At 70.3% G+C, this 57,671-nt stretch carries 48 protein-coding genes and 1 pseudogene (2 of these 49 cut by a window edge); 24 read left to right on the forward strand and 25 right to left on the reverse strand.

The genetic code is table 11. The features are described 5' to 3' along the window. Both ACQPZW_RS14410 and ACQPZW_RS14415 read left to right on the forward strand, forming a co-directional pair. Positions 1-247: the final stretch of a response regulator gene (locus ACQPZW_RS14410; protein ID WP_433795370.1), read on the forward strand. It extends 410 nt beyond the left edge of the window; 247 of the gene's 657 nt are visible here — the last part of the coding sequence; its start codon lies beyond the left edge, outside the window; the stop codon is at positions 245-247. A gap of 33 nt (positions 248-280) precedes the next feature. After that, positions 281-1,978, forward strand: a complete 1,698-nt coding sequence (locus ACQPZW_RS14415; RefSeq protein ID WP_433795371.1) for a CocE/NonD family hydrolase — start codon at positions 281-283, stop codon at positions 1,976-1,978. 9 nt (positions 1,979-1,987) lie between these two features. On the opposite strand, the gene ACQPZW_RS14420 is transcribed toward ACQPZW_RS14415, so the two are convergent. Next, entirely contained in the window at positions 1,988-3,955 is a 1,968-nt protein-coding gene (locus tag ACQPZW_RS14420) for an ATP-binding protein (RefSeq protein ID WP_433795372.1), read from the reverse strand. Positions 3,956-4,052: 97 nt separating this feature from the next. Between ACQPZW_RS14420 and ACQPZW_RS14425 the strand changes: the two genes are divergently transcribed. Further along, positions 4,053-4,448 (forward strand): ATP-binding protein, encoded by a 396-nt coding sequence (locus ACQPZW_RS14425; protein WP_433795373.1) that lies wholly within the window; start codon positions 4,053-4,055, stop codon positions 4,446-4,448. Continuing rightward, a complete protein-coding gene (locus ACQPZW_RS14430) occupies positions 4,445-4,774 on the forward strand; it encodes an STAS domain-containing protein (RefSeq protein ID WP_433795374.1) in 330 nt (109 codons plus the stop codon). Before ACQPZW_RS14425 ends, ACQPZW_RS14430 begins: the two co-directional genes overlap by 4 nt. Here the strand turns inward: ACQPZW_RS14430 and ACQPZW_RS14435 are convergent. Both ACQPZW_RS14435 and ACQPZW_RS14440 read right to left on the reverse strand, forming a co-directional pair. Beyond that, positions 4,742-6,346 carry a methyl-accepting chemotaxis protein gene (locus ACQPZW_RS14435; RefSeq protein ID WP_433795375.1) on the reverse strand — a complete coding sequence of 535 codons (1,605 nt, stop codon included), beginning with the start codon at positions 6,344-6,346 and terminating at the stop codon, positions 4,742-4,744. The genes ACQPZW_RS14430 and ACQPZW_RS14435 overlap by 33 nt on opposite strands. 73 nt (positions 6,347-6,419) lie before the next feature. Next, a complete protein-coding gene (locus ACQPZW_RS14440) occupies positions 6,420-7,604 on the reverse strand; it encodes a GAF domain-containing sensor histidine kinase (protein ID WP_433795376.1) in 1,185 nt (394 codons plus the stop codon). Positions 7,605-7,798: 194 nt separating this feature from the next. On the opposite strand from ACQPZW_RS14440, the gene ACQPZW_RS14445 reads away from it, so the two are divergent. Beyond that, positions 7,799-8,962 carry a response regulator gene (locus tag ACQPZW_RS14445; protein ID WP_433795377.1) on the forward strand — a complete coding sequence of 388 codons (1,164 nt, stop codon included), beginning with the start codon at positions 7,799-7,801 and terminating at the stop codon, positions 8,960-8,962. A gap of 11 nt (positions 8,963-8,973) precedes the next feature. Here the strand turns inward: ACQPZW_RS14445 and ACQPZW_RS14450 are convergent, their stop codons facing one another. From ACQPZW_RS14450 to ACQPZW_RS14480, 7 genes are all read right to left on the reverse strand, one after another. After that, a complete protein-coding gene (locus ACQPZW_RS14450; RefSeq protein WP_433795378.1) occupies positions 8,974-9,375 on the reverse strand; it encodes an Hpt domain-containing protein in 402 nt (133 codons plus the stop codon). A 49-nt stretch (positions 9,376-9,424) separates the two neighbouring features. Next, a complete protein-coding gene (rhaI, locus tag ACQPZW_RS14455) occupies positions 9,425-10,576 on the reverse strand; it encodes an L-rhamnose isomerase (RefSeq protein ID WP_433795379.1) in 1,152 nt (383 codons plus the stop codon). Further along, positions 10,573-11,649, reverse strand: coding sequence for an ABC transporter permease (locus tag ACQPZW_RS14460; RefSeq protein ID WP_433795380.1), 1,077 nt, complete (start codon positions 11,647-11,649; stop codon positions 10,573-10,575). Before ACQPZW_RS14460 ends, rhaI begins: the two co-directional genes overlap by 4 nt. After that, positions 11,646-12,644 carry an ABC transporter permease gene (locus tag ACQPZW_RS14465; RefSeq protein ID WP_433795381.1) on the reverse strand — a complete coding sequence of 333 codons (999 nt, stop codon included), beginning with the start codon at positions 12,642-12,644 and terminating at the stop codon, positions 11,646-11,648. Before ACQPZW_RS14465 ends, ACQPZW_RS14460 begins: the two co-directional genes overlap by 4 nt. After that, entirely contained in the window at positions 12,641-14,410 is a 1,770-nt protein-coding gene (locus ACQPZW_RS14470) for an ATP-binding cassette domain-containing protein (protein ID WP_433795382.1), read from the reverse strand. Before ACQPZW_RS14470 ends, ACQPZW_RS14465 begins: the two co-directional genes overlap by 4 nt. Then, positions 14,410-15,438, reverse strand: a complete 1,029-nt coding sequence (locus ACQPZW_RS14475) for an autoinducer 2 ABC transporter substrate-binding protein (RefSeq protein WP_433795383.1) — start codon at positions 15,436-15,438, stop codon at positions 14,410-14,412. Before ACQPZW_RS14475 ends, ACQPZW_RS14470 begins: the two co-directional genes overlap by 1 nt. Before the next feature lie 1,155 nt (positions 15,439-16,593). Further along, positions 16,594-17,850 (reverse strand): DUF3618 domain-containing protein, encoded by a 1,257-nt coding sequence (locus tag ACQPZW_RS14480; RefSeq protein WP_433795384.1) that lies wholly within the window; start codon positions 17,848-17,850, stop codon positions 16,594-16,596. 633 nt (positions 17,851-18,483) lie between these two features. On the opposite strand from ACQPZW_RS14480, the gene ACQPZW_RS14485 reads away from it, so the two are divergent. Next, the gene (locus ACQPZW_RS14485) at positions 18,484-19,443 is read left to right on the forward strand and encodes a hypothetical protein (protein ID WP_433795385.1); all 960 of its coding nucleotides are present in this window, start codon (positions 18,484-18,486) and stop codon (positions 19,441-19,443) included. Here ACQPZW_RS14485 and ACQPZW_RS14490 read toward each other — a convergent pair. After that, positions 19,409-19,843 carry a phage holin family protein gene (locus ACQPZW_RS14490; RefSeq protein ID WP_433795386.1) on the reverse strand — a complete coding sequence of 145 codons (435 nt, stop codon included), beginning with the start codon at positions 19,841-19,843 and terminating at the stop codon, positions 19,409-19,411. The two genes, ACQPZW_RS14485 and ACQPZW_RS14490, sit on opposite strands and share 35 nt — an antisense overlap. A gap of 174 nt (positions 19,844-20,017) precedes the next feature. Here ACQPZW_RS14490 and ACQPZW_RS14495 point away from each other — a divergent pair, with 174 nt between their 5' ends. Further along, positions 20,018-22,624 carry a protein kinase domain-containing protein gene (locus tag ACQPZW_RS14495; protein WP_433795387.1) on the forward strand — a complete coding sequence of 869 codons (2,607 nt, stop codon included), beginning with the start codon at positions 20,018-20,020 and terminating at the stop codon, positions 22,622-22,624. Between the two features lie 81 nt (positions 22,625-22,705). On the opposite strand, the gene ACQPZW_RS14500 is transcribed toward ACQPZW_RS14495, so the two are convergent. The 3 genes from ACQPZW_RS14500 to ACQPZW_RS14510 all read right to left on the reverse strand — a co-directional run bounded on the left by ACQPZW_RS14500 (position 22,706) and on the right by ACQPZW_RS14510 (position 24,695). Continuing rightward, positions 22,706-23,164, reverse strand: coding sequence for a Uma2 family endonuclease (locus ACQPZW_RS14500; protein WP_433797537.1), 459 nt, complete (start codon positions 23,162-23,164; stop codon positions 22,706-22,708). A 16-nt stretch (positions 23,165-23,180) separates the two neighbouring features. Continuing rightward, a complete protein-coding gene (locus tag ACQPZW_RS14505; protein ID WP_433795388.1) occupies positions 23,181-23,306 on the reverse strand; it encodes a hypothetical protein in 126 nt (41 codons plus the stop codon). 72 nt (positions 23,307-23,378) lie between these two features. Beyond that, positions 23,379-24,695 (reverse strand): aminotransferase class I/II-fold pyridoxal phosphate-dependent enzyme, encoded by a 1,317-nt coding sequence (locus ACQPZW_RS14510; protein WP_433795389.1) that lies wholly within the window; start codon positions 24,693-24,695, stop codon positions 23,379-23,381. Positions 24,696-24,771: 76 nt separating this feature from the next. On the opposite strand from ACQPZW_RS14510, the gene ACQPZW_RS14515 reads away from it, so the two are divergent. From ACQPZW_RS14515 to ACQPZW_RS14550, 8 genes are all read left to right on the forward strand, one after another. Further along, positions 24,772-26,259, forward strand: coding sequence for a CoA-acylating methylmalonate-semialdehyde dehydrogenase (locus ACQPZW_RS14515; RefSeq protein WP_433795390.1), 1,488 nt, complete (start codon positions 24,772-24,774; stop codon positions 26,257-26,259). Between the two features lie 10 nt (positions 26,260-26,269). Beyond that, a complete protein-coding gene (locus ACQPZW_RS14520; protein WP_433795391.1) occupies positions 26,270-27,610 on the forward strand; it encodes an aspartate aminotransferase family protein in 1,341 nt (446 codons plus the stop codon). 152 nt (positions 27,611-27,762) lie between these two features. Continuing rightward, the gene (locus ACQPZW_RS14525) at positions 27,763-29,214 is read left to right on the forward strand and encodes a gamma-aminobutyraldehyde dehydrogenase (protein ID WP_433795392.1); all 1,452 of its coding nucleotides are present in this window, start codon (positions 27,763-27,765) and stop codon (positions 29,212-29,214) included. Between the two features lie 3 nt (positions 29,215-29,217). After that, entirely contained in the window at positions 29,218-30,342 is a 1,125-nt protein-coding gene (locus tag ACQPZW_RS14530; RefSeq protein ID WP_433795393.1) for an ABC transporter ATP-binding protein, read from the forward strand. A 41-nt stretch (positions 30,343-30,383) separates the two neighbouring features. Then, a complete protein-coding gene (locus ACQPZW_RS14535) occupies positions 30,384-31,592 on the forward strand; it encodes a polyamine ABC transporter substrate-binding protein (RefSeq protein WP_433795394.1) in 1,209 nt (402 codons plus the stop codon). A gap of 4 nt (positions 31,593-31,596) precedes the next feature. Next, positions 31,597-32,460: an ABC transporter permease gene (locus ACQPZW_RS14540; protein WP_433795395.1), complete on the forward strand. Its 864-nt coding sequence runs from the start codon at positions 31,597-31,599 to the stop codon at positions 32,458-32,460. Beyond that, entirely contained in the window at positions 32,457-33,254 is a 798-nt protein-coding gene (locus ACQPZW_RS14545; protein WP_433795396.1) for an ABC transporter permease, read from the forward strand. Before ACQPZW_RS14540 ends, ACQPZW_RS14545 begins: the two co-directional genes overlap by 4 nt. A gap of 312 nt (positions 33,255-33,566) precedes the next feature. Then, on the forward strand, positions 33,567-34,886 hold the full coding sequence (locus ACQPZW_RS14550) for an aspartate aminotransferase family protein (protein WP_433797538.1): 1,320 nt from the start codon (positions 33,567-33,569) through the stop codon (positions 34,884-34,886). Positions 34,887-34,910: 24 nt separating this feature from the next. Here the strand turns inward: ACQPZW_RS14550 and ACQPZW_RS14555 are convergent, their stop codons facing one another. Further along, positions 34,911-36,806, reverse strand: a complete 1,896-nt coding sequence (locus ACQPZW_RS14555; protein ID WP_433795397.1) for a glycoside hydrolase family 3 protein — start codon at positions 36,804-36,806, stop codon at positions 34,911-34,913. Positions 36,807-36,938: 132 nt separating this feature from the next. Between ACQPZW_RS14555 and ACQPZW_RS14560 the strand changes: the two genes are divergently transcribed. Together ACQPZW_RS14560 and ACQPZW_RS14565 are read left to right on the forward strand one after the other, a co-directional pair. Next, positions 36,939-37,367 (forward strand): response regulator, encoded by a 429-nt coding sequence (locus tag ACQPZW_RS14560; RefSeq protein ID WP_433795398.1) that lies wholly within the window; start codon positions 36,939-36,941, stop codon positions 37,365-37,367. A 73-nt stretch (positions 37,368-37,440) separates the two neighbouring features. Then, entirely contained in the window at positions 37,441-39,072 is a 1,632-nt protein-coding gene (locus ACQPZW_RS14565; RefSeq protein WP_433795399.1) for an ATP-binding protein, read from the forward strand. 45 nt (positions 39,073-39,117) lie between these two features. Here the strand turns inward: ACQPZW_RS14565 and ACQPZW_RS14570 are convergent, their stop codons facing one another. The 6 genes from ACQPZW_RS14570 to ACQPZW_RS14595 all read right to left on the reverse strand — a co-directional run bounded on the left by ACQPZW_RS14570 (position 39,118) and on the right by ACQPZW_RS14595 (position 47,303). Then, the gene (locus ACQPZW_RS14570; RefSeq protein WP_433795400.1) at positions 39,118-40,389 is read right to left on the reverse strand and encodes an NAD(P)/FAD-dependent oxidoreductase; all 1,272 of its coding nucleotides are present in this window, start codon (positions 40,387-40,389) and stop codon (positions 39,118-39,120) included. A 6-nt stretch (positions 40,390-40,395) separates the two neighbouring features. Beyond that, entirely contained in the window at positions 40,396-40,851 is a 456-nt protein-coding gene (locus tag ACQPZW_RS14575; protein ID WP_109598266.1) for an Lrp/AsnC family transcriptional regulator, read from the reverse strand. 48 nt (positions 40,852-40,899) lie between these two features. Continuing rightward, entirely contained in the window at positions 40,900-42,165 is a 1,266-nt protein-coding gene (gene gabT, locus ACQPZW_RS14580; protein WP_433797539.1) for a 4-aminobutyrate--2-oxoglutarate transaminase, read from the reverse strand. Further along, positions 42,162-43,598, reverse strand: coding sequence for a gamma-aminobutyraldehyde dehydrogenase (locus tag ACQPZW_RS14585; protein ID WP_433795402.1), 1,437 nt, complete (start codon positions 43,596-43,598; stop codon positions 42,162-42,164). Before ACQPZW_RS14585 ends, gabT begins: the two co-directional genes overlap by 4 nt. A gap of 140 nt (positions 43,599-43,738) precedes the next feature. Further along, on the reverse strand, positions 43,739-44,944 hold the full coding sequence (locus tag ACQPZW_RS14590) for a PP2C family protein-serine/threonine phosphatase (protein ID WP_433795403.1): 1,206 nt from the start codon (positions 44,942-44,944) through the stop codon (positions 43,739-43,741). A 4-nt stretch (positions 44,945-44,948) separates the two neighbouring features. Further along, a complete protein-coding gene (locus ACQPZW_RS14595) occupies positions 44,949-47,303 on the reverse strand; it encodes a glycoside hydrolase family 3 N-terminal domain-containing protein (protein WP_433795404.1) in 2,355 nt (784 codons plus the stop codon). 235 nt (positions 47,304-47,538) lie between these two features. Between ACQPZW_RS14595 and ACQPZW_RS14600 the strand changes: the two genes are divergently transcribed. The 3 genes from ACQPZW_RS14600 to ACQPZW_RS14610 all read left to right on the forward strand — a co-directional run bounded on the left by ACQPZW_RS14600 (position 47,539) and on the right by ACQPZW_RS14610 (position 50,678). Continuing rightward, positions 47,539-48,855 (forward strand): extracellular solute-binding protein, encoded by a 1,317-nt coding sequence (locus ACQPZW_RS14600; protein ID WP_433795405.1) that lies wholly within the window; start codon positions 47,539-47,541, stop codon positions 48,853-48,855. A 73-nt stretch (positions 48,856-48,928) separates the two neighbouring features. Further along, entirely contained in the window at positions 48,929-49,777 is an 849-nt protein-coding gene (locus ACQPZW_RS14605; protein WP_433795406.1) for a carbohydrate ABC transporter permease, read from the forward strand. Position 49,778: 1 nt separating this feature from the next. Then, positions 49,779-50,678, forward strand: coding sequence for a carbohydrate ABC transporter permease (locus ACQPZW_RS14610; RefSeq protein WP_433795407.1), 900 nt, complete (start codon positions 49,779-49,781; stop codon positions 50,676-50,678). On the opposite strand, the gene ACQPZW_RS14615 is transcribed toward ACQPZW_RS14610, so the two are convergent. From ACQPZW_RS14615 to ACQPZW_RS14625, 3 genes and pseudogenes are all read right to left on the reverse strand, one after another. Further along, entirely contained in the window at positions 50,643-51,680 is a 1,038-nt protein-coding gene (locus ACQPZW_RS14615) for a LacI family DNA-binding transcriptional regulator (RefSeq protein ID WP_433795408.1), read from the reverse strand. The two genes, ACQPZW_RS14610 and ACQPZW_RS14615, sit on opposite strands and share 36 nt — an antisense overlap. A gap of 138 nt (positions 51,681-51,818) precedes the next feature. Then, the gene (locus tag ACQPZW_RS14620) at positions 51,819-52,700 is read right to left on the reverse strand and encodes an LLM class F420-dependent oxidoreductase (protein WP_433795409.1); all 882 of its coding nucleotides are present in this window, start codon (positions 52,698-52,700) and stop codon (positions 51,819-51,821) included. 256 nt (positions 52,701-52,956) lie between these two features. Further along, a pseudogene (locus ACQPZW_RS14625) lies at positions 52,957-53,259 on the reverse strand (hypothetical protein); the annotation flags it as partial. Positions 53,260-53,348: 89 nt separating this feature from the next. Between ACQPZW_RS14625 and ACQPZW_RS14630 the strand changes: the two are divergent. The 4 genes from ACQPZW_RS14630 (at position 53,349) to ACQPZW_RS14645 (ending at position 56,418) form a co-directional block, all read left to right on the forward strand. After that, positions 53,349-53,576, forward strand: a complete 228-nt coding sequence (locus ACQPZW_RS14630; RefSeq protein ID WP_433795410.1) for a hypothetical protein — start codon at positions 53,349-53,351, stop codon at positions 53,574-53,576. A gap of 113 nt (positions 53,577-53,689) precedes the next feature. Next, positions 53,690-54,181 (forward strand): Hsp20/alpha crystallin family protein, encoded by a 492-nt coding sequence (locus tag ACQPZW_RS14635; RefSeq protein WP_433795411.1) that lies wholly within the window; start codon positions 53,690-53,692, stop codon positions 54,179-54,181. Positions 54,182-54,435: 254 nt separating this feature from the next. Next, positions 54,436-54,621: a hypothetical protein gene (locus tag ACQPZW_RS14640; protein WP_433795412.1), complete on the forward strand. Its 186-nt coding sequence runs from the start codon at positions 54,436-54,438 to the stop codon at positions 54,619-54,621. Positions 54,622-54,831: 210 nt separating this feature from the next. Beyond that, complete coding sequence (locus tag ACQPZW_RS14645; RefSeq protein ID WP_433795413.1) at positions 54,832-56,418, forward strand: methyl-accepting chemotaxis protein; 1,587 nt, start codon at positions 54,832-54,834, stop codon at positions 56,416-56,418. A gap of 114 nt (positions 56,419-56,532) precedes the next feature. Here the strand turns inward: ACQPZW_RS14645 and ACQPZW_RS14650 are convergent, their stop codons facing one another. Then, positions 56,533-57,671: the 3' portion of a catalase gene (locus ACQPZW_RS14650; RefSeq protein WP_433795414.1), read on the reverse strand. 910 nt of this gene lie beyond the right edge of the window; 1,139 of the gene's 2,049 nt are visible here — the last part of the coding sequence; its start codon lies beyond the right edge, outside the window — the gene reads right to left on this strand; its stop codon occupies positions 56,533-56,535.

Raw genomic sequence — 57,671 nt, forward strand, 5'->3', positions numbered from 1 at the left:
CCGCAACGGTGTCGAGCAGCCGCGCGAGCTGGCGTCGCTCACCGACCAGGAGCGGCGCATCCTGGAGTTCGTCGCCGAGGGCCTCACCAACCGTGAGATCGCGGGGCGGATGTTCCTCGCCGAGAAGACGGTGAAGAACTACGTCTCCAGCCTCCTGGCGAAGCTCGGGCTCGAACGGCGTACGCAGGCCGCCGTCCTGGCCACCAGACTCCTCGGCGACCACCCCTCACACCAGGGAAATCATTGACAGGAAACCTGTTTATCATGAGACTGTGCGGCCATGACGATCGTGATCCGGCGGTTCTCCCGATGGTTGCAGACCCGCACCCTGCCAGGCCTTGTCCCGGGGCCCCACGACGTGACGATCCGCAAGAGCCTGCGAGTGCCCATGGACGACGGTGTGGAGCTGCTCGCCGATCTGATCCTGCCCGCCGGCGATCCCGATCCGCGGCTGCCGACGATCGTCATCCGTGGGCCGTACGGCCGTAGCGGCCCGGTCGCCGGTGAGGCCAGGGCCCTCGCCCGGGAGGGCTTCCCGGTGCTCTTCCAGAGCTGCCGGGGCACCTGGGGCTCGGGCGGCGTCTTCACCCCGCAGGTCGACGAGCAGCGCGACGGCATCGCCACCCACCGGTGGGTCCGTGCCCAGCCGTGGTGCACCGGGCGGGTCGTCACGTTCGGGCCCAGCTACATGGGCTACACCCAGTGGGCGGTCGCCGGGAAGCTGCAGCGCGAGGATCCGGACCTCGCCCCGGACGCCCTCTGCCTGCTCGTGACGATGCCCGACTTCGGCGCCATCACCTGGGACAACGGCGCCTTCGCGCTGCGCAACGCGCTCGGCTGGAGCCAGATGATGAGCCGGATGATCCATCGCGAGATGATCCCGCTGCTCCTCGGCATGCTCCGGCCGGACCGCAGGCTGCTGCGTGGCTTCGGCACACTGCCGCTGGCCGGCGGCGACGTCGCCGCGGCCGGCCGCCGCATCCACTGGTACCAGGACTGGATCACCCATGAGCGGCTCACCGACGACTACTGGACCGGCCAGTCGCACGCCGCCTCGGTCACCGACGTCACCGCGCCGGTCTACATGGTCACCGGCTGGTACGACATCTTCCTGCCCTGGCAGCTGCGCAACCACGCCGATCTCACCGCCGCCGGCCGGCCACCGCGCCTGACCGTCGGCCCGTGGGGCCACTCGGACCGGGAGCTGGCGGCCACCGCGGTCGGCGAGGCCACCGCGTTCCTCAAGGAGCATTTCGCCGGTACGCCGAGCGCCCGTCCCGCCCCCGTCCGGGCCTACCTGACCGGCGCCGGCCGGTGGCACGACCTGCCGTCCTGGCCGCCGCCCGGAGTCACCGGACAGCGATGGCACCTGCACGAGGGCGGCCGCCTGCGCCCCGAGCCGCCGGACGGGGGAGTGACGGCCTACGTCTACGACCCGGCCGACCCGACCCCCGCGGTGGGCGGGCCGAGCCTGGAGCCGAAGCAGGGACCGGTCGACAACGCCGCCCACGAGCGCCGCGCCGACGTGGTCGTCTTCCGCGGTGACGTGCTCGACGCGCCGGTGACGATCGCCGGGACCCCGGTGGCGCGGATCCGGTTCCGGTCGTCGCGGCCGAGCGCCGACGTCTTCGTCCGGATCTGCGACGTGCACCCCGACGGGCGCTCGATGAGCGTGTGCGACGCGATCCGCCGCCTCGACGGGACGGCCGGCACCGGGGCGTGGGACGACACCGGGCCCTCGGCCGACGGCTTCCGTGAGGTCGAGATCGAGCTGTGGCCGGCGTTCCACACCTTTGCCGCCGGCCACCGGATCAGCGTGCAGATCAGCTCCGGCGCGCACCCGCGGTACGCCCGCAACCCCGGATCGGGCGAACCGGCCGCCTCGGCGACCACCACGCACCGCGCCGAGCAGCGGATCTCCCACGACCCGGCCCGCCCCTCCCGCCTCGAGCTGCCGGTCTGGGCGCCCGGTCCGTAGGCGCGCCTGCTAGTGGCCTCCGCCCAGGGACTCGTCCCGTCGTCCCGGGCGGGCGGTGCCGGAGGTCCCGGACCGGCGGGGGAGCCGGACCGTGGCGACCGTGCCGCCGCCGTCGTTGCCGCTGAGCGTGATGGTGCCGCGGTGCAGCTCGACGATGGCCCGGCTCAGCGCGAGTCCCAGCCCGGCGCCGGGGATGCCGCTGTGCCGCGCGTTGGTGGCCCGGTAGAGGCGGGCGAACAGCCGGTCACGCTCGCCGGACGGGATGCCGATCCCGGCGTCGCTGACGATCAGCACCGCGGCGTCGTCGTCGGCGGTCAGGGTGACGTGCACGGTGGCGCCGTCCGGGCTGTACTTGACCGCGTTGCCGATCAGGTTCTCGGCGACCTGCCGCAGCCGGGCCCGGTCACCGGGGATCACCAGCCGGGCCGGCAGGTCGGTGCGGATCGACGCGTCCGGCAGTGCCTCGGTGACCACCGCCGCCAGGTCCACGTCGCCGATGGTGAGCTGGGCGTGGCCCGCCTCGAGGGCGGAGAGGTCGAGCAGCCGCTCGACCAGCGACCGCAGCCGGGCGTTGTTGCGCTCGATCACCCCGAGGAACTCGCGGACCTCGCCGACGGTGGTGGTGTCGTCCTCCTCGGCGATCAGGTCGGTGTAGGTGCCGATCGACGTGAGCGGGGTGCGCAGCTCGTGGCCGACCAGCGCGATGTACTCCCCGATGCTGGCCGCCAACTGGTGCGCCAGCTCCTCGGACCGGCGCCGCTCCAGGTAGCCGCCGATGTGCCCGGCGATGCCGCTGAGCAGCACGGTCAGGGCCGGGTCGGGCTCCTGGTGCTCGACGGTGAAGGCGCTGAGCACGCCGATCACGTTGTCCGCGCTGCGTACCGGCACCGCCACCGCGGCCCGGTAGTGCTCGGCCTCCACCGCCGCCGGCAGGTCCGGGGCCCGCAGGTCCGGCACCCAGATCGGCTCACCCTCGGCCCAGCAGGCCCCGGCCAGCCCCTCTCCGCGGTCGAGCACCGCGGGCAGCTGGATCGGCGGGGCGCCCTCGGCGAGGTGGGTGGCGGCCGGGCGCAGCCGGTCGGACACCGGGTCCACCAGCCACAGCCGCAGGTACGGCCACCCCAGCTCGGTGGAGATCGCGCGCAGCACCTCGGGCCCGGCCCGGTCCGCGTCCGGGGCGTGCACCAGCGCCTTGAGCACCTCGGTCTTGCATCGTTCGTACTGGTGCTGGTGGTGCTCGGCGGTGACGTCGTGGACCGCCGCGACCGCGCCGAGGATGTTGCCGCTCGCGTCCCGGACCGGCCGGGCGTTGATCGCGAACCAGCGGCGCCGGTTCTGCCGGTCGTGGGCCAGCACCCCGTCGTGCCGGATCTCCTCACCGCCCAGTGCCCGGTAGAGGGCGACCTCGTCGGGTGGCAGCGGGCTGCCGTCGTGGCGGCGCAGTCCGAAACGCTCCGCCCAGTCCCGTGCCGGCACGCCGAGGCTCTCGTCGCCGAAGAAGTCCCGGACCGCCTGGTTGATCACCACGAGCCGGCCGTCCAGGTCGCAGGCCACCACGCCGGCGTCGAGGCTGCGCAGCAGGGCCTCGGTGAAGGCCGGGTCGTGCCGCGGCGGCGGCGACTCCAGGCAGGCCCGCAGCGTCTCGGAGAGCTCCCGGACGCTGAACGGCTTGGGCACCACGGCGTCCGCCTCGGCCGAGGCCAGCGTGGTGTCGCCGGGCGGCAGGTAGGCGGTGATCAGCACGACCGGGACGGTGGCGGTGGCCGGGTGCTCGCGTAGCGCCCGGCACATCCGGATGCCGTCCAGGTGTGGCATGTCGACATCGGCGACGACCAGGTCGGGCCGCGCGGCGATGGCGGCGGCCAGACCCTCGCGGCCGTCACCGGCCAGCGTGGCGGAGTGCCCGAGACGGCGGACCACCTCGGCGATCACCGCTTGATGTTCCGGGTTGTCCTCGACGACCAGCACCGATGCCATAGCACCAACTAAATCATGATAAATACGGCAGAGGTTTCGTCTCCGGTGGATGCGGGGTACCGTGCAGCCGCATATCGGCGACTCTCGGGGTTTATGCATGAGCGTGCTCACCGCCCACCTGGACGTCCCACTCGACCGCGGGGCTCCCGCCACCGCCCGCCGCGCCGCGACCGCGGTGCTGGCCGGCTGGGGCTTCCGCAACGACGACTGGCTGGATGCGGCCGCCGTGGTGGTCAGCGAGCTGGTCACCAACGCGGTCCGGCACGGCGGTGGCTGTCTGGCCCTGCACCTGGAGGCCCACGACGAGCGGGTGGTCGTGTCGGTCGCCGACGGCTCGTCGGTGGTGCCGCGCCGGCGCGATCCCGACGGCGACGGCGGCCGGGGCATCGCCCTCATCGAGGCGCTGTCCGAGGGCTGGACCGTGGAGAACTACCGTGGAGGCAAGCGGGTGCTCGTGAAACTGGTCCCGTGCCCGCTGGGGAGCGACTCGTGAACATCGTCCGGCTCGACGACGGCGCGGCTACCCGCCTGACACTGCGCGGTGAGCTCGACATGGAGACCGGCGACCTGGTCGAGGAGCAGGTGGCGCGGGTGCTCGCCGGCCGTCCCGCCGAGCTGGTCGTGGACCTGGAGGGACTCACCTTCTGCGACTCGTCCGGCATCGACGTGCTGCTCGCCGCCCGCGAGACCGCGGTCCGGGCCGGTGTCGCCTTCCGGGTCACCCGGCCGTCGGGCATCGTGCTGCGGTCGTTGACGATCACCGGGGTGCTGCCGCTGCTGACCGGGTCAGATCGAGAAACGGCCGGCGGACGCCCGTAACCGGTCGGCGAGCGACTGCACGTCCTCAGCGGTCCGTGCCACCTCGCTGGCCGCCTCCCGGCTGGACGCGGTGCCGTGCGCGACGCTGGCGATGCTGTCGGCGATGTCGGTGACACCGCTCGCGGCCTCGCCGACCCCGCGGCTCATCTCGGCGGTGGTGGCGCTCTGCTCCTCGACGGCCGAGGCGATGGTGGTCTGGAAGTCGCTGATCTGCTCGATGATCCGGCTGATCTCGTCGATCGCGGTCACCGCCTGACCGGTGTCGCTCTGGATGGCCGAGATCTGCTGGGAGATCTTCTCGGTCGCCCGGGCGGTCTCCTGGGCCAGGTCCTTCACCTCGCTGGCCACCACAGCGAACCCCTTCCCGGACTCGCCGGCCCGGGCCGCCTCGATGGTGGCGTTCAGCGCGAGCAGGTTGGTCTGCGACGCGATCGCGGTGATCGTCTCGATGACGTCGCCGATCTGCGCCGACGACTCGCCGAGCCGGTTGATGGTCTCACTGGTGGCCCGGGCGGCGGCGACCGCGTCGGTGGCGACCTGAGCGGCGTCGGCGGCGTTGCGGGAGATCTCGGTGATCGCCGAGCCCATCTCCTCGGTGCCGGCGGCGACCGTGTGCACGTTGCCGGAGACCCCGTTGGCGGCGGCCGCGGCCAGCCCGGCCTGCTGGTCGGCCTCGGCGATGGCGCTGTCGATCTGGTGGCTGACGCGGCGCATGGTGTCGGAGGCGTCGGTGAGCCGGCCGCCGTTGTCGACGATCTCGGTGACCGTGGTCCGCACCCCGGCGACGGCCTCGTCCACGGCACGCGACATCACGGCGATCTCGTCGCTGCCGGTGATGTCGGGGCGCAGGGTCAGATCGCCGCGGGCCATCGCGCGCAGCACCTCGACTAACCGGCCCACCGGGCCGGTGACGCTGCGGGTCACGGCGGCCGTGCAGGCCACGGCGGCGGCCACCGACACCACGAAGACGACGATCATCGCGGTACGCAGTGACGCCGCCTCGTCCTGGGCGTCCTGCGCAGCCGCGTCCGCCCGGGCGACGACCGAGGTGACCAGCTTGCCGGTCACCTCGATGATCTCGAAGTAGACCGCATAGCTCTGCCCGAGCAGCAGCTTGTCGCCCTCGTCGACCCGGCCCGCGGCGTACAGGGCCACCATCTGCTCGTCGGTCGTCCGGAACCTGTCCCAGAGCCCGGTCAGCTTCTCGAACTCGGCGCGCTCGGCGTCGGTCATGGCTGCCGTGTCGGTGTCCGCGATCAGCTTCAGGAGCAGTTCGAGGTCGGCCAGGAAGCCTTTCCGGTTGTCGCTGTCCGGGCTGACGGCCTGCGCCGGGGGCATCCGGCGGGTGTCCCACACATACGCGATCTGCCATCCGGAGATGTCGCCGTTGTAGTACTTCTGCTCGTCCACCTGGTGCATCAGGTGCAGCAGCCGGCGCAGCTCGCCCGCCGACTCCGACTGCCGGGTGAGGCCCCACGCACCGATGCCGACAGCGACGCCGAGCAGGATCAGCACCATCAGGAAGGCGCCGCCGAGACGTCCGGCCAGTCGCATCCGCCGCAGAATCGCCATCGAGTTCCCCCGCTCGCCGCAAACCTCCCCGATCCCCCATCGGCAGGTGTGGAGCGGCCCTGAGGGGCAATGATCACCTCGGGACGGTCATCCGGGCGCACGTGCCCCGGCCCGGCCCGGCCGACTCGATGGTGAGCGTTCCGCCGTGGGCCCGCATGATCCGGTCGGTGATGCTCAGTCCCAGCCCGACACCGGGAACGGCCTGGTCCCGGGCGTACCGGCCGCGATAGAACCGCTCCGCCACGTGCGGCACCTCGTCGGCCGGGATGCCGGCGCCGACGTCGAGGACCTCGAGACTGCTCGCGGTCACCCGGACGGTCACGGTCTGCCCGGTGCCACTGAAGATCACGGCATTGCGTACGAGGTGCTCGGCCGCCTGGCTGAGCCGGGTGAAGTCGCCCGGCACCGTGCACGGCCCCGGTCCCGCCTCGATCACGATCGGCACGTCCCGCTGCGCCGCCTGGCTCCGGCAGGAGGCCGCCGCCGCCTCGGCCACCGCGACCAGGTCGGTGCCGGCCCGCAGCAGCGGCAGCGGCGCGCCGGCCGGGCGGGTGCCGGCCAGCAGGTGGTCGACCATCCGGACCAGGCGCTCGCCGTTGCGCTGGATCGGGTCGATCAGCCGCCGGTACGGCGCCAGCTCCTCGTTGTCGACGAGCAGCTCCAGATAGCCCTGGATGGTGGTGACCGGGGTGCGCAGCTCGTGCGACACGGTCGCCACGAAGTCCTCCTCGCGGCTGATCGCCCGGGACAGCTCGTCACCGATCTCGGCCAGCAGTTGCCGGTTGCGCAGCGCGGCCAGGTGCCCGGCGGCCTGCCCGGCCATGGTCCGCAGCAGGTCCAGCTGACGGTCGCCGACGGTGCCCGGCTTGTCGTCGAGCACGCACAGGGTGCCGAGTGTGTGCCCGTCCTCGTCGACCAGCGGCACCCCGGCCCAGAACCGGATGTGGGGCGCGCCCTGCACACAGGCCCAGGCCCGGTACCGCGGCTCGGTGAGTGTGTCCTCGACGACCAGCGGCTCACGGGTGTCGACGACGGGCGCGGAGAACGACGTGGCCAGCGGCCCGCCCTCGCCGGGCATCCCGGTCTTGCCGGCGAACCACTCGCGGTCGGCGTCGATCAGGGTCACCGCGGACATCGGCGTGCCAAGGACCGCGCCGGCCAGCCGGGTCAGCTCGTCCAGCACGACCGGGCGTGGGGCGTCGAGCAGGCGGTAGCTGTGCACCGCCGCGAGGCGGGCGTCTTCCCCTACTGCGTTCACATCGGTATCCGTTCCTCAGCCGGCACCCGGCGGGTGTCCCGTCGTGGCTCGTGGATCGCATTTCGGCTGGTCGCGGGACCCGGTTGAGGAGTTCCGCGGCCGAAATCCAGCCGCGGGCAACCCTCAGTCATCGGCCGTACGAGGCGATAGGGAGCGACGTAACCCGAAGGCCGGTCAGTCGAAGGAGGGCCACGATGCGGACCGAGCTGTACCGGTCGGGCGATGCCGATAACATCAAGAAGCCGATGCTGTTGCTCGTCGATGACGACGACGTGATGCTGGAGACGCTCTCCATCCAGTTGGGCCGGGACCACCGGTTGCTGATGGCAGGCGACGCCGAGCAGGCGCTGAAAATGCTCGCCGCGCACGACAACGTCGCCGCGGTGGTCAGTGACGTGAAGATGCCCGGGATGGACGGCATCGAGCTGCTGGGCAGGATCCAGCAGGACTACCCGGACGTCGTCCGCATCCTGCACAGCGGCCACGGCGACATGAAGACCGTGATCGCGGCGATCAACTCCGGCGGTGTCTACCGGTACCTGGCCAAGCCGGCCACCCGGACCGATATCATGGACGCGATCAAGGGTGCCGTCACCCGGCACGACCACGCGATGGCCGAGCGCAAGATGGTCGACACCACGCTGAAGACCAGCGTGCAGGCCCTCTTCGGGATCCTCGAGCTGTCCAGCCCGCTCGGGTTCGCCCGGGCCGGCCGGATCCGCAAGCTGGTCGCCGAGCTCACCAGCGCCCTCGAGCTGGACGGGCTCTGGGAGATCGAGGTCGCCGCGATGGCCTCGCAGATCGGCGCGGTCAGCGTGCCGGCCGACGTGATGAGCAAGCTCACCGAGGGTGTGAACCTCAGCGCGGACGAGCAGAAGGCCGTCAACGCGATGCCGGGAATGGTGCTCCCGCTGATCAAGGACATCCCGATGATCGAGGACGTGGTGTCCACGGTCCGCGGGCTGGCCGGCGAGAAGCCCCCGGCGGGTGGCTGGTCGCCGCTGGTCGAGGGCGCGATCAGCGTGGTGCGCACGGCCATCGAGTACGACACGGCGGCGGCCCGGTCGCGTACGCCGGAGATGGCCATCCACGCTCTGACCCGGCAGGGCAACTGCGCCCCGCACGTGATCGCCGCGCTGCGCCAGGTCAAGGGCGTGGTGAGCCCCGACACCGGCAGCACCCAAGCCTACGCGGTCGCCGACCTGCAGGTCGGGATGCGCCTGGCCCAGGACGTCACGGCGACCAACGGACTCGTGCTGATCGGCAGCGGAACCGTGGTGACCGAGGCGATGCTGGACCGCCTGGTCAACTTCTCCCGCGTGGTGGGTCTGGTCGAACCGGTGCTGACCGCCGCCTGACCCGGACGGCATCAGGAGATCCGCTCGAACTCGAGTGTCAGCGCCCGGATCGCCCGCAGCGCGCCGTCGGTCTCGGCGCGCAGGCGGGCTCCCGTCGGACCGGGGTCGGTGACGACCCCGGTGCGGGCGGCGTCCTCCACCAGTGAGCAGAGCGCGGCCAGACCGGCGGCGCCGATGTTCGCGGCCGACCCCTTCAGGCTGTGCGCGTGGTCCCGGACCGGCCCGGGATCGCCCTCGTGCAACAACCGGACCAGCTCGTCCGCCGCGAGAGGGGCCTTCGCGGCGAACGAGCGGAGCAGCCGGAGCACCAGGGCCAGTTCGGCGGGGGACGGTTTCGGCTCGACCAGATCGGCGAGCCGGGCCCGTACACCCGCCACCCGGGCCAGGTCCTCCGGCTGCGTAGCGGTCTCCATCCGCTCATAGTGCGCCCGGATGGCGATGACAAGCGGTATTTTGCGGCTATTACGCTCCCCAGCCGGCCTGGGTACCACCCGCGCGTTCGGCGGCCGCCGTCTGCGCGTACCCCGACGCTCCGAAAGCCTTGACCGGATCGCGCGGCAGCCCCCGTGCCTCCCGCCGGTCCGCGAGAGCCGACCGCACGTCGGTCTCGTAGGCGTCCATCAGCACCTGGTGCGCGCCGAGCACGTCACCCTCGCGCTGCGCGGTCGCCAGCGCCGCCTGGTCCACCTGCAGCGCCTTGGCCAGCGCCTGCTCGACGTTGAGGACCGACAGGATCTGACCGGGGATCTTCTCCTCGATGTTGTGGCACTGGTCGAGCATGAAGTTCACCCGCGACTCGGGCCGGTGCGCGTCCGCCGCCACGATCTCCGACATGATCCGGAACAGCTGGAACGGGTCGGCCGAGCCCACGATCAGGTCGTCGTCGGCGTAGTAGCGCGAGTTGAAGTCGAACGCGCCGAGCCGGCCCTGCCGCAGCAGCTGCATCACGATGAACTCGATGTTCGTTCCCGGCGCGTGGTGGCCGGTGTCCAGAACGACCGTCGCCCGCTCGCCCAGCGCCAGGCAGTGCAGCAGCGACGTGCCCCAGTCCGGGATGTCGGTGCTGTAGAAGTACGGCTCGAAGAACTTGTACTCCAGCAGGATGCGGTGGTTGTCGTCGGACGCGTCGTAGATCTCGCGCAGCGCCTCGGCCAGCCGCTCCTGACGGCCGCGCAGCGAATCCTGGCCGGCGTAGTTCAAGCCGTCCGGCAGCCAGATCTTCAGATCCGTCGAGCCGGTCTGCCGCATCACGTCCAGGCACTGCAGGTGGTGATCGATCGCCTTCCGCCGGATCGCCGGGTCCGGGTTGCACAGCGAGCCCAGCCGGTAGTCGTCGTCCTGGAAGACGTTCGAGTTGATCGCGCCGATCCGCACACCCAGCTTGTCGGCATGCGCCTTCAGGTCGCTCCAGTCGTCGACCAGGTCCCACGGGATGTGCAGCGAGACCCGGTTGGCCAGACCGGTGAGACGATTCACCTGCGCGGCGTCGGACAGCTTCTCGTACGGGTTGCGTGGCCCACCGGGACGGGTGAAGACCTTGAACCGGGTGCCCGAGTTCCCGTACGCCCAGCTCGGGACCTCGATCGTGAAGCCGTCCAGACCGTCGAGGTTCATGATGTGGTACCTCCGTACCGTCGATTGGTGAGCCCGTTCAACAGAGCGGCGAACACCAGCACCGCGCCGAGCGCGAGGAGCTGGTATTGCGAGCCCTCGTTACCGACGAAGGCCAGCAGGATGCCCGCGTTGAGCCAGACGATGAGCAGAGTGGCCAGCACGACCCCGGCCACCCGGCCGATGCCCCCGGTGATCGCCACGCCCCCGAGGACGGCGATGGTGATCGCGGGCAGCGCCATGCCGTTGCCGGAGACGCCCGCGTCCGGGCGGGCCGAGGCGAACTGCCCCACCGTCACCACGGCCACCAGGCCGGAGATCAGACCCGCGTAGACGTACGCCTTGAAACGGGTGTCCCGGACCGGCAGGCCGGCCCAGCGAGCGGCGACGTCGTTGGTGCCGATCGCATAGAGGCGCCGCCCGTACGCGGTGCGGGCCAGCAGCAGCCAGACCGCCACCACGGTGGGCAGCAGGAACGTGAAGATGCCCAGCGGAACGTTCGGGACGTACTCGCCGAACAGCGGGAGCTCCACCGACTTGCTCAGGGAGAACAGCTCCTGAATCGGCTTGGTGCTGATCGGCTGCTGGTTGTTGACGACGATCGCGAGGCTCTTGTACGCGTAGAACGTCGCGAGCGTGGCGATCAGCGCCGGGAAGCCGATGTACGAGACCAGGAAGCCGTTGATCGCACCGAGGAACGCGCCGAACCCGGCGGTGGCCACGATCGCCAGCCACAGCGGCCAGCCCCATTCGCCGTACGCGAAGCCGAACACCATGCCGGCCAGGCTCACCATCGCACCCACGGACAGGTCGATGCCGCCGCGGCCGGAGAGGATCACCAGCATCTCGGCCAGCCCCAGCATGGCCAGGGGAACGGCGCTGATCAGGCTCGCCGACATGTAGTCGAAGTCGTACGGCGCGGTCAGGTAGCCACCCGCATCGTTGATGAAGAACGTGACCACGACGACGACGATCAGTACCGCGAGCAGGGCGATCCGCTGGGTGAGGAGGATCTTCAGCCAGTCTGACCTGTTCGGCTCTTCAGTTTTCGCCGGCTTTTCGGCAACCGTGGTCATCGGGCCCTCCTCGCACGGGCACGCAGCAGGTCGGCGCCGACCGCCACGATGATGAAGATGCCGACGAACAGGTCGGACAGCTGTGAACGCCAGCCCAGCTGCGTCACTCCGGACGCCACCGACTGCACCAGGAGAGCGCCGAGCAGGGTGCCGAGGACCGAGCCGCGGCCGCCCATGATGCTCGTGCCGCCGATCACGACCGCCGCGATCACCGCCAGCTCCTTGCCCGAGCCGACCGACTGATCCAGCGTCGACGTGCCCTGAGCGATCACGAAACACGACGCCAGGCCGACGAGCACGCCGGTCAGCACGTAGGCGAGCAGGATCCGCCGCTGCACCCGGACACCCGCGAGCCGGGCCGCCTGCGCGTCCCCGCCGATCGCGAAGAAGTGCCGGCCGCCGGCGGTGTGCCGCAGATACCACCAGGCCACAGCGGTGATCAGCAGGGTGATCAGGAAGGCATGGGGGATCCCGAGGGTACGGCCGTCCGGCCCCCGCCCGAAGAACGCCAGCGTCCCGGGGATGCCGTTGACCGTGCCGGAGCCGAAGATCCGCAGGCCGAGGAACATGAACAGGTTCGCCGTACCGAACGTAATGATGATGGCGTGGACCCGGCCGTAGGCGATGAGCACGCCGTTGACCAGACCCAGCAGCGCACCCGCCGCGATCGACAGCAGCACCGCCACGCCGAGGCTCACGCCGTCCGCGCCGACCAGCGCCTTCGCGGTCAGCACCGAGCACACCATGATCGCGCCGCCGACCGAGACGTCGATGCCGCCCGTGATGATCACGATGGTCATGGCCACGCCGACCAGCGCCACCGGGGCGGTCGCCACCAGCAGCGGCTGGATCGAGCCGGCCGTCAGGAACGCCGGGGTGCTGACCGCGAGCGCCGCCCACAGCACCACGATCACGCCGACCAGCACGATCTCCTGCCCGGTGACCGGGCTCGGCAGCACCCGCCGCTTGATCTTCGCCTCCGTGACCGCGGTCATTCCCTGCCTCCCGCGGGTGTCGCCCTGCTCGGCCCGCTGTCTTCCGCGGGTGTCGTCTTGTTGGGCCCGCTGTCTTCCGCGGGTGTCGTCTTGTTGGGCCCGCTGTCTTCCGGGGGCGTTGTCTTGTTGGGCCCGCTGTCTTCCGCGGGCGTTGTCTTGTTGGGCCCGCTGTCTTCCGCGGGTGTCGTCTTGTTGGGCCCGCTGCTTTTCGTGGTCGTCGTCTTGTTGGGCCCGCTGTCTTCCGCGGGCGTCGCCTTGTTCGTCTCGCTGCCGCCCGCGGCTGCTGCCAGCAGGTCCACCTGGCTGGCGTCGGGGCCGAACTCGTCGGTCGTCGTGCCGCCGCGCACCACCTGGATGCGGTCGGCGATACGCAGCGCCTCCGGCAGGTCCGAGGTGACGACCAGGACGGCGGTGCCCTCCTCGGCCAGTTCGGTGATCAGGCGGTGGATCTCCTCCTTGGCACCGACGTCGACACCCTGCGTCGGCTCGGCCAGCACCAGCACCTTCGGCCGCTCCACGAGCTGCCGGGCCAGCACGACCTTCTGCGCGTTGCCACCGGACATCGCGCTGATCGCCTGCCGCTCGTGCGGTGTCTTCACCGCGAGCCGCTCGATCAACTTGAGTGCCAGGGCCTTCTCCCGAGCGCGGTCGACCCACACGCCGAACCTCGACAACAACCGCAGATGACCCGCGGAGATGTTGAACGCGATCGACTGGAAGCCGAACATTCCCTCGACCTTGCGGTTGGCCGGCAACAACGCGATACCGAGCCGCTGTGCATGCTCGGGACTCCTGATGTTGACTTGACTTGAGTTGATCAATATTTGTCCATGTGTACTGCGATCAATGCCGTAAACACATGCCGCGATCTCGGAGACGCCACTGCCGACGAGTCCGTACAGCGCGACGATCTCGCCGGCCTTGACGCTCACGTCGACGTCACGGAACCTGCCGTCCCGGCTGAGGCCCTTGAGCTCCAGCACCGCCGGCCCGTTCGGCACCTCGCGATGCGGACGCGTGTCCGACAGCTCCTCTCCCACCATCAGGTGGGCGATCTGCCGCACGCTCAGATCCTCGATGGGGTACGTGCCGATAGTCCGCCCGTCACGCATGACCGTGACCTCGTCGGCGATCCGGAACAGCTCGTCCAGCCGGTGCGAGATGTAGATGACCGCGACACCGGCCGCGGTGAGCCGCCGGACCACGTCGAAGAGCACCTCGATCTCGGCGTCGGTCAGGATCGCCGACGGCTCGTCGAGGATCAGCACCTTCGCGTCCGCGGCCAGAGCCTTCGCGATCGACACCTGCTGCTGCTCGGCCACCGACAGGGTGCCCACCTCGGCAGTCGTGTACCGCTCCGGCAGGCCGAGCAGCTCCAGCAGCTCGACCACCTTCGCGTTCTGCGCCGCCCAGTCGACCCGCCCGGCCCTCTTCAGCTCACGGCCGAGGAAGATGTTCTCCGCGACCGTCAGCTCCGGGAACAGCTGCGGCTCCTGATAGACGGTGGCGATGCCGAGCGCGATCGCCGTCGTGGTGGCGCCGAGCTTGACGGGCTCACCCTCGAACTCGATCTCGCCGGTGTCGGCGACCTCGGCCCCCGCCACGATCTTGATCATCGTGGACTTGCCGGCGCCGTTCTCCCCGACCAGGGCGTGGACCTTGCCCGCCCGTACCGTGAAATCGGCGTGCTGGATGGCCCGGACCGCGCCGAACCGCTTCGCAATAGCGGTAAGGCGCAGTCTCGGGGTTTCGATCTCGTCGGTCATCAGTAGTTGAACTGGTCGACGTTCTGGTCGGTGATCGCCAGCGCCGGGCCGAGGAGCAGCATCTTGTTCGCCTCGGTGTAGGTCACCGCCGACAGCTCGCTCGACACGCTGTTCGTTGCCGCGAACGGCTTGCCCTGCGCGATCTGGGCGCCCGCCCACGCCGTCAGGTAGCCGAGGCTCTCCACGTCCCAGAGGATCGCGGCCGTCGACGACTTGTCCTGCAGGTACGGCTTCATCGCCTGCGGCGTGCCCAGGCCGACCGTGAACACCTTGCCGATCTTGCCGGCGTCCTTGACCGCCTGCGCCACACCCGGCGCGGACGAGGTGCACTCGCCGACCAGGCCGGTCAGGTCCGGGTGCGCGTTCATCAGGTCGGTCGCCATCTGCGTGGCCTTCGCCTGGTCCTCACCGGCGTAGACGATGTCGACGATCTCCGCCTCCGGGTACTTCTCCTTGGTGTACGTCTTCTGGACCTCGATCCAGGAGTTGAGGTTCTCCGCGGTCTGGCCGCAGGAGACGATCGCGTACTTGCCCTTGCCGCCCATCGCCTTCAGCAGCGAGTCGGTCAGGCCCTCGCCGATGCCCTGCGCGGTGGCCTGGTTGACGAACACCTCCCGCACACTCGACGGGGCGTCGGTGTCGGCGGTCGCCACGTGGATGCCGGCGTCCTTCGCCTGCTGCAGCAGCGGCGCCATGCTGTCCGGGTCGTTCGGGGCGACGATCAGAGCGTCGACCTTCTGCTGGATGTACGACCGGACGATGTCGGCCTGCGCGGCGGCGTCGGCCTGGGTCGGACCCTGGTAGAGCCACTCGACGTTGCCGAGCGCGGCGGCCGCCTCCTTGCCGCCGGCGTTCATCGCCTCGAAGTAGGGAACACCCTGCAGCTTCGGGACGAAAGCCACCTTGTAGGTCTTCTTGCCCGCGTCACCGGTGGCGGCGGTGTCGGTGTCGTTCTTCTTGGTGCAGCCGGTCAAAGCTATGGCGGCCGTCGTGGCCATGACGACGGCAGCGGTAAACCGAGGACGCATGACGCCTCCTGATAAAGGGTTCTTGAAACGTTCTAGCTGAGGTGTGAGTCACGTTACGAGGCTGTTAGGGCACGGTCAAGAGTTGATTCCCAGGGTGCCCGTGATTTCTTCGCGGGGCAGGCCATTCACTCCAGGACTCATCCTGATACGTTTCAAGATGCGTCGTGGTCGGCCGGTTTCGTACTCCTACGATGCTGTCGCCCGATCCCGCCCCCACCCCGGCCGACCCGCAATCGGGCGGTGACGGTCCCGGCGGTCGTGCGGTGCCGGGTCCCCTATGGACCTTCCGGGGTTGAGGTCCGCCCAGACCCGCCTCGACCATGCCGGTGGGCGGCCGGGAGCCACGGGGGACCGCCGAGGTCCGGGCGACTGCCTCGGTTAGGGCCGCGGGTCAGTCGGGACCTCGGTTGGGCCGCGGGTCCGACGAGTTGCGGGTCCTGACACTGGAAACGTTCAGCGACCTTCGGAGTCGGAGTCGGGCCAGAGCCGGAGTCGGGCCAGAGTCGGAGCTGTGGCCGGAGTGCGGGACCGGGCCAGAGGCGGGTCGGGCCCGGAGTGCGTGGCCGGGCCAGAGTCGAAGTCGAATTCGGGGCCGGGCCGGGCCGGGCCGGAACCGTGGCCGTGGCCAAAGCCGGAGCCGGAGCCGGAGCCGGAGCCGTGGCCAGGGCCGGAGTGCGGGCCGGGCCGAAGTTGAAGTCGGCGCCGCGCCCAGAGCCGGAGCCGGAGTTGTGGCGGGGTCCTGAGTGCGGGACCGGGCCAGTGGCGTAGTCGGGGCCGGAGTGCGGGCCGGGCCGAAGTTGAAGTCGGCGCCGCGCCCAGAGCCGGAGCCGGAGTTGTGGCGGGGGCCTGAGTGCGGGACCGGGCCAGTGGCGTAGTCGGGGCGAGAGTGCGTGGCGGGGCCCCTGTGGTCATTACCGAGGGGCCGTTGCACCCATTGTCGAGGTCGGGTGCGCGCGCGGCCGTTCGATGGGCGGAAACCGAACCCTGTCCTCGTTATGGGGACAGCGGTGCCCGGGGTGCCCGGGGTGCCCGGCGGTGCCGGGCGGTGCTCGGCGGTGCGCGGTGGCGGAGTGGCGGCGGATTCTGTCGAGGGTCGGATGGCAGCGGGCCCCGCCGGTCGGTGGCGGGGCCCGATGTCGATCGTGTCGGCTGTGGTCAGCGGCGTCGTCTGATCATCACGGCGACCGCTGCCGCGACCGCCAGGGTGGCAGCGGCGAAGGCGTAGCGTTTCCGGTTCTCGGACGGGCTGTGTGGCATGTCGGCGCTGGTCGAGTGGGTGCGGCCGCGCAGCGTACCGATGGCCTCGGAAGCCCTGTGCGGAAGTGTGCTGATCGCGGCACCCGCCCGTCCGGCGGCCTCGGCCGCCGCCTCGACCAGATGAACCCTGGTCTCGGCCGAGCCCTGGCCGTCGTGGGCGGGTGATCCGGGCCGCGGGCCGCCCGCCGTCGCCGAACCGGCATGGGCCGAATCGGCGTCCTGCGAGCCCTTTCCGCGGATCGCGGCGGTCGCGGCTTCCGCCTTGGCCGCAACCGTGCCGGCCGCTTCGCCCACCCTGTTCTTCGTCTGGGCGGCGGCGTCGGTCATCTGCGCCTTCTTTTCCGCAGCCGCTTGGGTGAGTTGAGACTTCACCTCCGCGGCGGCTTCCGTCAGTTGCGTTTTCTTCTCGGCGGCGGCCTCGGTTAGTTGCGTTTTCTTCTCCGCGGCGGCTTCCGTCAGTTGCGTCTTCTTCTCGGCGGCAGCGTCCTTGACCCGGCTGGGCACGTCGATTTTGGCAACCAACGCGGCAGCGGTTTCGCCCATTTCGGCTCGGGTCTGCTCGATCTCCGCCCGCAGCGCCTCCGCCTTTTCCGCAGCATCGCCTCGGCCGTTGCGGGCCTGTTCCGCCGCGGCATGCACGTCGTGGGCCGAACGGGCTGAGGACCCGTCCGCCTCGCGTTCGGTGGGGCTGCCCTTGGCGAGGGTGCCGGTGGGGCCGTCCTTGGCGAGGGTCCCGGTGGGGCCGCTCTTGGCGAGGGTGCTGGCGGGCGTTTCAGCCCCGAACGGTTGTGGTGCGGTGCTGATGTCGTCGGGCGGTTGGTGGGAGCTGCGGGTTCCGGCCGCGCCGGGTCCGTTGTGGGTGCTGGCGGCGGCATCTGGTGAGGCGCTGCGGACATGGGCGGTCTGGCGCGGTCCAGCGCCGGCTACGTCCGCCCTCCGTTCGGTGCCGGTTCCGCTGGTGGATGCCGAATTTCCGCTGCTGGACACCTGCGTTCCGCTAGTGGATGTCGACGGCGGTCGGTTCGTGGGAGGGGCGGACTGCATCGAAGTCTGAGCCTGGCCGGTACCGATCCCGGTCTCGCTGGTCTTCCGCCCGGTCATGCCTGCCTCTCCCTGAGCGCCGCTCGCGTGCAGCGATTCGTCGCCGGTTCCCATCTGGTGTCCGGCGTCGTCCTCGGGTCGGATATCGCCCCATTCGCCGGCTGTCGCCTGGGCTCCTACCTCCGTCGGGGAGACCTCGGCGTCGCCTTGTTCCGGCTTGACGGTTCCGCTCGGACCGGTTCCGCTCGGACCGGGTCGGCTCACGGGGGTCGTCCGGCTGGTGGGAGAGGGCTGCCCTCCATTCTCGCTCCGGCCGTGCCCTGCTGCGGTCGTTGATCCTGTGGCGTTGGATCGCGCGGTGCCGGATCCTGTGCCGCTGACTCCCGTGCCGCCGGATCGTGCTGGCACACCGGATGTCGAGACGCCGGCCCGCGTGGTTTCGGAAGACATCTCTGCCGCCGGACGATCAGTGCCTCCGGACGGTGCCGGGGGCTCAGCGCCGGCCCGCGTGGTTTCGGAAGACATCCCTGTCGCCGGACGATCGGTGCCTCCGGACGGCGCCGCAGCGCCGGGCTTTGGCACCGATGCCCGGCCCGTCGCCCGACCTGAGCCCCTGGCATCCGGGGCCGCCGTGACGCTGGCGCTGCCCGAGCCATGCGACGGTCCAGGCGCCGGCGTCGGGCTCGCGGCCATCCCCGCACCCGGGTGCGATTCGGTGCCCCGCCCGGAGCCTTCGGCGGCGCCGGTGTGGGCTTCGATGTTCTTGTTTCCTTGGCGGTGTGTGAAGGGGTGCCGGACGCCATGGTGATCGGCGTGGGCTTCGGCGTTCCCTGTTCCTTGGCGGTGTCTGAAGGAGTGCCCGACGCCATGGTCGCGGGTGTGGGCTTTGGTGTTCCCGGTTCCTTGGCGGTGTTGGGAGGGGCGCCCGATGCCAGGGTGGCCGGTGTGGGCTTCGGTGTTCCCGGGTCCCTGGCGGTGTCCGATGCCATGGTGGCCGGTGTGGGTGTCGGCGCCCCGGGGCTCCCTGAGGATGACCCCGCTCCCACCGGAGCTGACGGGGTCTGCCCGCCCGATGACGTGGTCGTCACGGTGCTGCGCGAGCCCGGCCCGGGCGTCACCGTGCTGTGTGTGGTCGCACCGGACCGGTTGCCGGTGGCCGAACCGCCTCCGATGGCGGAATGCGTGGTCCCGGCAGCCTGGGAGTCCGGTGATCTCCCGGCATGGCCGGTACCGGAGCCCGTCGGGCCGGCGGAGTCACCCGTCGACGCGGTTTTCGGCGACGGCCTGGCGGAGGCCGGCTGCGCGGCCCTTGATGAAGCGGCTTCCGGCGTGGCCCGCGCCGCGCTGGACGGTGTAGTCGCGGCCGGCCGCCCCACCTGGGTGGAGGCTGCCGACGACGACTCGATAGAGGCCGCCGACGACGGCTTGGCAGGGGCTGCCGGAGGCGACGGCTTGGCAGGGGCTGCCGGAGGCGACGGCTTGGCAGGGGTGGACGGCGGCGACGGCTTGGGAGAGCTCGGCTGCGCCGTGCCGGTCGGGCCCGCTTGCGGCGTGGCACCAGTGGCCGACTGCCCGTCGGCCGGGCCCCGGTTCGGCGCGGGTGGGCCGGGTTTCGGACGGTTGCGGCCCGGCGCTGGTCGGCGGGCCTCGGGGCGGCTGCGGTTGGGGGTGCTCATGAGCGTGTCCCACGCCGGGCCGCGGTCATGAACTCGTTCATGTCACGGCGGCCGCTGGCGATCGCGGCTTCCGGAGTCGGCGGTACGGCCTGCTGCACCTCGCGCTTTCCGGCGATCGCGGCGATCCCCGCTCCGGCGAACAGCACCACCGCCACGATGAGGGCGGCCGCCCATACCGGCATGACCAGCGACAGGGCCGCTCCGGCGGTGACCAGCAGCGCGCCGACGCCGTACAGTGCGATCACCCCGGCGCCCCCGAGCAGGCCCGCACCCTTGCCGGCTTTCTTGCCCTTCTCGGTCATCTCGATGCGAGCCAGTGCGAGTTCGTCACGGACCAGAGTGGTCACCTGCTCGCTGAGCAGGCTGACGAGTTCCGCGGTCGATTGATCGGCTCGTGCGTCTGTGTGGGTCATCATCCCTCCGTCCTGCACGGTTGTGCCTCCAGACGTACCCACACCAATCCTGACTAATCGCCCGCCGCATGCGCCGCTGAATCCGTCAAGTGCTGGTCATCGCGCCTGACCGGGAAAGGGAATGCCCGTTATGCGGCTTGGTGCAGGTGGGGGTTCGCTTGATGCGTGCGTCGGGCGGGTATAACGGTGCCCATGCCTGATGCGCCCGTGCTGCTCGCCGGACGGTACCGGCTGGGCGCGAGCCTGGGCCGCGGTGGAATGGGGCAGGTGTTCCTGGCCCGCGACGAGACGCTCGAGCGCGACGTCGCGATCAAGGAGATCGACCAGCCGCTCGGCGCCGACGGCGGGGCCTCGGCGCGGCGCACGCTCCGGGAGGCGCGGGCGGCGGCACGGATCAACCACCCCAACGTCATTCAGGTGTACGACGTACTCCAGCTCGCCGACCGCACCTGGATCGTCATGGAGTACGTGCCGAGCCGGTCGCTCCGGGAGGAGATCGCCGAACAGGGGCGGCTCGACCCGTACCGGGTGGCCCGTATCGGTCTTGAGCTTCTCGGCGCCCTCCGCACCGCCCACCGTCTCGGGGTCGAGCACCGTGACGTGAAGCCCGCGAACGTGCTGCTCGCCGACGACGGCCGGGTGCTGCTCACCGATTTCGGCATCGCGGCCGTCGACGACGACGGGGTGATCAGCCGTTCCGACGTCCTCGTCGGGTCGCCGCAGTTCATGGCGCCGGAACGGGCTCAGGGCGCCCCGAGCGGCCCGGAGGCGGACCTGTGGTCGCTCGGCGCCACGCTGTACGCCGCGATCGAAGGCCGCTCCCCCTACCACCGGGGCTCGACGATGGCGACCCTGGCGGCGCTCGCCACCGAGGAACCGGACCCGCCCACACATGCCGGCGTGCTGCGGCCCCTGCTCGAGGGCCTGCTCGACAAGGATCCCGCCACCCGGATGACCGCCGAGGACGCCGAGAGCGCCGCACGTGCCGTCCTCACCGACCTGTCCTCGTCCGGTGAGCCACCGGCGACGAAGCCCTCCGGTCTGGCCGGGTTCGCCGCCAGCCTCCCCGGGGTGTTCCGGATTCCCCGTCCTCGCTCCTCCGGCGACCGGTCCACCGGCAGCGGCAGCCGCTCCAAAGGCACGAGCGACACGCCCGCTGCCAGCGCCGATGTAGCTTCCGGCCGAGCCTCGGTCTCCGACGCGAGAGCGAACCTGAAGGCGGAGCAGGAGGCAGAGGCGGCGAAGGCTGAGGCAGCGAAGGCTGAGGCAGCCAAGGTCGAAGTCTCGAAGCTAGAGGCCGCGAAGGTAGAGGCCGCGAAGGCTGAGGCAGCTAAGGCTGAGGCAGCTAAGGCTGAGGCAGCTAAGGCTGAGGCGGCGAAGGCTGAGGCAGCCAAGGTCGAAGTCTCGAAGCTAGAGGCCGCGAAGGTAGAGGCGGCCAAGGTAGAGGCCGCGAAAGTCGAGGCCGCGAAAGTCGAGGCCGCCAAGGTCGAGGCCGCGGAGGCGGAGACGGAGGCCGCGGAGGCGGAGACGGAGCGGCAAAGTGACGGTGCCGCCGCGGCACCGGGCGCGGCAGCGGCCGGCGTCGGCGAGGTAGCAGGTGACGACTCGCTCCCGGCCGCTGTCGGGGAGGGCACGAGCCCAGCCGCCGTGCCGGTGTCGCCGGGAGAGACGAAGGCCGGCGTGGACGCGGTGGCCGAGCCGTCCGCGGTGACGCCTGAGCCGGAGGCCGCACCGGGCACCGGGACGGCGTCGGGCGTGAAACCGGAGGTCTCCGCCGCGGACGGCGAGCCGGCGGCTTCGGCAGGTGCCGCCTCCGCAGCGGCTCTCGAAACGGAAGATGCGCGGGGCGACGAACGGGACACCGCTGCAGACGCCGAGCCGGAGCGTCACCCCGCGGCCGGGCCGGAGCGTCACCCCGCGGCAGGGCCGGAGCGTCACCCCGCGGCCGAACCGGAGCCTCACCCTGCGGCCGAAACGGATGTCCGACGGGACGACGAGTCGGCGGTGGTCGCACTGGAGGCGGAGCCGCCGCTGTCGGACACCAGGGTCGAGACGGCGTCGCCGGCGGTCGGCCGTGGACGGGTCGAGCCGGGCGTGACCGGAAAGGATCACCGCAAGCGTCGGTTGATCGTGCTGGTGGCGGCACTGGCCGTGGTTCTTCTGGCGGGGGTGGCCTGGGCGTTCACCGGTCGCACAGGTGGCCCCGAGGCGCAACCGACATCGTCGGCCGCGGCGCCGACGGCGACCGGCACGACCGGGGCGACGTCACCGGCCCCGTCTCCTCCGGCGGATGCGGCGCAGGCCCCGGTGCCGCCCAGCCCGACTCCGGAGGAGAGTGAGAGTGGCGACGGCCGGCCCCAGCTTCCGGCCGGGTGGGTCCAATACGAGGACCAGACCGGATTCTCGCTGTACGTTCCGGCGGGCTGGAAGCGGTCGAAAGAGGGCACGATGGTCTACTTCCGTGGCGACGGGAAGATCCTCGGCATCGACCAGACCGACCAGCCGAAGTCGAACCCGGTGAAGGACTGGCGCACCCAGGCGGACAACCGGGTCTCGGCCGGAGACTTTCCGCAGTACGACGAGGTGCACATCAAGGATGTCGACTACTTCCTGAAGGCTGCCGACTGGGAGTTCACGTTCATGCGCGACGGTGTCCGGCGGCACGTCAACAACCGTGGCACGGTGGTCTCCAAGAACAGGGCCTACGGCATCTACTGGCAGACCCCGGACTCCGAGTGGTCCGAGTCGCGCGACGACCTGCAGTTGGTCTTCGACAGTTTCGTCCCGGCCAAGAGCTGACACGCTCAGTGGTCGAGCAGGAGACTATCGCTGGCCACCGGAAACGGGACCGCGCGGGTCAGCGGCGCGCCACACTCCTCGTCACGCGCGTCGGAGGCAAGAGGGCTGGGCGCGTCGGATGCCGAGCAGGCTGTTGCCCTTGATGGAGATCTGGAAGGGCTCTTCGAGGGTCAGTGTCTCGTCGCCCTCGGCCACCGCGTAGGTCGCGTAGCCGTTGGCTCCCAGTCGGAAGAGGTGCAAGGCTGCCGATTCGTACCTGGTCATCTCGGGTTCGATCAGCAGGTACCACTCGATCTGCGCGGCGGCGTAGAGCTGTTTCTTCAAGACGCGATCCGTCGTGGTGTTGCTCGGTGATGCGATCTCGCATGCGAGTAGCACGTCGGAACCTTCGACAACCGTCACGACCCGCGGACCTAGGGCGATGACGAGGTCCGGCCTCATGATCGTGCCGGCCGACAGGCGAACGTTCATGTCGGTGAGGATCCACAGCTCAGCTGCATCGGCGGCGGGTAGGAGGCCGGCCGACAGCCGAACGCTGATCTGTTGATGCGGTGCGTCAGGTCCAGGGGCTCACCCACAGGCTCCCGTCGAGCAGCTCGATTCGGTAGTTCGTCGCATCGAGCGCGAGGAACTCCTCCTCGGTCCAGGGGCCCGAGTGGTCCTCGAGGGAGACCTTCGTCATGGGCAGAGTGTCGCATGCGCTCATGCCACATATGGTCGTACACCAACTAGGCGCTAGTCAAGTCAGCCAGGGTCAACGGGGGATGGACTGGACCGCGGCCCGGGCGGCGGTGACCAGACGCTCGGCGACCTCGGTGTGGCCGATGGCGATCAGCCCCACCGTCACCCGCAGGTGGGGCGCCGCGGCCGGGCCGACCGTGAACGCGGTGCCGGCCGCCGCCCCGATCCCGGCGCTGGCCAGGCTCAGCAGGGCCGCCTGTTCGTCGGCGACCGGCAGCCACAGGTTGAGGCCCTCGCCCGGCGGCAGCACGATCCCGGCCGACGCCAGGCCCGTCGTGATCAACCGGCGGCGGCGGGCGTACTCGTCGCGGGCGGCGGCCACCGCGGCGATCGACGTGGGGGCGGTCAGCAGGGTGAGCAGCAGGTGCTGCAGGAGCCGGCTGGTCCAGCCCTGGCCGAGCAGCCGCCGCTCCAGGATCGGGTCGAGGACCGTGGCCGGGCCGCTGATCGCGGCCAGCCGCAGGTCGGGGCCGTGCGACTTGGAGAAGCTGCGCACATGGAGGGTCTGCCGGGGGATGTGGGTGCCCACTGACAGCGGCGCCCCGGAGGACAACTCGCCGGCCGAGTCGTCCTCCACCACGTACACCTGCGGGGTCTTGCCGAGGACCGCGGCGAGGGAGGCGGCCCGCGACGGTGACCACGACGCGCCGGTGGGGTTGAGCGCGCGCGGCTGGAGGAAGACCGCGGCCGGCCGCCGAGTGAGAGCGGCGGCGAGCCGCTCGGGGATCATGCCGTGCGCGTCGGTGCCGACTCCGACGACCCGGACGCCGAGCGTGTCGAGCAGGTCGAGCAGGGGCGGGAAGCACGGGTTCTCGACCAGGGCGAGGTCGCCGAGGCGCAGCAGGGCGGTGGCGACGTGGTCGACCGCGTCCATCGCCCCGTCGAAGATCGCCAGGCGTTCCGGAGGGTACGGCCACCGCTCCCGTAGCAGCGCCCCGAGGGCGGGCAGCACCGGCTCGTCGAGGTAGCTGCTCGGCGCCGGGGACAGCCCGTGCAGGTCGGGTAACGGTGGAAGCAGCGCCGGATCGGGGACTCCGGTGGAAAGATCCAGCCCGAAACCCGAAGTCTGCCGCAGCGCTGCCCGATAACGACCAGGACCGCCCGCGCCCGGGGTGGCGACGACGGTGCCCCGCCGCCCGTCGGTGCGGATGGTGCCGGCCCGGCGCAGGAGCTGCCACGCCGAGTTGACGGTGCTGGGGGAGAGCTGCAGCTCGGTGGCGACCGAGCGCACCGGCGGCAGTTTGAGACCGCCGGCCAGGGCGCCGTCGCCGACCGCGCGGCTGACCGCTTCGGCCAGGCCGCGGGCGCTGGCGTCGGACAGTCGTTCCATGACGGCCTGGTAAAACATTATGTGACAGTACAATCAAGTCATTGTTCGGTCTAGGGTCGTCACATAATCTCGGAGCATGAATCACATCGCGCACTGGATCGGCGGCGCCGAGACCGCCGGCACCTCGGGCCGTGTCGGCCCGGTCTTCAACCCCGCTACCGGCGAGCAGATCGCCGCTGTCGATCTCGCCAGCGGGAAAGAGGTCGACGCGGCGGTCAAGACGGCGAAGGAGGCGGCCCGGGCCTGGCGGGAGGCGTCGCTGTCGAAGCGTTCGGCGGTCCTGTTCAAGTTCCGTGAGCTGCTCGCCTCGCGCACCGGCGAGCTGTCCGCGATCGTCACCCGCGAGCACGGCAAGGTGCTCGCCGACGCGGCCGGCGAGGTGGCCCGCGGCCTGGAGAACGTGGAGTTCGCCACCGGCATCCCGCACCTGATGAAGGGCAACTTCTCGGAGCAGGCCGCCACCGGCGTCGACGTCTACTCGATCCGCCAGCCGCTCGGTGTGGTCGCCGGCATCACCCCGTTCAACTTCCCGGCGATGGTCCCGTTGTGGATGTGCGCGACCGCGATCGCCTCGGGCAACGCGTTCGTGCTCAAGCCCAGCGAGAAGGACCCGTCGGCCGCGCTCTGGCTGGCGAGGCTGTGGAAGGAGGCGGGCCTGCCGGACGGTGTGTTCACCGTCGTCAACGGTGACAAGGAGGCGGTCGACGCGATCCTCGTCCATCCGGACATCGCGGCGGTCAGCTTCGTCGGCTCGACCCCGATCGCCAAGTACATCTACGAGACCGGCACCTCCCACGGCAAGCGCGTGCAGGCCCTCGGCGGCGCGAAGAACCACATGATCGTGCTGCCCGACGCGGAGCTCGACGCGGCCGCCGACGCGGCGATCAGCGCGGGTTACGGCGCGGCCGGCGAGCGCTGCATGGCGATCTCCGTGGTGGTCGCGGTCGGCGAGATCGCCGACCCGCTGGTCGAGGCGATCGCCGCGCGACTCCCCAAGATCAAGATTGGCGATGGTGCGGACCCCGCCTCCGAGATGGGCCCGCTGATCAGTGCCCAGCACCGCGACAAGGTGGCCGGCTACATCGAGACCGGTGTCACGGAGGGCGCCACGGTGGTGGCCGACGGCCGCGCCGACGACCTGCCGAAGGACGGCTTCTTCCTGGGCGCCACCCTGCTCGACAACGTCACCCCGTCGATGACCGTCTACACCGACGAGATCTTCGGCCCGGTGCTGAGCGTCGTCCGCGTGGACACCTACGCCGAGGCGCTGCAGCTGGTCAACGACAACGAGTACGGCAACGGCACCGCCATCTTCACCCGCGACGGCGGCGCGGCCCGGCAGTTCCAGTTCGACGTCAACGCGGGCATGGTCGGCGTGAACGTGCCGATCCCGGTGCCGGTCGCCTACTACTCGTTCGGTGGCTGGAAGGCGTCGCTGTTCGGCGACACCCACATGTACGGCCCGGACGGCATCCACTTCTTCACCCGCAGCAAGGTCGTCACGTCCCGCTGGCCCGACCCGGGAACCTCGGCGATCGACCTCGGCTTCCCGCAGACTCGTTGAGGATCGACTAGTGAGCACTGAATCGCAGGTGCGCGCCGACGACCGCGCGCACGTCTTCCACTCCTGGTCCGCGCAGGGCCTGATCGACCCGCTGCCCATCGAGAAGGCGCTCGGCAGCCATTTCTGGGACTACACCGGCAAGAAGTACCTGGACTTCTCGTCGCAGCTCGTCAACATCAACATCGGGCACCAGCATCCGCGCCTGATCGCCGCGATCCAGGAGCAGGCCGGGAAGCTGGCCACCATCCAGCCGGCCTTCGCCAACGACAAGCGCGGCGAGGCGGCCCGGATGATCGCCGAGATCGCCCCGGCCCACCTGAACAAGGTGTTCTTCACCAACGGCGGCGCCGAGGCGAACGAGAACGCGATCCGGATGGCCCGCCTGCACACGGGCCGGCACAAGGTGCTGTCGACCTATCGCAGCTACCACGGGTCGACCGCCACGGCGATCACGGCGACCGGCGACCCGCGGCGCTGGCCGAACGAGCCGGTCGCGGTCGGGGTCGTCCATTTCTGGGGCCCCTATCCCTATCGGTCACCCTTCCATTCCCAGGACGAGCAGGAGGAGAGCCGGCGGGCGCTGCAGCATCTGCGCGACACGATCGTCTTCGAGGGTCCGGCCACGATCGCGGCGATCCTGCTGGAGACCGTGGTCGGCACCAACGGCATCCTGGTCCCGCCGCCCGGTTACCTGGCGGGCGTGCGGGAGATCTGCGACGAGTTCGGCATCGTGTTCATCGCCGACGAGGTGATGGCGGGCTTCGGCCGGTGCGGCGAGTGGTTCGCGGTCGATCGCTGGGGCGTGGCCCCCGACCTGATCACGTTCGCTAAGGGCGTCAACTCCGGCTACCTGCCGCTGGGTGGGGTGGTGATCTCCGACGAGATCGCCGAGACGTTCCGCGAGCGCCCGTTCCCGGGCGGCCTCACCTACTCCGGGCACCCGCTGGCCTGCGCGTCGGCGGTCGCCAGCATGCAGATCTTCAAGGAGGAGGGAATCGTCGAGCACGCCCGCGCGCTCGGCGACGACATCATCGGGCCCCATTTAAAAGAGATGTCGGAAAAGCACCCCAGCGTCGGCGAGGTTCGCGGCCTGGGCGTGTTCTGGGCGATCGAGCTGGTCACCGATCGGGACACCAGGGCGCCTTTGGTACCGTTCAACGCCGCCGGTGCCACGGCCGCGCCGATGAACGCGGTCGCCGCCGCCTGCAAGGAACGGGGCCTGTGGCCGTTCGTTCACTTCAACCGGCTGCACGTGGTCCCGCCGTGCACGATCACGGCTGAGGAGTTGCGTACGGGCCTCGCGATCATCGACGAGGCACTGACCGTCGCCGACGGCTATTACGCCGCCTGAAACACCGGATTGCGTAGCTGAAACGGGGTCGGATCTTCTGATTCCGTTTCGGTTTTGGAAATTACTTCGGATTCCCTTGCTAGCTCGCTCACCGGTGTGACAAGGTCCCTCCAGTCCGGGTGAGATCGCCCTAGACGGAAGGCCAAATCCCTGTGAGCACACCTGTTCCCGTGCTGCGCAACTTCGTCGCCGGGGCCTACACCGGCACCGAGGACGGCGTCACGTCACCGGTGATCGATCCCAGCACCGGGGAGACGTACGCACAGGCGCCGGTCTCCTCGGCGCGGGACGTCGAGAAGGCGGTGGCGGCCGCCGCGGAGGGCTTCGAGATCTGGCGGGACAGCACCCCCGCCGAGCGCCAGCGGGCGCTGCTGCGCATCGCCGACGCGATCGAGGCGCGCGCCGACGAGATCATCGCGGCCGAGGTGCGCAACACCGGCAAGCCGGTCGAGGCGACCCGCGTCGAGGAGATGGGCCCGATCCTCGACGAGCTGCGGTTCTTCGCCGGCGCCGCGCGCATCCTGGAGGGCAAGGCCGCCGGGGAGTACCTGCGGGACCACACCTCGTTCGTACGCCGTGAGCCGATCGGCGTCTGCGCACAGATCACCCCGTGGAACTATCCGATGGTGATGGGTGTGTGGAAGTTCGCTCCCGCCATCGCGGCCGGCAACTCGGTGGTGCTCAAACCATCGGACACGACCCCTGTCAGCTCACTGTTGCTGGCGGAGATCGCGGGCGAGTTCCTGCCGCCGGGCGTGCTCAACGTGGTCTGCGGTGACCGGGACACCGGCCGTTCCCTGGTCACGCACCCGACCCCGCAGTTCGTGTCGATCACCGGCTCGACCCGCGCCGGGATGGAGGTCGCCGCGGCCGCCGCGCCCGACCTCAAGCGCGTGCACCTGGAGCTGGGTGGCAAGGCCCCGGTCGTGGTCTTCGACGACGTCGACATCGCCGCCACGGCCGCCGCGGTCGCCGGCGCCGGGTATTTCAACGCCGGGCAGGACTGCACCGCCGCCACCCGCGTGCTGGTGCACGAGCGCATCGCCGCCGACTTCACCGCGGCGCTGGCCGAGGCGGCCCGCGCCACGAAGGTCGGCGCGCCCAGCGACCCGGACGCCTTCTTCGGCCCGGTCAACAACGTGAACCAGCTGGACCGGGTCACCGGCTTCCTGAACCGCACCCCCGACCACGCCGAGGTCGTCACCGGCGGCCACCGCGTCGGCGACCGCGGCTACTTCTTCGCGCCGACCGTCGTGGCCGGCCTGCGGCAGCGGGACGAGATGATCCAGGACGAGATCTTCGGCCCGGTCGTCACGGTGCAGAGCTTCACCGACGAGGACCAGGCGGTGCGGTGGGCCAACGACGTGCGGTTCGGCCTGAGCGCCAGCGTCTGGACGCAGAACCACGGCCGGGCCATGCGGATGTCCCGCCGACTGGACTTCGGCGCGGTCTGGATCAACACGCACCTACCCTTCGTGTCCGAGATGCCGCACGGCGGATACGGTCACTCCGGTTACGGCAAGGATCTGTCGATGTACGGGTTCGAGGAATACACCCGTATCAAGCACGTGATGAGCTTCAATGACACCCCCGCCCAGAGGTGATAGATGACCACTCCTCCCTCCACGCCGGTCCCCACACCGGCGATCGAGTTCGCCGGCGTGCGCAAGGACTACCTGTCGCACGGTGAGGCGGTGCCCGCCGTCAAGAGCCTGGACCTGGCGATCGGACAGGGGGAGTTCTTCTCACTGCTCGGGCCGTCCGGCTGCGGCAAGACCACCACCATGCGGATGATCGCGGGCTTCGAGGACCCCACGGCCGGCAAGGTCTTCCTGGACGGCAAGGACGTGACCGGCGTCGCGCCGAACAAGCGTGACGTCAACATGGTCTTCCAGTCCTACGCGCTCTTCCCGCACCTGACCGTGCAGCAGAACGTCGCGTTCGGGCTCGAGCGCAAGAAGGTCGACAGGAGCGAGGTCAGGCGCCGGGTCGGCGAGATGCTCGAGATCGTCTCGCTCACCGGCATGGAGAAGCGGCAGCCCAAGGAGATGTCGGGCGGCCAGCAGCAGCGGGTCGCGCTGGCCCGGGCACTGGTCAACCACCCGCGGGCGCTGCTGCTCGACGAGCCGCTCGGCGCGCTCGACCTCAAGCTGCGCCAGCAGATGCAGATCGAGCTCAAGCGCATCCAGCGTGAGGTCGGCATCACCTTCGTCTACGTCACCCACGATCAGGGCGAGGCGCTCACCATGAGCGACCGGATCGCGGTGATGAACAGCGGCCTGATCGAGCAGCTCGGCTCGCCGCGCGACATCTACGAGCGCCCGTCCACCCGGTTCGTGGCCGGCTTCATCGGCACCTCCAACATCATCGACGGCACGGTCAGCTGGTCCGACCAGGGCTACGCGGTCCTCGACAAGGGCCCCGGCGAGCGCGTCGTGGTGCCGGTTCCGGCCGGCGTCGCCGTGGGCCGCGGCATCGAGGTCTCGGTCCGCCCGGAGAAGATCGACCTGCACCGGACGATTCCGAGCAATGTCAACGGGAGCCTTCTCTCCGGCACCGTCACCGAGGTCGTCTATCACGGGACCTCGACGAATTACACAGTGGCGACCACCGCTGGAACGGACTTCGTGGTGTTCGATCAGAATGCTCACGATGCAGAGGACGTCGCGTCTCGTGGCGAGCGCGTCTTCCTCACCTGGGCCCCCCAGCACTCGTACCCGATCGGAGTCTGATGTTCCCCACCGATAAGCCGAGCCCCTCCCTCCTGCGAGGCATGACGCAGTCGCGGCTCGGTCGCCGTGACGCGCTGCGCCTCGGTGGATTGTCGGCGATGGGCGCTTTCCTCGCCGCGTGTGGCGTGGAGGGCAAGGGCAAGCCGCAGGCCAGTATTGCGCCTGACGCCGTCGCGAAGTTCTGGTCCGGCAAGACCCAGTCCGGCAAGCTCAACTTCGCCAACTGGCCGCTCTACATGGACCCGAAGAAGCCGGAGCTCAAGAAGTTCACTCAGAAGACCGGCATCCAGGTGACCTACGACGAGGTCATCCAGGAGATGGGCCCCTGGTTCGCCAAGGTCCAGCCGCAGCTGTCGGCCGGGCAGTCGATCGGCTACGACCTGATGGTCATCACCAACTCGGTCCAGTTCGGCCAGTTCCGTGACTCCGGCTTCCTCGCTCCGCTCGACCACGCGAAGCTGCCGAACTACGCCGCCAACGCGGCCAAGTCGTACGCCACCTCCTCGTACGACCCGGGCAATGTCTTCAGCATCCCGTACGCGTCCGGCATCACCGGTATCGCCTACGACCCGTCGAAGATCAAAGAGCCGATCACCAGCCTCGCCGACCTGTGGAACCCGAAGTACAAGGGCAAGGTCGGCATGTTCAAGGACCTCCAGGAACTGGCCAACTTCGGCCTGCTCGCGGCCGGCCTCGACCCGTCCAAGTCGGACGAGACCTCGTGGAGGCAGGCGGCGGCCAAGCTCAAGGAGCAGAAGGACGGCGACATCGTCCGCAACTACTACGACCAGAGCTACGTCGACGCGCTCGGCAAGGGCGAGGTCTGGATCACCCAGGCCTGGTCCGGGGACATCTTCCAGAAGAACGTCTCCGACGGCACGAACTTCAAGTTCGTGATCCCGTCCGAGGGCGGCACCATCTGGACCGACAACATGGCCATCCCGATCACCGCCGAGAACCCGGTCGACGCGATCACGCTGATGGACTACCTCTACGAGCTGGAGAACGCCACCACGCTCGCCGAGTACATCAACTACGTGTGCCCGGTGCCCGGCGCCCAGGCCCAGATGAAGAAGCACGCTGCCGCCGCGTCCGGCGAGGACAAGGACTTCCTGCTCTCGGTGGCCGACAGCCCGCTCGTCTTCCCGGGCGACGCCGAGTACAAGCGGCTGCACTACTACGTCAACTTCAACACCGCCGAGGAGAAGAACGACTTCGAGCGGGTGTTCCAGCCGATCGTGCTCGGGTAATCGCATGGACCGGGTGAAACGTACACTCGCGCCCTATCTGCTCGTCCTGCCCGGCGGGCTGTGGCTCCTGCTGTTCTTCGCGGTGCCGATGGTCACCATGCTGTCGCTGTCGCTGCAGGAGGGCGACATCGTCAACGGCTTCGTGTTCACCGGCCACTGGCAGAACTACACGGAGTCGCTGGCGGACTATCAGACCCAGCTGATCCGCTCGCTGGTGTACGGCGCCGTCACGTCGATCGTGCTGATCGTGATGGCGTTCCCGGTCGCCTACTGGATCGCCTTCTACGGGGGCAGACGGAAGTCGACGTACCTGTTCCTGATCATGCTGCCGTTCTTCGTGTCGTTCGTGCTGCGCACCATCTCGTGGCGGATGCTGCTCACCGACGACGGGGTGCTGCTGCACCCGCTGAAGGCCGCCGGGATCCTCCCCGACAGCTTCAACGTGCTCGGCACCTCCGGCGCGGTCATCGCCGGGCTGGTGTACAGCTTCCTGCCGTTCATGGTGCTGCCGATCTACGTGGCGCTGGAGCGCATCGACCCGCGCGTGGTCGAGGCGGCCCGGGACCTGTACGCCTCCCCGATGACCTCGTTCCGCAAGGTGATCTTCCCGTTGGCGCTGCCGGGCGTCTTCGCCGGCGTGCTGATGACCTTCGTGCCGGCCAGCTCCGACTACGTCAACTCGGAGCTGCTCGGCAGTTCGGAGACGACCATGATCGGCCAGGTCATCCAGGCCAAGTACCTGTCCAACTCCGACTACCCGTCCGCGTCGGCGCTGTCGTTCACACTGATGGCGGTGCTGCTGATCGGTGTCTTCGCCTACGCCCGGGCACTGGGCACGGAGGACGTGATGAAGGTGGCGGCGCGATGACCGGCCGTGGGGGACGCCTGCTGCACGTCTACACGTGGGTGCTGATCGGCTGGCTGATCCTGCCGATCTCGGTGATGATCCTGTTCGGGTTCAACAACCCGAGCGGGCGGTACAACCAGACCTGGCAGGGCTTCACGTTCAAGTGGTACAAGGACGTGTTCGCGCTGGAGGCGCTCACCGACGCGCTGGTGACGTCGCTGCTCGTCGCGGTGCTGACCGCACTGATCGCCGGGGCGCTCGGCACCGGCATCGGGTATGCGCTGGGCCGCTTCCGGTTCAGGGGGGCGGGCTCCCTCAACCTGCTGATGTTCGCCGCGATCTCCTCACCCGAGCTGGTGATGGGCTCGTCGCTGCTCAGCCTGTTCGTGTCGATGGGCGTCTCGCTGGGGACGGTGACCATCACGATCGCCCACGTGATGTTCTCGGTCTCGTTCGTCGCCATCGTGGTCCGGGCCCGGGTGATGACCCTGGACCGGTCCCTGGAGGAGGCGGCCGCCGACCTGGGCGCGACCGGGTGGTCCACCTTCTGGAAGGTGATCTTCCCGATCATCCTGCCGGCCGTCATGTCCGGTGTGATGCTCGCCTTCGCGCTCTCCATCGACGACTTCGTGATCACCAACTTCACCGCGGGAACCACCGAGACGTTCCCGCTGTGGATCTGGGGTGCGACCCGTGTCGGCCTGCCGCCGCAGGTCAACGTGATGGGGACGATGATCTTCGCGGCCGGCGTGCTGTTCGCGGTGATCTCCAACCTCCGCTCGCGGTCGAAGCGGAAGGTCGCCGCTGCGGCCTGAGAGACCCGATGTGTGCGGTCCGGCGCGGTCAGCGCCGGGCCGCATTCCATTCCCGGCGTCGCCGTCGCTGACGCAGCAGTGATCGTACGAACAACGCTGCCACCAGCCGGTCCGAGTCGTCCTCCAGCGGCACGATCCTCACCATCGGGACATTGTAAAACCTGCGGAAATAGTGGCTGACTGTCTTGTGCGCGACGGAATCCGTGGGCAGTATCGGATCAACATCCTGAACTAGTGGGAGAGATACCCGTGACAGACCGATCCCCCGCTGACGTGGACGCACTGTCCAACACCGCCCGAGACCACCTCTGGATGCACTTCACCCGGCTGTCGGCCTACCAGAGCGCCCCGGTTCCGGTGATCACCCGCGGTGACGGCTGCTATGTCTGGGACTCCGCCGGCCGCCGCTACCTGGACGGTCTCTCCGCCCTGTTCGTGGTGCAGACCGGGCACGGCCGGCAGGAGCTGGCCGACGCCGCCGCCAAGCAGGCGGCCGAGCTGGCCTACTTCCCGATCTGGTCCTACGCCCACCCGAAGGCGATCGAGCTGGCCAAGCGTCTCGCCGACCTGGCACCCGGCGACCTGAACCGGGTCTTCTTCACCACCGGCGGCTCGGAGGCCGTCGAGTCGGCGTGGAAACTGGCCCGCTCGTACTTCAAGCGGGTCGGCAAGCCCCTCAAGACCAAGGTCATCTCCCGGGCCGTCGCCTACCACGGCAGCTCGATGGGCGCCCTGTCGATCACCGGCATCCCGCCGTTCAAGCAGGACTTCGAGCCGCTCGTCCCGTCGACGATGCGCGTGCCGAACACCAACTACTACCGCCGCCCCGACGAGAGCATGACGCCCGAGCAGTTCGGGATCTGGGCCGCCGACCGGATCGCCGAGCAGATCGAGTTCGAGGGCCCGGACACGATCGCCGCCGTCTACCTCGAGCCGGTGCAGAACGCCGGCGGCTGCTTCCCGCCGCCGCCCGGCTACTTCCAGCGGGTCCGCGAGATCTGCGACCAGTACGACGTGCTGCTCGTCTCCGACGAGGTGATCTGCGCGTTCGGCCGCCTCGGTGAGTACTTCGGCGCCGACCGGTACGGCTACCAGCCCGACATCATCACCGTCGCCAAGGGCCTGACCTCCGGGTACGTCCCGCTCGGCGCGATGATCGCCTCGGACCGCCTGGCCGAGCCGTTCCTCACCGGCACCAACTGGTTCGCGCACGGCATCACCTACGGTGGCCACCCGGTCGGCGCGGCGGTCGCGCTGGCCAACCTGGACATCATGGAGCGTGAGGGCCTCAACCAGCACGTCCGCGAGAACAGCCCGGTCTTCCGGTCGTACCTGGAGAGGCTGCTCGACCTGCCGATCGTCGGTGACGTCCGCGGCGACGGCTACTTCTTCGGCATCGAGATGGTCAAGGACAAGACCACCAAGGAGACGTTCGACGCCGACGAGTCCGAGCGCCTGCTCCGCGGCTTCCTCTCGCAGGCCCTGTTCGAGGCCGGTCTCTACTGCCGCGCCGACGACCGCGGTGACCCGGTGATCCAGCTGGCGCCGCCGCTGACCGCGACCGAGACCCAGTTCGCCGAGATCGAGCAGATCCTGCGGGCGGTCCTCACCGAGGCCCACAACCGCCTCTGACGCCGCTGCGGTGAGCGCTCCGGATCAGGTGCGCAGGCCCCAGCCGTACGGATAGAGGGGCCGGTAGTCGTCGTCGCCGACGTTGACCGGGACCTGGCCGGCCGAGCGCGGCCAGGACACCGGCAGCCGCCCGGTGAACGGCTTCGCGCCGAACAGCACGTCGGCGACCCCGGCGCCCTCGCTGCCGGGCAGCCACGAGGCGACCATCGCGTCGATCCCGGCGAGCTGGTCGGTGATCACCTGCGGCCGCCCGGAGACGATCAGGACCACGCACCGGTCGACCGCGCCGCAGACCTTGTCGACGACGGCGCGGTCCGCCGGTTGCAGGGTGAGCGACTTGGGCTCCCTCTGCCCGGCGGTGCCGTGACTCCAGGGCGCGCTGCCGACGTCGCCGAAGCCCTCGGCGTAGGGCGTCTCGCCGACCACGACGACGCCGACGTCGGACGTGCCGATCGGGGCGGACGCGTCGGCACTGAAGGTGACCTCGGCCGCCGCCGACCGGATGCCGTCGAGGATCGTGGTGCCGGGGATGACGTCGCCGTCGCGGCCCTGCCAGTCGACGGTCCAGCCGCCGGACTGCATGCCGATGTCGTCGGCGCTGCGCCCGGCCACGTAGATCCGGGCGTCCGGGGACAGCGGTAGCAGGTTCCCGGTGTTCTGCAGCAGGACCTGGGACGCGGCGACGGCCTCGCGGGCGAGCTCCCGGTGCGCGGGGGTCCCGATCGGCCCGGCGGTGGCGTACGGGCTCTCGAAGAGCCCGAGCTCGAACTTGACCCGCAGGATCCGCGTGACGGCGTCGTCGATCCGGGACATCGGCACCCGCCCGGCCAGCACCTCGGCCCGCAGGCGCTCCTGGAACAGCGCGGCGGTGTTCGGCTCCATGAACATGTCGACGCCCGCCTCGACCCCGGCCCGTACCTGGTCGGCGGTGGGCTCCGCCCCGCCGCTCGCCGACGGGAGCTGGTGGACGGCCTCCCAGTCGCTGATCACGAACCCGGCGAAACCGAGCCGTTCCTTGAGCGTGCCGGTGAGCAGCTCTCGGTCGGCGTGCATCTTGACCGGATTCCCGGCGCCGTCCTCGGTCCAGTCGACGCTGGAGAACGACGGCATGACGGTGTGCACCCCGCGTGCGACGGCGGCGGCGTACGGGGCGAGGTCGATCCGCTCGAAGTCGGCCCGGCTGGTGACGGTCACGCCCTGGTCGACGGCGTAGTCGCTGTCCCCGGTCCCGGGCTCGGTGTCGCCGTCCCCGGCGAAGTGCTTGACCGTCGCCACCACCCCGTTGCGCTGGAGCCCGTCCACGGCGCTGCCACCGAGCAGGGTGACCAGGGCCGGGTCCTCGCCGAAGCTCTCGTAGGAGCGGCCCCACCGTTCGTCACGGGTCACACAGACGCAGGGCGCGAAGTCCCACGGGATGCCGGTGGCCCGCATCTCCCGGGCGGTGGCCGCGTACACCTTCTCGACCAGGCCGGCGTCACGGGTCGCGCCGAGGCCGATGTTGTGCGGGAACACGGTGGCGCCGGGCACGTTGCCGTGGCCGTGGACGGCGTCGACGCCGTACAGCAGCGGGATCTTCAGCGGGGTGGCGAGGGCCGCCTCCTGGAGCCGGTTCACCAGGGCGGTCCACGACTCCGGGGTGTTCGGGGTCGGCGCCGACCCGCCGCCGGACAGCACGGAGCCGAGCCGCCACTGTGTGACCAGGCCCGGATCGTCGGTGACCCGGGCGCGCTCGGCCTGGGTCATCTGCCCGATCTTGTCGTCCAGGGTCATCCGGGACAGCAGGTCGGCGACCCGGCGCTCCACCGGCTCCCGCGCGTCCCGGTAGACCACGGCCGGTGACGTCGCGGCGGACACCGGGACGACCGCCACGGTGAGCGCGGCGACCGCGCCCAGCGCGGCCAGGCGGAAGTGGGGTCGCATGTCGTCCTCCTGAGGTGGCTCGGTCCTCCGCTCGGGAGAACGCGTGAGTCGTGGGTAGCGATATGCGGTTATCGCCCCGGTTCGCAGTGGGCTGGCGCATGCTGGAACGACGGACTTCTCCACGGAGCTGACATGGCCGTATTGCTGATCGCTGAGGACGACGAGGACATCGCCCTGGTACTGGTCAGGGTGTTCAAGCGAACCGGATGGACCGTGCTGCGGGCATCGGACGGACGGGCGGCGTTCGACGCGATCCTCGAGCACCGGCCGGACCTCGTGCTCACCGATCTCGGCATGCCGGTGATGGACGGCTGGGAATTGATCGAGGCGATCCGTAACCACCCGGACGACGACATCCGGTTCGTCCCGGTGGCCGTGCTCAGCGGTCACCTGCGACCAGGCGATCCGCGGGCCGGCTCGGCGCGGGTCTGCGCCATCATGCTCAAGCCGTGCCCGAACGACCAGCTGCTCGCGACCATGGAGGAGCTGGTCACCATCGGTCCGCACGACCACGACGCGGCCGACAATCCCTGTCCGGCGGATGTGCCCGTCTCAGTATGAAAAAAGATGATTCGGGTAAGTGAGGTGGGCTAGCCCGTGACCGCGGGCCTCGCTGAACAGGATCGGGCGGGTCATGGTGGTGCGGGACGAGGCCGCTGCCGCGCTGGACGACGGCGCCTTTCTCGGCGCCCTGCTGCAGAGCATGGACGCGGGCGTGCTCGCCTGTGGCGGCGACGGCCGGGTGGTCTTCGCCAACCGGGCGATGCGCGAGATCGCCGGCATCGCCCCTGACGGCCCGCTCCCGGCCGACTTCGAGGACCGGGTGATCCGGCACCTCGCCACGCCCGACCGCCGGCCGATGACCCGTGCCGGGAATCCGCTGATGCGCGCCCTGCACGGCGAGCACGTGGTCTCCGAGGACGTCCTGGTCAGCCGGCCCGGGCACCGGGTCCGGATCTTCGACACCAGCGCGCAGCCCATCCCCGGACCGGCCGGGACACCGCTCGGCGCGGTCGCCGTCGCCCACGAGGTCACCGCGCTGCGCCGGGTCGAACGGTTCCGTAACTGCCACATCGCCGTCGAGCACGTGCTCAAGCATTCGACCACCGCGGCCGAGGCGGCGCCCCGCCTGCTGCGGGCGGTCACCACCACCCTCGGCTGGCCGTGCGCCGAGCTCTTCCTCATCGACGGGGCCACCGGCCTGCTCCAGTCGGTCGGGCACTGGGACTCGGCCGGTCTCGAGCCGGAGGGATTCTTCGGCCACACCCCGCAGTGGGGACAGGGCATCACCGGCCGCGTCTGGGCCGCCGGCCGCCCGATCTGGATGCCGGACATCGGGCTCAGATCCGAGCTGCGGACCGCCCACGAGCGGGAACGGGTGGAGATCTGCCTGCGCCGCGGCGTACGGACCGCCCTGGCCGTGCCGGTCCGGGACGGTGACACCCTGCTCGGCGTGCTGGCGTGCTACGCCGGCACCCAGGAGTACGAGCCGGATCTGCTCACCGTGCTGCTCGACGGGGTGGCCGCACAGGTCGGCATCTTCGTCGCCCAGCGCCGTGCCGAGGACCTGTCCCGGCAGCTGGCCCGTGCCCAGGGCGACTTCGTGAACCTGATCGGGCACGAGCTGCGCACCCCGCTGACCTCGATCACCGCCAACGCCACCCTGCTCGCCGAGGAGACGGCCGGCCTCGATCCGGAGATCCGGGAGATGAGCGGGACGATCGCCCGTAACGCCGGGGCGCTGCAGCGCATCGCCGACACCCTGCTCGACCTGGCCGGCCTGGACTCCGGTCACCTCGGCCTGGACCTCCGGGACGTCGACCTGGCCTCGCTGGTCGCCGACGCGGTGACCTGCCTGCGGCACAGCGGCGGCCGGCTCACCCTGGTCACCGAGGTGCCGGCCGAGCTGCGCCTGCCCTGCGACGAGGTCCGGCTGCGGCAGGTCGTCGACGACGTGCTGTCCAACGCGGTCCGCTACAGCCCGCCGGGCGCGCCCATCCACGTGCGGCTGCGCGAGGCCGACGCGATGGCGGAGCTGTACATCGCCGACAGCGGCATCGGCACCCCGGAGGGCGAGCACGTCCGGGTCTTCGACCGGTTCTTCCGTGGCAGCAACGTGCGCCACCAGGGCAGCACCGGCAGCGGGCTGGGCCTGAGCCTGGCCCGGGCCATCGTGCTGCTGCACGGCGGGACGATCACCCTGTCCGACAACCGCCCGTCTGGCACCGTCGTGCGCATCCGGCTGCCGCTCGCCGGGCCGTCCTAGGCAGGGCCGGCCGTTTCAAGTGGCCGAAAGTGACGTCGCGAGCCTTCACGCGGCGCGGCGGCGGTCCAGGGCGTCGAGCAGCGCGGTGGCCCGCAGGCCCACGTTGATGCCGAGCCAGCGCGCCGGCTCCGGCTCCCAGCGGCGCGAGCGATGCCCGACCCACGGCAGGCGGGTCAGGTCGCTGTCCGATCCGCGGATCAGATCAGCGAGGGTACGGCCGGCGAGGTTGGCCGCCGCGACACCGTCACCCACGTAGCCCCCGGCCCAGGCGATCCCGTCACGCAGGCCGACCGACGGCATCCAGTCCCGGGCGATGCCGAGCGGTCCACCCCAGCGGTAGGCGATCGGCGGGTCGATCCCGAACAGCTCGGTGAGTGTGGCCCGCAGCGCCTCGAACACCTCCGGGACCAGGTCGTACTCGGGGCGGACCCGGGACCCGAAGTGGTACGGGGCGCCGCGCCCGCCGAACGCCAGCCGATCGTCGGCGGTTCGTTGACCGTAGATGACCAGCCGCCGCTCGTCGGTGAACGTCTCGCGCCGGGCCAGGCCCACGCGCTGCCAGAACTCCTCGGGCAGCGGCTCGGTGACGATCATCAGGGAGTAGACCGGCGCGATGTCCCGACGGTGCCCCGGCAGTTCGGCGGTGTAACCCTCCAGTGCCCGCACGATCGTGGGCGCGTGGACCGTACCCCGCATGGTCTTGATCTGTCCGGTCTTGATCTGCTCGACGCGGGTGCCCTCGTGGATGGTGACGCCGAGCCGCTCGACGGTCTCCGCGAGGCCTCGAACCAGTTTGGCCGGGTGCAGGGCGGCGCAGTGCTCGCTGTAGATGCCGCCGAGCACGCCGGTCGCGTTACACATCGCCGTCGCCGTCGCCGCGTCGACGAACCCGGGGTCGCCCTGGGCGCGGCGCAGCTGGACCGTGCTGCGGACCAGGGAGAGCGTGCCCCCTTTGGCGTAGTCGCAGTCGATGCCCTCGGCCGCGGCGACCCGGCCGACCTCGTCGACGGTGTCGCCCAGCGCCCGGTGCATGGCGGCCGCCGCGTCCGGCCCGTACCGGCGCGCGAGCTTGGCCTCGGAGACCGGGAAGAGGCCGGACGCCCAGCCGCCGTTGCGGCCGGACGCGCCGAACCCGCAGTACTCCGCGTCGAGGATCACGATCCGCTTCGACGGATCGGCCCTCGCCAGGTAGTACGCCGTCCACAGGCCCGTGTACCCGCCGCCGGCGATGGCCACGTCGGCGTGCAGGTCACCGGCGAGCGGCGGGCGCTTCTCGATCGGGCCCAGGCTGTCGAGCCAGAAAGAGGGGCTGTTCATGAAGAGTCACCGCGTTCCCCAGGCGTAGGTCTGTTTGGCGAGCCGCAGATACATGAAGGTGTCGGCCTCGGTGACGCCGTCGATGGTGCGCACCTTCTCGTTGAGGATGTCGAGCAGGTGCTCGTCGTCGGTGCAGACCAGCTCGACGAGCAGGTCGTACCGCCCGGCGCAGATCACCACGTAGTCCACCTCGGGGACCTCGGCGATCTGATCGGCGATGGTCCGCAGGTTGCCGTTGACCCGCAGGCCGACCATCGCCTGCCGGGCGAAGCCCAGCGTCAGCGGGTCGGTCACGGCCACGATCTGCATCAGCCCGTTGTCCAGGAGCCGCTGCACGCGCTGGCGCACCGCGGCCTCGGAGAGACCGATCGTCTTGGCGAGCGTCGCGTACGACATACGGCCGTCACGCTGTAGATGCTCGATGATCAGTTTGTTCGTATCGTCCAGCGTCACGTCCGTCACGCCGCGATTCTTCCCTGGAACGCTTGACGTCAGCAAAGGGGTCGCCCGTCAGGTGAGCAGAGCGCGGCGGAGGATGTCGAGTCCACGGGTCAGATCCTCGTCCGAGATGATCAGCGGCGGCAGGAGACGCAGCACGTTGCCGTAGGTGCCGCAGGTCAGCGTCAGCAGCCCGGCCTCGTGGCAGGCCTTCGACACGGCCGCGGTGCGGGTCGCGTCGGGTTCGATCGTCCCGGGGATCACCAGCTCCATGGCGATCATGGCGCCCCGGCCACGCACCTCGGCGACACCGGGATCGGTGTCGGCCAGCGCGGCCTTGATCGTGGCTCCAATGCTCCGGGCCGCGGCGTTCAGGTCCAGCTCACGCATGGTCTCGATGGCGGCGAGGGCGGCCGCGCAGGCCACCGGGTTGCCGCCGTACGTGCCGCCCAGCCCACCGGCGTGCACCGCGTCCATCAGATCGGCCCGGCCGACGACACCGGCGATCGGCAGCCCGCCGCCCATGCCCTTGGCCGTGGTGATCAGATCCGGCTCCAGGCCCTCGTCCTCGGAGGCGAACCACTGCCCGGTACGCGCGAACCCGGTCTGGATCTCGTCGGCGATGAACACCGCCCCGTTCGCCGTCGCCCACGCCGCGATCGCCGGCAGGAAGCCCGGCGCCGGCACCACGAAACCGCCCTCGCCCTGGATCGGCTCGATCAGCACGGCCGCCACGTTCGACCCGCCGACCTGCTTCTCGATCACGTCGATCGCCCGGCGGGCCGCCTCGGTGCCGTCCAGGCCGCCGTCGCGCAGCGGGTACGACATCGGCGCCCGGTACACCTCCGGGGCGAACGGGCCGAACCGGTGCTTGTACGGCATGTTCTTCGCGGTCAGCGCCATCGTCAGGTTGGTCCGGCCGTGATAGGCGTGGTCGAACACGACGACGGCAGGCCGCCCGGTCGCGTGCCGGGCGATCTTGACGGCATTCTCCACCGCCTCGGCGCCGGAGTTGAACAGCGCCGCCCGCTTCTCGAAGCCGCCCGGCGTCAGGTCGATCAGCTGCTCGCAGACCGCCACGTACGACTCGTAGGGCGCCACCATGAAACAGGTGTGGGTGAACCGCTCGACCTGCGCGCGGACCGCCTCGACCACCCGCGGGGCGGCGTTGCCGACGTTGGTGACCGCGATCCCGGAGGCGAAGTCGATCCACTCCCGGCCGTCGACGTCGGTGATCGTGCCGTTGCCCGCATGGTCGACATAGGCGTTCACCACCGAGCCGACACCCTTGGCGACGGCCGCGATCCGCCGTTTGTGAAGCTCCTCGGAACTCATCAGGCCCCCACGTTGTGCATGACGTGCTTGATGCGGGTGTAGTCCTCGAACCCGTACACCGACAGGTCCTTGCCGTGCCCGGAGTGCTTGAAGCCGCCGTGCGGCATCTCGGCGACCAGCGGGATGTGGCAGTTGACCCACACGCAGCCGAAGTCGAGCCGCTGCGTCATCCGCATGGCCCGGCCGTGGTCCTTCGTCCAGACGCTGGAGGCCAGGGCGTACTCGACACCGTTGGCGTAGGCGACCGCCTCGTCCTCGTCGCCGAACCTCTGCACGGTGATGACCGGGCCGAAGACCTCGTTCTGGATGATCTCGTCGTCCTGGCGCAGCCCCGAGACGACCGTGGGGGAGTAGAAGAAGCCCCGGTCCCCGACCTGCGTGCCACCGGTCTGCAGCACCGCGTGGTCCGGCAGCCGCTCGATGAAGCCGGCGACGCGGGCGAGTTGCGAGGCGTTGTTGACCGGGCCGTAGAGCACGTCCTCCCGGTCCGGGGCCCCGGTCTTGATCTCCCGGGCCTGGGCCGCGAGCGCCGCCACGAAGTCGTCGTAGACCCCGGCCGACGCCAGCACGCGGGTCGCCGCCGTGCAGTCCTGCCCGGCGTTGAAGTAGCCGGCCTCGGCGATCGACGCGGCGGCCGCCTCCACGTCGGCGTCGTCGAAGACCACGACCGGGGCCTTGCCGCCCAGTTCCAGGTGGGTGCGCTTGAGGTCGGCGGCGGCCGACCCGGCCACCTCCATGCCGGCCCGGACCGAGCCGGTGATCGACACCATCTGCGGGGTCTTGTGGGTGACCAGGGCCCGGCCGGTGTCCCGGTCGCCGAGGACCACGTTGAACAGGCCGGCCGGCAGGAACTCGGCGGCGATCTCGGCCAGCAGCACGCTGGTGACCGGCGTGGTGTCGGACGGCTTGAGCACCACGGCGTTGCCCGCGGCCAGCGCCGGTGCGATCTTCCACATCGCCATCAGCAGCGGATAGTTCCACGGGGTGACCTGCGCGCAGACTCCGATCGGCTCGCGGCGCACATAGCTCTCGAAGCCGTTCATGTACTGCCCGGCCGAGCGGCCCTCCAGCACCCGGGCGGCGCCGGCGAAGAACCGCAGGTGGTCGACGGCCGGCGGCAGCTCCTCGCTGGCGGTCAGGCCGAGCGGCTTGCCGGTGTTCTGCGACTCGGCGGCCACCAGCTCGTCGGCGCGCGCCTCGATGGCGTCGGCGAACTTGAGCAGGGCCCGCTGCCGCTCGCCGGGGGTGGTGTCGCGCCACTGCTGGAACGCGGCCGAGGCGGCGGTCATGGCCCGGTCGACGTCCTCGGACCCGGAGACCGGCGCCGAGGCGAACACTTCACCGGTGGACGGGTCGACGAGATCCTCGTACCGCCCCTCGACGGGTGCGACGGCTTCGCCCCCGATGAGGTTGTGCAGTACCGTCTTCGCGGTCATCCGGCGCCTCCAGCTGTGGTATCAGCGAATTCGGCCCCATCTTTTCTGCTGAATCCGTTGCGAACAAGAGGTCACAGCAATATTTCCGTACGAACTGGGGCCGGTAACGAACCTGCCATCGAACGGTGACACACCCGCCGTCAGTCGCGGCGGCGAACGGCCAGAACCGCGACGTCGTCGGTCGGCAGCGCATCGGCCGCCTCCGACATGACGGTAGCGCAGACCGCGTCCGGCGCGTCGGCCCGGACGAGCGCGACCAGCCGCTCCAGCCCGGTGTCGATCACCTCACCGCGGCGCTCCACCAGGCCGTCGGTGTAGCACAGCAGCAGCGCGCCGGGAGCCAGCGGCACCGCCGTGCTCCGCCGGGGCCGATCCGGGCGCATCACCCCGAGGGGCGGGTCGACCGGCACGGCGACCAGCGCGGCCGGGCCGTCCGGACCCGCGAGCACCGGGCGCAGGTGGCCGGCCGTGGAGATGATCGCCAGGTCCCGGCCGGGACTGATCATCGCGTAGAGGGCGGTGGTCAGGCTGCCCGCCTCGAAGTGCTGCACCTTGCGATCCAGCAGGGTCAGCGCCTCCGCCGGATCGTCGCAGATCAGCGCGTACGCGCGGAGCGCGCTGCGGACGCGGCCCATCACCACGGCCGACGCCAGGCCGTGCCCGGAGACGTCGCCGATCACCACGCCCAGCCAGCCGGACGGGAGCACGAACACGTCGTACCAGTCGCCGCCGATGCCGGTGGCGTGGCCCGGCACGTAGCGCGCCGCCAGGTCGACGCCGGGCACCGACGGCAACCGTGCCGGCAGCAGGCTGCGCTGCAGGGCCAGCGCCGCCGACTGGTCGAGCTTCGCCGATCGGATCCGCCCCGCCGCCGCGACCCGGTCGGCGACCAGCTCGAGCAGCCTGACGTCGTCGTCGCCGAACTCGCGGCGGCTCAGCGTGCCGACGTGCAGCACTCCCATCAGATCCCCGCCGGCCAGGATCGGCACGCCCAGCAGCGAGCGGATGCCGGTGGCCGTCAGGATCGGGTTGACCACGTCGTTCGGGGTGACGTCGGTGAGCCGGACGGCGGTGCGGGCCGCCGCGACCCGGCCGGCGAAGCCACGCCCCACCGCCACCCGGAACCCGGCCCGCACCTCCTCCTCCAGGCCCTTGGCCGCGGTCGCGACCAGCTGACCGGAATGAGCGTCCAGCAGCAGGATCGCCGCGGTGTCCACACCCAGCAGGTCGCGGACCCGGTCGAGCAGCTCGTCGAGGAGATCGGAGACGTCGAGCCGGGACAGCGTCGCATCGGTGACCGCTTCGAGACGGCGCAGCCGCTCGTCGTCGTTGATGCGAGGGGACACGGCCTCAGCCTAGTGTTCGGAGCCGCACCTCCACCGGCGTGGTGATGACCCGTCCGGGCCCAGCCGGCCGGACCGGCCCGGTCAGCTCGACGACCGCCTCGCAGGGCAGGTCACCGGCCGACGTCCCGGCGAGAACCCGCAGCTCACCGGGCTCGACGATACGTTTCACATCGCGGTCGGCGAACGCCGTCCGGTCGGTGTGCACGTGGAAGACGACGTCCGCTTCGGCGCCGGCGGCCAGCTCCACCCGCTGGAATCCGGCGAGCTGAACCACCGGACGGGTGACCTGGGCGACCGGGTCGGACAGGTACAGCTGCACCACCTCGGCGCCGTCCCGGCCGCCGGTGTTGCGGACCCGCACGGTCGCGGTGAACTCGCCGTCGGTCGGCACCCGGGTGCCGGACAGGCGCAGGTCGCCGACCTCGAACGAGGTGTACGACCGGCCGTGCCCGAACGGGAACAGCGGAGTCGGGTCCAGGTTGCTGGTGCCGGTGTGCACCGCGCCGAGGCGTGGCTGCAGATAGGTGCCGGGCTGGCCGCCCGGGGTCCGCGGGATCTGCACCGGCAGCTTGCCGCTGGGCTGCACCCGGCCGGACAGCACGCCCGCGATCGCCGGGCCGCCCTCCTCGCCCGGCATGAACGCCTGCACCAGGGCGGCGGCCCGGCCCGCGAAGTCGCCCAGCGCGTACGGACGGCCGGAGACCACGACCACCACCACCGGCGTGCCGGTCTCGAGAAGCGCTTCGACAAGATCCGCCTGGACGCCCGGCAGCCGCAGGTCGGCGGCGTCGCAGCCCTCGCCCGAGGTGCCCTTGCCGAACAGGCCGGCCAGGTCGCCGACGAACGCCAGGCACACGTCGGCGTCCCGGGCGGCGGCCACCGCCTCGGCGAACCCGGAGCGGTCGGCGCCGTCGACGGCACAACCGCGGGCGTACGCGACCTCGGCGCCGGAGAGCTCGGCCCGCAGCGACTCGGCGGCGGTCGGCAGGTCGATCTCCGGTTCGACGCCGGGATAGCGGGGGAGCACGTGGTTGGCGAAGGCGTAGCAGCCCAGGAAGGTCCGCGCGTCGTCGGCGCAGGGGCCGACCACCGCCATCCGCCCCGTGCCGGACAGCGGCAGCACGTCACCCGGATCGAGCAGCACGATCGAGCGCTCGGCCACCTCGCGGGCCAGCTCCCGGTTGGCCGCCGAGTCCAGCGTCACCTCGGCTGACGTGGCCACCGACGACTCCGGGGTCCACTCCGGATCCAGCAGGCCCAGCTCGGCCTTCTGGGTCAGCACCCGGCGGGCGGCGCGTTCCACGTACGACTCGTCGAGCTTGCCGGAGCGCACCCGGGCGACCATCTCGTCGCCGTACCCGATGGTGTCGGGCAGCTCCACGTCGATGCCGGCCTCGAGTGCCCTGGCCCCGGCGTCCCCGTCGTCGGCGGCGATGCCGTGCATGCTCGCCAGGAACGGCACCGCCCAGTAGTCGGAGACCACCGTGCCGGTGAAGCCCCACTCGTCGCGCAGCAGATCGGTGAGCAGCCAGGAGTCGGCGCCGGCCGGCACCCCGTCGACGTCGGAGTAGGAGTTCATCACCGATCCGGCGCCTGACCGGACGGCGGCCTCGAACGGTGGCAGGATCATGTCGAGCAGCTCGCGGCGGCCCATCGGCACCGGGCCGTGGTTGCGGGCGCCGCGAGAGGCGGAGTATCCGGCGAAGTGCTTGAGCGTGGCCAGGACCCCGGAGCTCTGCAGCCCGCGGACGTACGCCGACCCGACCGTTCCGACCAGGTAGGGGTCCTCGCCGATGGACTCCTCCACCCGGCCCCACCGGTAGTCGCGGACCACGTCGAGCACGGGGGCGAGCGCCTGGTGCACGCCGAGCGCCGCCATGTCCCGCCCGATCGCGGCGGCCATCCGCTCGATCAGCTCGGGGTCGAACGTGGCGCCCCAGTTGATCGCGGCCGGATAGACCGAGGCGCCGTGCATGGTGAACCCGGTGAGGCACTCCTCGTGCACCATCGCCGGGATCCCCAGCCGGGACGAGGCCATCACGATCCGCTGCTGGCGCACCAGCTCGGCGGCGCCCTCGGCGACGGTGACGGGGTAACTGCCGTAGATCCGGGTGAGCTGACCGAGGCCGTGCCGGCTGGCGTCCTCCAGCGCGGGGCCCCCGCTGAACTCGCTCTCCATCGGGGCGACCGAGTGCTCGTGCTCCGGCTCGGGGCCGGCCGGGCCGGTGGCGCCCTTGTCCTTGCCGATCCACCGGCTGCCGAGCTGGGCCACCTTCTCCTCGAGCGTCATCGCGGCGAGCAGTGCCTCGACGCGCTCGGGAACCGGCAGCGCCGGATCTTGCCAGGGATTTGTTGTCAACGAAACCTCCGAAACTTTCGGTGCCGTTCAACGGCGGGCCGGTGGGCTGCGGCGAACAGTGGCGCCCCCACCAGCGTTGCTAACTCTCGCGCTCCGGGCACGGTTAGGGCAAGAGTCTTGACACTCGTCACGGCGAAACCCTACGTTAACGAAACCTCGCGTTAATTTGCAGCTGTCACTCGAAACTTTCGGCAGCGGTTCCGCTTCTAATCGGCGTCCAACAACGGAGATCAGCGTGAAGCGCAGGAATTTCTTGACCCTCGGTGCCGGCGCCGCCGCCGGCGCCGCGCTCGCCGCCTGTGGCACGTCCGGTCCGGCCGGTGGCGGTGGCACCGCCAAGGCGGGCGAAGCCTCCTACTGGTTCCTCAGCGGCCCACCCGGGGAGTCGGTCCGCACCGGGGCCGTGGAGCGGTTCAACAAGGCCAACCCGAACGGCCCGATCAAGCTCACGGCGTTCCAGAACGACGCCTACAAGGACAAGCTCAAGACCGCGCTCGGCGCCGGGCAGCCGCCGACGATCATCTGGGGCTGGGGCGGCGGTGGCCTGAAGAGCTACGTCGACGGCGGCCAGGTCGAGGACCTCACCGACTGGTTCGGGCAGAACGCCGCGGTCAAGGACCGGCTCTTCCCGTCCTCCTTCGGGCCGGCCACCATCAACGGCAAGATCTACGCCATGCCGGCCGAGACCGTTCAGCCGATCGTGCTGTTCTACAACAAGCAGGTCTTCGCCGACAACGGGCTCACCCCGCCGCAGTCGTGGGGCGAGATCATGGACCTGGTGCCCAAGTTCAACGCCAAGGGCATCGCCCCGTTCTCCCTGGGCGGCCAGTCCCGCTGGACCAACATGATGTGGCTGGAGTTCCTCTTCGACCGCATCGGCGGCCCGTCGGTCTTCGGTGACGTCTTCGAGGGCAAGGCCAACGCCTGGAGCAACCCGCTCGCCCTCGACGCGCTCACCAAGATGCAGGACCTGATCAAGGCGGACGGCTTCGTCAAGGGCTTCTCCTCGATCACCGCCGACTCCAACGCCGACCAGGCGCTGCTCTACAAGGGCAAGGCGGCCATGATGCTGCACGGCAGCTGGTCGTACGGCATCATCAAGGAGCAGGGCGGCTCGTTCCTCAAGGACGGCAAGCTCGGCTACATGAACTTCCCCGGCGTCGACGGCGGCAAGGGCGACCCGAACGACACCGTCGGCAACGCCGGCCAGTACCTGTCGATCTCCTCCAAGGCCTCGGCCGAGCAGAAGGACATCGCCAAGAAGTTCTTCACCAGCCTGCTCGACGACACCGAGCAGTCCGACTGGATCAAGACCGGCGGCGTGCCGATCATCAAGGGCGCCGACGCCAAGCTCGCCGCCTCGCCGGACGCCGACTTCCTCAAGTTCGTCTACGGCGTGGCCAGCAACGCCAAGGTGTTCGCCCAGTCCTGGGACCAGGCGCTCAGCCCGACCGCCGCGGAGACCCTGCTGTCCAACATCTCCAAGCTGTTCACCCGGTCGATCAGTCCGCAGCAGTTCGCCGACAACATGAACGCGGTCATCGGGAAATGACGATTGCTCCGCCTGTGGTGCGGACCGCTCCCCCGGCAGCAACAACGCCGGGGGGAGCGGGTCCGTCTCGTGGATGGCCTGGCCGGCCCTGATCGCGTTCACCCTGTTCGGGGTGATCCCGCTGCTCGGGGTGCTGGTGCTCAGCTTCAGCTCGTGGAGCGGCCAGACCACCGACATCCCCTTCTCCGGCCTGGACAGCTGGCGCACCGTGCTCTCCGACCCGGACCTGCCGCACGCGCTCTGGGTCACCTTCCTGATCATGGCGTTGTCCTGGGCGGTGCAGACGCCACTCTCCATCCTCATCGGGGTGTTCCTGGCGGCACGGCACCGCTACCGCGCGGTGCTGGCGGTGCTCTACTTCATTCCGCTGCTGCTCAGCCAGGCCGCCATCTCGATCACCTACAAGGCGCTGCTCGACCCCAACTTCGGGCTCGGCGCCGGCCTCGGCTTCCCGTTCCTGCAGCAGGACTGGCTCGGTGACGGCACACTGGCCATCGGCGTCGTGGTGTTCGTGGTCTCCTGGCAGTTCATCCCGTTCCACTCGCTGATCTACCAGGGCGGGGTGCGGCAGATCCCGGCCTCGATGTACGAGGCGGCCCAGATCGACGGCGCGGGCCGGATCCGGCAGTTCTTCAGCATCACCCTGCCGCAGCTCAAGTACACGATCATCACCTCGTCGACGCTGATGGTCGTCGGGTCGCTGACCTTCTTCGACCTGATCTGGGTGCTCACCGCCGGCGGCCCCGGTGGCGCCACCCAGTCCCTGGCAGTCGACATGTACCAGCGCGGATTCAAGGCCAACCTGATGGGCCCGGCCAGCGCGATCGCCGTCATCCTGGTGCTCTTCGGCCTGCTGCTGGCGCTCGGGCTGCGCCGGCTCGGCGGCCGGAACCAGGCCGACAGCCAGCTGGAAGGAGCCTGACATGGCGACGATGCTCGACAGCCGTACTCCGCCGGTGGTCTCGCCCGATCGGCCGGCGAAGCGCCGCCGCCGGTTCAGCCCGCTGCACTGGAACTTCGCCGGTGGCCTGGCCGGCTGGATCTGGCTGGCGATCGTGGTGATCCCGATCTACTGGATCGTCATCACCAGCCTCAAGCTGCAGAACGACTACTACGACACCAACCCGCTCGCCCCGCCGTCCGACCCGACGCTGGAGAACTACCGGTTCGTCCTGGAGAACGACTTCGTCCGGTACTTCATGAACAGCGTCATCGTCACGGTCGGCTCGGTCGGCCCGGCGGTGCTCGTGTCCTTCATGGCCGCCTACGCGATCATCCGCGGCGGCGCCGGCAGCCGGTTCCTGCGGACGGTCAACGGCCTGTTCCTGATGGGACTGGCGATCCCGCTGCAGGCGGTCATCATCCCGATCTATCTGATCATCATCAGGATCCAGATGTACGACACTCTCGGCGCGATCATCCTGCCGTCACTGGCGTTCGCCATTCCGCTGAGTGTGCTGGTCCTGGCCAACTTCATCCGTGACGTGCCGAAGGAGCTCTTCGAGTCGATGCGGATGGACGGCGCCACCGAGTGGGGCACGCTGTGGCGGCTCGCCTTCCCGCTCACCCGGCCGGCCCTGGTGACCGTCACCATCTACCAGGGACTGACCGTGTGGAACGGCTTCGTGCTGCCACTGATCCTGACCCAGAGCCCCGAACAGCGGACCCTGCCGCTCGCGCTCTGGGAGTTCCAGGGCCAGTTCAGCATCGACATCCCCGCCGTGCTCGCCGCGGTGGTGCTGACGACGCTCCCGATCCTCACCCTCTACGTGATCGGGCGCCGCCAGCTACTCAGTGGCCTGACCGCGGGATTCGGCAAGTGACCTGGTGCTCTCCCGCACCATGAGCTTGGTGGCCAGCTCCACTCGGGGGGTCTCGATGGCCTCGCCGCGCGACAGCCGCAACACGGTCCGCGCGGCGAGCCCGCCCATCTCGGCCAGGGGCTGGCGCACCGTGGTCAGCGGCGGCGACGACCAGCGCGACTCGGGCAGATCGTCGAAGCCGACCACGCTCAGCTGGTCGGGCACCCGCAGACCACGCCGCCGGGCCGCCTCGCACACGCCGAGCGCCATCAGGTCGCTGGACGCGAAGATCGCGGTCGGCCGGTCGGGCAGGTCGAGCAGCCGGTTGCCGGCCAGGAAGCCCGCCTCGTTGCCGAAGTCGCCGGTGGTGAGCAGCTCCTCGTCGACCCGCACCCCGGCCGCCTCCATCGCCGCCCGGTAGCCGTCCAGCCGGGCGCGGCTGCACAGCAGATTGCTGGGGCCGGCCACGAAACCGATCCGCCGGTGACCCAGCGACAGCAGGTGGTCGGTGGCGGTCCGCCCGCCGGACCAGTTCGTCGCCCCGATCGTCGGCACGTCCGACGCCACCCCGCCGGCCGGGTCGATGATCACCACCGGCACCTTCAGCCGGTGCAGCTCGCTGTGCACCGGCTCGGCCACGTCCGAGGTCACGAAGATGACGCCGTCGGACGCCCGGGCCCGCAGGTTCTGCAGCCACTGCCTGGTCGCGGTGCTGCGCCGGTGCACCTGCGACACCACCGTCCCGACGCCTGCCGCGTGCGTGACGTCCTCGACACCGCGCACCAGCTCCAGCGCCCACGGGCTGTCCAGGTCGTTGAAAACCAGGTCGACAAGCCGGGCTCGTCCGGAATGCCGAGAGTTGCGGGGGCGGTAGTCGTGCTCGCGCAGCAACCGCTCGATCAGCTCCCGCGTGCCCGGTGACACGTCCGACCGTCCGTTGAGCACCCGAGACACCGTGGGCACGGAAACCCCCGCCGCCTCCGCGATCGCGGCGATCGTCACTCTTCCCCTGCCAGCGGCCACGGGGCTGCTCCTTACCGCCGGACCATCTCGGCTGGAACTTTCGGAAACCGGCACCGGAATTCTGCCACGCCCCGCCCGTACGAGAAATGCCTGGTAGGGCTGGGATCGCTCCCAGCCCTCGCCGTGCCGGTAAATAGATCAGGAGAACTGCGGAACGACCTCCGCGGCGAACCGCAGCAGCGGCTCGTGGTCATAGGCGACCCGCGGGAAGTAGGTGATCACGTAGTCGGCGCCGGCCTCGGCAAGCTGCTCGATCCTGGCGATGTGCTGAGCGGAGGAGTGGCTCAGATCGACGTGGTAGCTGGTCGACTTCCGGATCCGGTCGTAGTCACGCTCCAGCCGGTCACAGTGCTCGCGCAGCACCGCGGCCTTCTGCCGGACGATCTCCGGGTCGCCGTTGCCGAAGTTGGCGCCGTCGGCGTACTTCGCCACCAGCTTCAACGTCACCTTCTCACCACCGCCGCCCAGCCAGAACGACGGGTGCGGCTTCCGGACGCCCTTCGGCTCGTTGATCGGCTGATCGATGCGGTAGTGCTTGCCGGAGAAGACCGGCCGCTCCTCGGTCCACATCTTGTGCACGATCTCGACGGCCTCCCGGAACGCGGCCATCCGCTCCGGAACCTCGGACCACTCGTAGCCGTACGCCTTCCACTCGTGCTCATACCAGCCGGCGCCCAGCCCCGCGTAGAGCCGCCCGTGGCTCGCGACGTCCACCGTGGACGCGATCTTGGCGTACAGCGCCGGGTGCCGGTAGCCGTTGCAGCCCACCATCTGCCCGATGTTGACCCGGCTGGTGTCGCGGGCCAGCGTCGAACTGACCGTCCACGCCTCGAAGGTCGTGTTCATCGTGGGCTCGGGCACCGTGTGGAAGTGGTCGTACACCCAGATGCTGTCCCAGGGTCCGGCGTCGGCCACCTTCGCCACCGCCGTCATCGCCTCGTACTGCTCGACCGGGTCGGCGATCTCGACCAGGTCCATCCGCCAACCCTGTGGAACGAAAACCCCGAAACCAATGCTCATGGCCATAACCTATCGCGCGGATGGGAGGCGTGCAGAGGGCGGCGAACGGCGGCTCGAGGCGTGTGGCGCACACTGCCGCGTCGGCCGCTACGGCACGTCCGGTGACGGCATCGGGGGCATGGACGGGGGAGTCGGTGCCGGGTCCAGGCTCGGTGACTGCGACGAACGGGACGGGATCGCCGACGTCGTCGACCTGGATGGCGGTGTCGCCGGTGTTGTTCCAGATGTAGTTCCCGGACTTCCAGTACCGGTGCCCGGCGGGTCTGCCGTCGGTGCCCTTGCCGGTGTGGACGATCCGGGAATGGCCGGCGGGTAGGGTGCCGGACAGTTCGTAGATGTGGCCACTCCTGTCGCGGATGGTCCACCCGGTGAGCGTGACCGTGGTCCTGCCCTTGTTGGCGAACGGGTGGTCGTGGATAGCCGACCGATCAGCGCGGCCCACGAGCATCGCCCTTCCGCGAGGCGCGGGCCTGGTCTGTCGTGGGAGGACGGTGAAGTCGGCCTGCCGCGTGTGGCGTGCCGGGGTGCGGGGTTCCGTACAGTGGCGGCATGACCGCATGGGTGCGTGTGCACTGGTATCGCAACGACGGATCGGCTCGCGGCGGCAACCCGTTCGCTGTTTGACTGGCCGAGCGCGGCATCGACTGGGTGCCGTTCGCTGACGGCGAGGTGCGTGGCGGCACCATGTGCGGCCGTGACGACATGACCGGCCGCTGGTGGTGCGAGACGTACTGGGAGGTGCGGGCGGACGCCCTGCGTCGGCTCGGCCTGTATCCCGGCCAGCCCTCCTCGGAACTGCGCAGTCCCGTCCACCCGTCGTGGTGGCTCAAAAAAATCATGGCGGAACGGTTGGCACTCGAGGCCGAGCAGTGCTAAAAAATATCTTGTCGGTGCTGGTCAGAGAAAGATGACCCCGACCTCGGCGAGTATTGTCAGCCGAGCGCCACGCGCCGCCGGACGGTCCGGCGGCCGTTTCGAGGAGGTTGATCGTGGTGCTGACTTTCGATCCTTTCCGCGAGTTCGACCGCCTGGCCGACCGGATGCTGGGGGTCCCTGCCGTCGCCGGTGGCGCCGCCGCCGTGGCGATGCCGATGGACCTGTACCGGTCCGGTGACCACTTCGTCCTGCACTGCGACCTGGCCGGGATCGACCCGGGCTCGGTCAGTGTGGACGTGGACAACCGCGTGCTCACCATCCGCGCCGAGCGGTCCGCCCGGACCGACGCCGACGTGCAGTGGCTGCGCCGCGAGCGGGTGACCGGCACGTTCGAGCGGCGGCTCACCCTCGGTGACGGCCTCGACCTGGCGAACGTCGACGCGACCTGGCAGGACGGCGTGCTCACCGTGACCATCCCGGTCGCCGAGGCCGCCAAGCCCCGCCGAATCGAGATCAACACGGGCCGGGCGCCGGCGCTGACCGAGGCCGAGAAGCCGGCCACCATCGACGGCGACACGGCGTCCCAGAAGTCCCTGACCAGCTGATCCCGTCACCGGCTGACCTTTTGCACCCAGTTGGTCCCGTCACCGGCTGACTTCCTTCACCCGGCCGATCGTTCTCACCCGGCCGATCATCCTCACTCAGCCGATCACCCTCACCCGGCCGGGCCGGCGATGCGCCGGCCCGGCTCTTCCTCACACGACGGACGGCCGGAAACTCGGCCGACTGAGCCGTTGCCGGTGGGCAGGGTGGTACGGGAGGGTGGCGTCTCCCCCTCAGCCGCATCCCGGGAGTCGTCTTGCCCCGCTCGTACCTGCAGGTGGCGGCCGTCGCCGCGCTCGTCTTCATCGGCGCCGCTCTGACGGTCCTTAACAGTTCGCCGACCGGTCTTCCCGGCACGCTGATGTCGTCGCTGCTGGCTGTCGCCTGGCTCACCGCCTGCTGCAGCCTGGCCGGCCTCGCCCTGGCCACCATCCGCCGCTGACCAACGTCCTCCCCGCCGCATCGCCACCTGAGGCTCGCCGCCCACCGCCTGCCTGTCGCCTGTCGCCCACGCCCGTCCTCCGCTGTCGGTGCCGCGCGGACCGCCGATGGCCTCGACGGGGTATCAAGCTGAGGACTCGCTGAGAAACCTGGCGAAGCACCCGGCCCCGGCCCACCGGATCCGTACCGTCACCCCCGGTAGGGAGGCGGCATGAACTTCTTCGCGAACCTCGGCGTGCGCCACAAGATCGGCGCCCTCGTCCTGCTGGGCGTCGTGCTCTCGGCGATCTCCGGCATTCTGGCGAACCGGTCGCTGAACCGCACCGCGGCCGCCGCGCAGCATCTCTACCACGGCAACCTCACCAGTGAGACGGCGCTCGGCGAGCTGCAGGCGGTGAGCATCCAGACCCGCGTCGACCTGGCGAACCTGCTGGTCTCGCTGACCGCGGCGGACGACGCGAAGTACGAGAAGGCGGTCCGTGACGGGTTCGCCGCCTTCGACGAGGCGCTGGCCGCCTACCACGCCGCCGGGCCGGCCGGGGATCCCGCGTCGGTGGCCGCACTGGAGGCCGACTGGAAGCGCTACACCGACATGGTTCTCACCACGCAGATCGGTCATGCGCTGGCGAAGAACTACGAAGCGTACGCCCGGGTCCGGGACCGGGAGACCGCGCCGGTCATCGATCGGGTCAGGGCGGGTTTCCACGCCCTCTCCGAGGCCGAGGCCGCCGACGCCGCCGCGGTGGTCGCGTCGGCCGAGGCCACCCATCGCAGCAGCGGCCAGACGATGGTGGCGGTCGAGGTCATCGGCAATCTGCTGGCCGTCGCCGTCGGCATCTTCGTGATCCGGTCGGTGGTCGGCGCGCTGAGCCGGGTCAAGCTGGTCTGCGAGGGGCTCGCCGCGGGTGACCTGACCCGGCGGACCGGGCTGACCAGCGATGACGAGCCCGGTGTGATGGGGCGGGCGCTGGACGGCGCCCTGGACGACCTGAGCCGGGCCGTCGCCACGATCAGCGGGTCCGCGAGCGCACTGGCCGGGGTGGCCCGGCAGGCCGGATCGGTGGCCGAGGAGATCGCCGGTTCGGCGGAGCGGACCACGACCCGGGCGCAGTCGGTGTCGGCGGCGGCCGAGGAGATCTCCCGCAGCGTCGACACGGTGTCGGCGGGCAGCGAGGAGATGGGCGCGTCGATCCGGGAGATCTCGCAGAACGCGACCGAGGCGGCCCGGGTGGCGGGGGAGGCGGTGGTGCTCGCCGCCCGGACGTCGGCGACGATGAACCAGCTGGGGGTCTCGTCGGCGGAGATCGGCGACGTGATCCGGACGATCACGTCCATCGCCGAGCAGACGAACCTGCTGGCCCTGAACGCGACGATCGAGGCGGCCCGGGCCGGTGAGGCCGGTAAGGGGTTCGCGGTGGTGGCGAGCGAGGTGAAAGATCTCGCGCAGGAGACGGCGCGGGCCACCGAGGACATCTCCCGCCGGGTGGAGGCGATCCAGGCCGACACGAACGGCGCGGTGCAGGCGATCGAGCAGATCAGCCGGGTGATCGCGCGGATCAGTGACTTCCAGACGACGATCGCGTCGGCGGTGGAGGAGCAGACCGCCACGACCGCGGAGATGAACCGCAGTGTCGGCGAGGCGGCGGCCGGGACCGGCGAGATCGCCGAGAACATCACCGGTGTCGCCGAGGCGGCCCGGTCCACCAGCGAGGGCGTGATCCGGTCGCAGGAGACCGCGGCCGAGTTGAGCCGGATGTCGTCCGACCTGACCAGACTGGTCGGCAACTTCCGCTACTGAAAGGACCCGCCAGGCCCGGGAAGGATCCGCGGGCCTGGCGGCCGCCGGCCAGGAGCCGGCGAAGGCGGCGGCCACCAGGCCCGGGAAGGATCCGCGGGCCTGGCGGTGGCCGGGTCAGGAGCCGGCGGAGGCGGCGGCCGGCTTGAGCAGCGCGACACGGTCCCAGACGCGGTGCTGGGCGAGGGCCGTGGCCAGGGCCGCGGCGTCCGGGTCGACCAGGATGCCCGGAGCCTTCACGTCGATGCCGGCGGCGGCCAGGGTCTGCTCGCCGCCGCCCTGCACACCGATCGGCTTGGCGTGCCGGTACGCCTCCTGCAACAGGACGGTGACCTGCGGATTGTCGGTCGCCATGGCCACCACGACGGCGTCGAACTCGACGGACCGCGCGGTCTGGAACGTGCGTTCCACTCCTTCGCCGCCCACGGGCGCGATCACCCGTACCACCACGCCCTGCGCTTTGAGGGTCTTCTGCAGTTTGGCCGTGGCGGCGTCGGGCGTGCCGATGACGCCGACCACCCGACCGGTGATGGGCCAGGCCCGGTCGGTGATCTGGGCCAGCGCCGGCGACGGCGTGACCTCCAGGGGCGGCTTGCCCTCGGGCGCCGGGAGGCCGAGCCCGGCGGCGACCTTGGCGGTCAGCCCGGCGTCGACGTTGGACAGGACGGACAGCATGCGTACGCGGATCGCCTGCTCGTAACACTTGCTGAGCTCGAACGTGAATGCCTCGACGATGTGGTCCTGCTCGATCGGGGTGAGGCTGTGGTAGAAGAGCGCCGCCTGGCTGTAGTGGTCGGCGAAGGACACCGGGTTGGCCCGCACCTTGTCGCCGTGCACCAGCTTGGGCACGTTGACGTAACCGCCCTTCTCCGGCCCGGCCGGCACCGGTCCCTCCGGACCGCTGAGGCTGTTCGGCAGGTAGGGCGCCACACCGCGGTGCACGACGCTCTGGTGCATGCCGTCGCGGTGGTTGTCGTTCACCGGAGCCTGCGACCGGTTGATCGGCAGCTGGACGAAGTTCGGCCCGCCGAGCCGGCTGAGCTGGGTGTCCAGGTAGGAGAAGAGCCGGCCCTGCAGCAGCGGGTCGTTGGTGACCTCGATGCCGGGCACCAGGTGACCGAGGTGGAAGGCGATCTGCTCGGTCTCGGCGTGGAAGTTGTCCGGGTTGCGGTTGAGCACGAGCTTGCCGACCGGCTGCACCGGCGCGAGCTCCTCCGGCACGATCTTGGTGGGGTCGAGCAGGTCGATGCCGTGGA

It is taken from the genome of Actinoplanes sp. CA-252034, assembly GCF_050956125.1.
GTDB lineage: Bacteria > Actinomycetota > Actinomycetes > Mycobacteriales > Micromonosporaceae > Actinoplanes.

What these genes read in the sequence shown, in the direction of transcription:
- ACQPZW_RS14415 (WP_433795371.1), top strand. Translation starts at nt 281, where the DNA reads ATGACGATCGTGATCCGGCGGTTCTCCCGATGGTTGCAGACCCGCACC.
- ACQPZW_RS14420 (WP_433795372.1), bottom strand. Translation starts at nt 3,955, where the DNA reads ATGGCATCGGTGCTGGTCGTCGAGGACAACCCGGAACATCAAGCGGTG.
- ACQPZW_RS14425 (WP_433795373.1), top strand. Translation starts at nt 4,053, where the DNA reads ATGAGCGTGCTCACCGCCCACCTGGACGTCCCACTCGACCGCGGGGCT.
- ACQPZW_RS14435 (WP_433795375.1), bottom strand. Translation starts at nt 6,346, where the DNA reads ATGGCGATTCTGCGGCGGATGCGACTGGCCGGACGTCTCGGCGGCGCC.
- ACQPZW_RS14445 (WP_433795377.1), top strand. Translation starts at nt 7,799, where the DNA reads ATGCGGACCGAGCTGTACCGGTCGGGCGATGCCGATAACATCAAGAAG.
- ACQPZW_RS14450 (WP_433795378.1), bottom strand. Translation starts at nt 9,375, where the DNA reads ATGGAGACCGCTACGCAGCCGGAGGACCTGGCCCGGGTGGCGGGTGTA.
- rhaI (WP_433795379.1), bottom strand. Translation starts at nt 10,576, where the DNA reads ATGAACCTCGACGGTCTGGACGGCTTCACGATCGAGGTCCCGAGCTGG.
- ACQPZW_RS14460 (WP_433795380.1), bottom strand. Translation starts at nt 11,649, where the DNA reads ATGACCACGGTTGCCGAAAAGCCGGCGAAAACTGAAGAGCCGAACAGG.
- ACQPZW_RS14465 (WP_433795381.1), bottom strand. Translation starts at nt 12,644, where the DNA reads ATGACCGCGGTCACGGAGGCGAAGATCAAGCGGCGGGTGCTGCCGAGC.
- ACQPZW_RS14470 (WP_433795382.1), bottom strand. Translation starts at nt 14,410, where the DNA reads ATGACCGACGAGATCGAAACCCCGAGACTGCGCCTTACCGCTATTGCG.
- ACQPZW_RS14475 (WP_433795383.1), bottom strand. Translation starts at nt 15,438, where the DNA reads ATGCGTCCTCGGTTTACCGCTGCCGTCGTCATGGCCACGACGGCCGCC.
- ACQPZW_RS14480 (WP_433795384.1), bottom strand. Translation starts at nt 17,850, where the DNA reads ATGGGAACCGGCGACGAATCGCTGCACGCGAGCGGCGCTCAGGGAGAG.
- ACQPZW_RS14495 (WP_433795387.1), top strand. Translation starts at nt 20,018, where the DNA reads ATGCCTGATGCGCCCGTGCTGCTCGCCGGACGGTACCGGCTGGGCGCG.
- ACQPZW_RS14505 (WP_433795388.1), bottom strand. Translation starts at nt 23,306, where the DNA reads ATGACGAAGGTCTCCCTCGAGGACCACTCGGGCCCCTGGACCGAGGAG.
- ACQPZW_RS14510 (WP_433795389.1), bottom strand. Translation starts at nt 24,695, where the DNA reads ATGGAACGACTGTCCGACGCCAGCGCCCGCGGCCTGGCCGAAGCGGTC.
- ACQPZW_RS14515 (WP_433795390.1), top strand. Translation starts at nt 24,772, where the DNA reads ATGAATCACATCGCGCACTGGATCGGCGGCGCCGAGACCGCCGGCACC.
- ACQPZW_RS14530 (WP_433795393.1), top strand. Translation starts at nt 29,218, where the DNA reads ATGACCACTCCTCCCTCCACGCCGGTCCCCACACCGGCGATCGAGTTC.
- ACQPZW_RS14535 (WP_433795394.1), top strand. Translation starts at nt 30,384, where the DNA reads ATGACGCAGTCGCGGCTCGGTCGCCGTGACGCGCTGCGCCTCGGTGGA.
- ACQPZW_RS14540 (WP_433795395.1), top strand. Translation starts at nt 31,597, where the DNA reads ATGGACCGGGTGAAACGTACACTCGCGCCCTATCTGCTCGTCCTGCCC.
- ACQPZW_RS14545 (WP_433795396.1), top strand. Translation starts at nt 32,457, where the DNA reads ATGACCGGCCGTGGGGGACGCCTGCTGCACGTCTACACGTGGGTGCTG.
- ACQPZW_RS14550 (WP_433797538.1), top strand. Translation starts at nt 33,567, where the DNA reads ATGCACTTCACCCGGCTGTCGGCCTACCAGAGCGCCCCGGTTCCGGTG.
- ACQPZW_RS14555 (WP_433795397.1), bottom strand. Translation starts at nt 36,806, where the DNA reads ATGCGACCCCACTTCCGCCTGGCCGCGCTGGGCGCGGTCGCCGCGCTC.
- ACQPZW_RS14560 (WP_433795398.1), top strand. Translation starts at nt 36,939, where the DNA reads ATGGCCGTATTGCTGATCGCTGAGGACGACGAGGACATCGCCCTGGTA.
- ACQPZW_RS14565 (WP_433795399.1), top strand. Translation starts at nt 37,441, where the DNA reads ATGGTGGTGCGGGACGAGGCCGCTGCCGCGCTGGACGACGGCGCCTTT.
- ACQPZW_RS14570 (WP_433795400.1), bottom strand. Translation starts at nt 40,389, where the DNA reads ATGAACAGCCCCTCTTTCTGGCTCGACAGCCTGGGCCCGATCGAGAAG.
- ACQPZW_RS14585 (WP_433795402.1), bottom strand. Translation starts at nt 43,598, where the DNA reads ATGACCGCGAAGACGGTACTGCACAACCTCATCGGGGGCGAAGCCGTC.
- ACQPZW_RS14605 (WP_433795406.1), top strand. Translation starts at nt 48,929, where the DNA reads ATGGCCTGGCCGGCCCTGATCGCGTTCACCCTGTTCGGGGTGATCCCG.
- ACQPZW_RS14610 (WP_433795407.1), top strand. Translation starts at nt 49,779, where the DNA reads ATGGCGACGATGCTCGACAGCCGTACTCCGCCGGTGGTCTCGCCCGAT.
- ACQPZW_RS14620 (WP_433795409.1), bottom strand. Translation starts at nt 52,700, where the DNA reads ATGAGCATTGGTTTCGGGGTTTTCGTTCCACAGGGTTGGCGGATGGAC.
- ACQPZW_RS14645 (WP_433795413.1), top strand. Translation starts at nt 54,832, where the DNA reads ATGAACTTCTTCGCGAACCTCGGCGTGCGCCACAAGATCGGCGCCCTC.